Genomic DNA, 57,671 nt, shown 5'->3' with positions numbered 1-57,671 from the left:
AACCGAATCGCTGTCGACCATCACGCCGAGGTATAAGCGGGCAAACTTTCCGTCCATGGAAGCCTGAAGGTCAAAATTTTTCCTGAACCAGACCGTCCCTTTAGCCTGGATTCCGTTGTCTTTCCATTTTCCGGGCACTTTTGCTTTTTGCCAGTTTGCGTCATCAAAATCCTTCTGATTCCAAAGATTCCTTCCTTTATCCAGTTTGGAAGCATTGAGCGCAGACAATGCCTGCTTGTCGATAAGATCATTAGGAAAATCCCTGAGGTGCTCCTGGCTCACCCAACTCTGAATGGCCGAACCGCCCAGGCTGGAAACCAGCATGCCCTGCGGAATTTTGGTATGTTCGTAGGCCTCAAGCGCGTAGAAATACGCAAAAGCCGTCCAGTTCATCACTTCGGAAGCCGTTCCGGTAAACCATTTTCCGCCGGGTGCTATATTTTCCTTAACGGATTCGCTGTTTTGGGTAGGTACTTTGAAATACCGGATTTTATTTAAATCCGAAACATTGATTTCCGGAAAACGGTCTGTCAATCTGGCAATCGGGGTCTCCATATTAGACTGTCCCGAAGCCAGCCAGACATCCCCTACGAGAACATCCCGGATCGTAATTTCGTTAATTTCCATCATGAACGGTCCTCCCGCTTTTTGAGGTTTCAATTGCACAGACCATTTCCCGTTTTTGTCCGGTGAGGTATTGTAGGTTTCATTACGGAACCTGATCGTAATATTTTCGCCCTGATCCGCCCAGCCCCAGATGCTGAGTGCCACATCACGCTGCAGAACCATTTTGTCACCGACCAGGTCCGGAAGTTTTATTTTCCCGAACGCCGGCTGATGACTGAAAAAAACCATCAGAAAGGTCAGTTTAATTAGAATGAATGGTCTGAAGTACCCGGTTTTCATGTTGAATGTATTTTAAATTTAACATCAGGATTAATGAATAACAAATCCGCCTTTGGACTGGATTTCTACTTTTAATTCCCCGTTCTTATTAATGGTCACGGATTTCTCGGAAGTCACCCCTTTTGCATCATCATTGATGAGTTTTACCGTTTTTCCGGCCAGCATCGGAAATTTTAAGGTCATTTTCTGAACGGTGTTTTCAGCATTCACGCCGGCAATGTACCATTGATTCTGATACCTTCTGGCAATAACGGAGTATTTCCCGGGATAGCCGTCGATGAAAACCGTCTCGTCCCACAAGGTCGGAATTTCTTTCATAAAATCAAGCTCGAATTTCGGAGCGTCCTCCAGGTTGTTTGGCATGACGGCAAACATCTGAACCGGGTTCTGGAATAAAACGGCGGTGGCCAATTGGAAGCCGTCTGTTGTGTACCGTTTATTTTTTTCCTTATTGGATTTGGTTAAATATTTATTCAAGAACGTTCCGCCGAATTCCATGCTCCCGACCGTGTTCCGGATAAACGGATGCAGTGATGCGAAAAAGGCTTCCTGCTTGCGGACATCTTCTGAGAAATACAGCATTTCAGAGGCCAGGACAGCTTCGCTTCCGGCGTAGTTCGGATACATGATTTCCCAGCCTCTCGGTAAGGTAGCTCCATGAAAGATGATATTCAGACCAAAATCATTCGCATCAGAAAGAATGTCTTCGTACAGCTTCATTGTTTCCTGCTTGTCGCCGCCGAAGAAATCGACTTTCAGTCCTTTAATCCCGGTATCTTTCAGCCATTTCATTTCTTTTTTACGTTCGATGGAAGAGCTCATTTTATTCCTCGGGCCCATCGGCGCATCATTCGCCGCTCCGTTGGAGTTATACCAGAGCATCACGCCTACGTTTTTGGATGTAGCATACTGAACAAGTTCCTTCATCCGTTCTTTGCCGATATTTTTATCCCAAAGCGCATCCATCAGGATAAACTGGAAATTCATTTCTGCGGCAAGATCGATGAATTTCTTCTGGTCGTCGTAGTTCATGCTGTTGTCCTGCCATAAAATCCAGCTCCAGGTCGATTTCCCGAGACTGTATTTCTGTGAAGGCGCATACATCGGATCAACCACATCAAAAGGAATCGTGGTTTCAACAATCGGCTTTAAGGATTCGCCCACCGTGATGGTTCTCCAAGGCGTTTTCCCGGGCAGTGAAATGGCCGCTCCGGTACTTCCGAACCCATTGTTTTCCGCCATATTCGGGTACGCAACTTTGTAAAGAGTCTTTTCCGGTGTGGTATCCAGATGGGAAGCGCAGTACAGGCTGTTCACGCCGGTTTCGGAAAGCAGGATCCAGCCGTCGTTTCCTACGTGGAAGAGTCCAGGGAAAACGTAACCGTAATCCGCTTTTGTTCCCAGTTCCGCATCTGCTTGGTAGCCGCTTTCGTAGCTTGGAGCGGTTCTGGCAAAACCGGTCATCGGCTTCATCATCGGAGAAAGGAAGGTCGTGGTCTGCGAAGGAAACCGGTATCCCGTCATTTCCGACTGTACGACCGCACTCAGACGGTCTTTCATTGGCTGAATGTCGTACCGGAATGCGATATTGTTGTTGCTCACCTGGAATTCAATCCCGATGTTGTATTGGTCTGCATTGCTGAAATTTACCGTCAATGCATTAGCCTTATAATTAACCTCCGATTTTTTGATTTTCTCGTTGGTGTAAGTTTTGGAAACCTGGTCTTTTTTGCTGTTGATAAATTTTAAATTTTTAGAAAAATCAGATTCATTGGTGATTAAACCTAAAGGTGATTTTTCCAGCATGGTTTTCCCCTGAAAAGTCACATTGTACAGCGCTTTTCCGTCTTCTGAGAAGACATTCAGCTTTAGCTTTCCGTCAGGGCTTGATACTTCGGCGACCTGGGCAAAAACGGTATTCAGGAAGAGAATACCCAGGATGATTGATAGTTTTAAAAATAGTTTATTCATAATCATTTATTTTCAAGAAAGGTCCAGTAATCGAAAAACATAACATCTTTTGCGGCTTTTCCGTTAAACACAAAATACAGGTCGTGAACGCCGGTTGTTTTTTCCTTCACTTCGGCTTTCACGGTTTCCCAGCGGTCGTCTCCGCCGGTGAGCGGAACTTTTACCGTAGCCACCACCGGTCCGATAAGGCTGTCCAGGTGAACATCCATCGTTACGTCGCTATTGTGCGTGGTTCCTACCCTCGCGGAAAACGTCGCCGCTCCTTTTTTACCGAAATCCACATTTTTCACACGGGTGTAGGCGCCGCTTTTTTTAGCCTTGACAAAAACACCGGTTTCTTTGTTCTGGTACGATTTTACGTTTTCCGACCAGGCGATGGTTTCGGCCTGGTTGAAGCTGTACGGATTGACGGTTGCAATGGCTTTGGTGATTCCATTCGTCATTTTAATGGGCGAAATGGAACCGTCTTTATTAAATTCCAGTTCCTGAACGCTGACGGAACGCGTAAATCCGCTTCCGCCGGGCAACGCGCCGTTGTGGTAGAAAAAGTAGGTTTTACCTTTGAAATCAATGACTCCGGGATGGTTGGTGAAGGATTTTCCTTCGGTCGGCATTACAATTCCGCCGTATTTCCATGGTCCCTGCGCACTTTTGCTGGTGGAATAGCCGATAAATTCAGGAAGCGGACCGCCCGGCCAGAACAAGTAATACAGTTTTTTTCTTTTGTACAGCCAGGGACCTTCTTCATACTTCGTAGGTCTTTCCGGGTTTTCTTTTCCGTCCCTTTTGCCGAAAGATTCTGCGGTCATCGGAACTTCTACGATATCGCCGGAATAGGAAATCATGTTTTCATTCAGCTTCACATATTTCAGCTTCGGGTTTCCCCAGTACATGTGGGCCTGCCCGTCATCGTCCACAAAAACCGTCGGATCGATATCCCCCCATTCGCTCTGTACTAAGGGTTTTCCCAGCGGATCGTGAAACGGCCCTAACGGACTGTTGCCCACCGCCACACCGATCGCGCCTTTATTGTTGGTTTTCGACCACATCGGAACGTACATGAAAAATTTGCCGTTCCTTTCGACACACTGTGCTGCCCAGGCATCACGCTTGGCCCAGTCGAAATCATTATAGGAAAGAATGGTTCCGTGATCGGTCCAGTTCACCATATCGTCGGTGGAATAGACTTTCCAGTCGTTCATCGTAAACCACGTGGAATCATCTTCGTCGTGAGTCGTATAGACATACAGCCTGCCGTTGTAGACCATCGGTGCCGGATCGGCGGTGTAATTGGTCTGGATGATTGGATTCTGGGCGAGCACATTCGCTGAACATCCGATCAGGAGAAGGCCGAGTATGGATTGTAGGGTCTTTTTCATATTTTCTATTTCATTTTTTTAAACACTAAGTGCATTTTATATAATCACAAAGTCATAAAAGCTTTTAACACATGAGACACATTAGATTTTTAGTTTTATATTTTGTACATGAGATTAAAAATCAAAGATTTTTAAAGCTTTTGCGGGCTTGTTTCTCCATTATATTTTAAACTTTAATATGCAGCATCAATGCCTTTTGTGACTTTTGACTTCGTCGAACCTGCGATTTGTGGTTAAATGTTCTCTTTTTGGTTTTATTTAAACCACCCCGTCAAAAATTCTTTGAATTTTCGCCACTCCTTCGAGGGAGGGGAATTTTTTATTCCGTGATATATAGGTGTTTTAATTTATTTTTTCTTAAAGCTCCAGTGATCGAAGTTAAACAGCTTTCTTCCGGCGGTGATGTTTTTTCCCTGGAAGACAAAATACAAATCATGGATGCCCGAGACGTATTCTGAGATGTTGGAAGTCAGGGTTTTAAATTCTTCCCAGCCGCCGGTTCTCGGGATATCGATCTGGGCGATCTTAGTGCCTTTTACATCATCCAGATGAACTTCCAGGATGCCGCCGTCGATGCCTGCGGCTACGGATGCGGAAAATTCAGATGCGCCTTTTCCAAAATCGACTGCACGGACTTTGATGTAGCCTCCGGTCCGGGTGTCGGAAACGTAAACGCCGGTCTTCTTATTTTCGGAAGTGGTGCATTTCTCTGCCCACGCCATGGTTTCGGCTTCGTTTCTCTGGTATGGGTTCAACGTTCCGACAGGATGTATGCCTTCTTTGGTAATGTTGATTTTCGGAATGCTTCCGTCGGCATTGTATTTAAATTCTTCAATGGCCGTTGAACGCCCGTAGCTGCCGCCGTTCGGCAATAAAGCGTTGTGATAAAACAGGTAGGAGTTCCCTTTGTAATCGATGATTCCGCCGTGGTTGGTAAAGCTGTTGGTGGGTTGGTCGGTCATGATTTTTCCCTGGTATTTCCATGGTCCGGTTGGCGAATTACTTGTTGCGTAAGACAGGCATTCCGTTCTATTGGTCATTCCGGCATACATCATGTAATACTGCTTATTCCGTTTGTACAGCCATGGGCCTTCCACATAGACATCATCAAATTTTTCCTGTTTCTGCAGGACCTCATCGCTTTTCCCGGGCCGTCTCATGCCGCCGAAAGCTTCCACCGACTGCGGAATTTCCGTGATTTTCCCGTTGAAGGAAGTCATGTCCTTATTGAGTTTAACGTACAACAATTTGCTGTTTCCCCAATAGAGATAGGCCTGCCCGTCATCATCGATAAAAGCCGTCGGATCGATGTTGTCCCAGGTTCCTGTAGTTACCAAAGGTTTCCCCAGAGCATCTTTGAACGGCCCGGTCGGACTATCGGAAACGGCCACTCCGATGGCCATATTGTTGTCCACTGTTTGCGCACAGATATACCAGTAAAATTTGCCGTTGCGCTCTACACATTGTGCCGCCCATGCCCGGTCTCTTGCCCAACTGAACGATTCAAGCGAAATCGGAGATCCGTGATCGGTCCAGTTCACCATATCGTCTGATGAATAGACATGCCATTTGGTCATCGTATAAAAATCGAATCCCGGCTGGTCGTCCCCGGTATATAGATACATCTTACCTTTGTAAATCATCGGTGCCGGATCGGGTGTGAAGTGCGTCTGGATCACCGGGTTCTGTGCGGAAACCGCAGATCCCAGACTGCAGGCTATCAAGGTTAGTATTGTTTTTATATTTTTCATTAATTTTTATTTTAATTTTCTGACTGTATAATTATTTAAGATTGCTGAATTTACAATGGTGAAATTACTGCAGCGAAACCACCTCTCCTCAGTTCTTTCACTGTAACGGAGTCTGTATTTCCAATTACCATATCATCGGTCACCAGCTGTTTATCGTGCTTCCCGTCTTTTATCAGTCTTAACTTATACTTCTTATTTTTTTCTAAGAAATCAAAGGTGATTTTGATGTTCTTTTCGATATTTTCTCCGTTGATCCCGCCGATGTACCATTTCTGGCTTTTTCTCCTTGCCAGCACCGCCTCTTTTCCGGGAAAGCCATGCAACAAAATCGTTTCGTCCCAACTTGTGGGAACTTCTTTTAAAAATGCCCTGGGCGCATCCGGCAAGTCAGAATAGCCTTCCGGCCGGTCGACAAAGTGCTGAAGCGCAGATTCAAACAGGACACTTAATGCCAGCTCATGACCATATGAGGTCAGATGCGGAAACTGTGAATTGGTAAAGGTGACCGGCGTGTAATCCATGGAACCCACCACATTCCGTGTAAAAGGCAAAATCGTGTTGTGAACAGGTGCCGTAGCGGTAAATTCCGGGCCGTTGTTGTACCATTCGGCACCGCGAACGGCTTCGTAGGTCATCAGGTTCGGATAGGTTCTCGCCCAACCTCTCGGAACCAGGCAGCCATGAAAATAGACCATCATTTCAAACTTCGCCGCATCTTCCAGAATATCGATATAATACTGAATCATGTCCTGCTTTTCGCTCTCAAAAAAATCGACTTTTACGCCGGCAACGCCCAATTTTCTGAGCTTGGAAAATTCTTCCACTCTGTTTTCATGGGTGAGCATCCGGTCTTTCGGAGTGGAAGAAACCCAGGTATGGTCGCCGCCGGAATTGTACCACATCAACGGTTTGATGCCTTTGGAGCGGATGTATTTCAAAGCGTTTTCCAGATTGCCTCCGTTGCCCATGGCATCCCATTCCCAATCGAGCAAGGTGTACGGCCAGTTCATGGCGACGGCCAGATCGGCAAATGCGCAGACCGTTTTAAAGTCTCTGGTTCCATGGTTATCAGACCAATAGTTCCAGGAAACGGCTCCCGGTTTTATCCAGTCCGTATTTTTGATAACAGAAGGCGGGGCCACATCATCAACCAGCGTGGAAGCCACAATATCATTGAGGTTTCCTATAATAATTACTCTCCAGGGCGATTTCCAGGGAAAGGTAATTTTAGGCAGTGATTCTCCTTTTCCGCGGCCGTCTTTCGGGTCCGGAAACGTTATTTTATATGTATCTTTATCAGATTTGTTACTCAGTTTGGAACCGCAGTAATTTCCGTCAACAGCCGATTCGTGCAGCAAAAACCAGCAGTTATTTTCTTTCGTCCGGAACAAAGCCGGATAGCCCCATTCTTCCTGCTGGGTTTTATCGCCTGCCATCGCGGAATACAAGCCTTCATTGGCAGGGTTCCACTTTTCGGTCCAGCGTGCGGTTTCGTTGTTGATGGTGTAAGCAGTCAGTTCATCCTGAACGGTAAAATTTCCTTTTCCTGAAAATGAATACCGGAAAGCCATACCGTCGTTATACACCCGGAGGATAACTTCCATTTTTTTCTTTTCCTGATTCTGAAAAGTGAAAACCACTTCATTTCCCAGATTAGTTCTCTGAGAAGACTTCCCGTGGGGCATGGTATAATTTTCCCTGATCAGAATAGGTTTTGAAGCTTTTACAAAAATGATATTATCAAAAGAAATATTGTCTGAAAGAATCAACCCTAAATCAATGGCAGAAATGGCTTCTGTTAATTTACCGTTCTCGTTATAGTTCACATTCAAAAACCACCTTCCGTTTCCGGAATAATCTGAATGTAAAACGTTCACCATAATCTTTCCATTCGGAGATTTTACCAGTAGGTTATTTGCTGAAACTCCGATGTTTCCAAGCAGAAAAACGATCCATAAAATGGCTTTTGGGAAGGTCTTGGTTTGGATATGGCTTTTCATGATATTTATCTGATATTCAAGTTTTAATTATTTATTTGAAATAAATTTATAATACGCCACGCCGTGCGCCGGAATATCCAGTGCCAGATTTCCCGTACCGGTATTGATTTTCGCAATATCCTTCTGTCTCCACAGATCGCGCACCGTCTGATTTCCGGAAATTCCCAGTTTTTTAAAATCTTTATAAGCGAGCTTTACTTTTTCCCTTCCGAAATTGGCAAAGGCCACCGCTTTTCCGCCGTCTTCAAGGTCTTTAACGTAGATCTTCAGTTCGCTGATAGTATTCAGGCAAACGCCCTGTTTTCCCAACGCATCCTGATTGACGGCAATGACTTCATCGTTGGTTAAAAGATTTAGGGTAAAATCATCAAGTTTCTCCAGGTCACAACCGATCAGTAGCGGTGCAGAGAAAATGCTCCAAAGGCTGATATGAAGGTATTGTTCATCAGGTTTCAGCTTGCTTTGGTGCGGGTTTCCCCAGCCGACTACGCCGACAACCAGCATATCCGGATCGTTCCGGTTGCCGGGTTTGGCGTAGGAAGCGGCTTTGTCCTGGGCAAGGGCAATATTTTTCACGCTGGCCCAGGTATCGGTAATATCATTGGTGGTACGCCAGGATTGGGCATGGGTTTCATCGCCCCATTTCCAGACATCGCCCATGCCGTACTGGCAGAGATTATAGACAATGTCCCTGGGCTGTCCGTACAGCAGGTCGCCCATAAGTTTAAAAGGTTTTACCCCTTTATCCAAATCGCCGCCGCCGTTGAAAGCTAATGACGGAACTTTATTAAGGTCGTTATCCGGCAAACCGTCGATCACGCCGCCGTAGCTGCACCAGTCGTATTTCAGGTAATCGACTCCCCACCGGGAGTAGATTTCGGCATCCTGCTTTTCATAGCCGTAGCTTCCGGCACATCCGCCGCAGGTCCACGGTCCGGGAGAGGAATAAATTCCCATTTTGAGGCCGTTCGAGTGAATGTAATCGCCCAGGTTCTTCATATCCGGAAATTTGGAATTGGTTAAAATATACCCGTACTTATCCCGGAACTGCCCTTTGAAAGACGGATCTTTTCCGTCCCGGTTGTACTGCCATGAATCATCGATGTTAATGTAGTTCCAGCCGTGGTTGATAAGCCCTGATTTAACCAAAGCATCAGCAGCGCGCTTCACTTTGTCGGCTGATACTTCATGTCCGAAACAGTTCCAGCTGTTCCAGCCCATCGTCGGGGTCAGGGCAATCTTGTCGCCGCATTCGATCTTTAATTTTTTAGAGGCTGTACCTTTGGCATTCTCTGCGGACAGGACAACTTTGTAAGTTCCTTTGGTATTTACTTTCCCGGTAATGATTCCGGTTTGAGGATCGATCTGCAATCCTTCCGGAAGATTTTCTGCTGAAAAAGTCATCGGACGGTCTCCGGTTGCCGGAACCCTGAAGAGGAAGGGCGAACCGGGACGCACGCCGTAAATCCCTGCGGAATTGATTTTCGGTACCGCCGCAGGTTTCGGGGTTAAAATATAAAGTTCCGAAGCGATTGGATTGAAGGTTTCCAAAGTGGAAACGCCTGTTGTTTCGAACCGGGCATCCACCCAATCCGCGTGATCGTAATAGGGTCCGTTTCCGCCGTCCGTAACCACCAGTTCCAGCTGTTTAATCCCTTTTAAGGAAACAGAAACCGGTTTCGCAGGATCTCCCAGATGCATGATTCCGCTGGACCATAATTTTTTATTATCCCCGTAAATCTCAAATTCCACGGCGGGCTTGTGCCCTTTCATTTCATCATCCAGTCCAACCAAAGCCGAGAACTTAGTCGCTTTTCCATTTAATTTAATGAGTAAAGAGCTTTCGGCATGGGTTCCGAAACCGCGGTCGAAAGTTTTACCGGAAATCGTCAGTTTCTTTCCGTCTACGGAAGTATTGATTCCGGGTTTCCCGTTTCCCTGTGTGGCAACATTAAGATCCAGCTTATCCAGCCATACGGTGGATTGGGCTTTAGAAATCTGGCCTGCCAATAAGAAAGCCGCGGAAAGTATAAGTATTTTATTCTTCAGCATTATTTTAATTCATTTGGTTAAATTTCCACCAATCGAAATAGAAAAGGTCTTGATCTCCTTTAAAGACAAAATAGAGATCATGGATGCCTTTACTGTTTTTCATGGGCGTATTGATGGTCTTGTACAGATCGCCCTCGCCTTTTCCGGTAATCTGTACGGTGCCCAATAAAGGCCCGTCAAGTGCATCGGTGCGTACTTCTATTTTTCCGCCATGAAGGGAAGCGGCATTAACGTCCAGAGACTGTATGCCTTTTGAGAAATCGACGCCCTGTATTTTGATGTAATCCCCCTGATTAATAGAAGTGACAATGATACGATCGGTAATTTTCTTACCGCGGTTATACGGCTGATTACGTTCCCATTCCGTCACCATTTCCGTTTTCAGGCCTTCGCTGTATGCCATGGTTTCGGCCTCTACTTTTTGATAGGAATTAAGGGTACCGACTCTCTTTGCGCCGTCCGCTGTCCAGAAAGGAAGCTTCCGGATCGTTCCGTCTGCATTGTAAGTGAGTTCCGTGACACTGACAGACCGGCGTTCATAATGCTTGCTCATGGTCTGCATCCTGAGCATGTGATTGAACCCGAAAACATATGATTTTCCTTTGAAATCGATAATTCCGGGATGATTTCCGCTGGACCGCTGATCACCATCCATGATTACACCACCATACTTCCAGGGGCCGACCGGTGACTTCGCCATTGCATACCCGATTCCTTCAGGACAGCATTTGGAAGCATAGGCCATGTAATAGATGCCGTTTTTTTTCCATGCCCAGGGCCCTTCCTGATAGTGGAAAGGATCAGGAGCATCTTTTACCTTGGCGAACGAAGGATCTTTGGTAATGGGTCCGGCGAGCGAAACCATATCTTCGTTCAGCTTCGCATACCAGAGGTTAGGGTTACCCCAGTAGAGGTAAGCCTGCCCGTCGTCATCGATAAAGACGGTAGGATCAATGTCATCCAAAGAATTTTTGATCAGCGGTTTTCCTATGGGGTCTGTAAAAGGTCCGTACGGACTCTCTGCCACCAGGACACCAATTCCCATATTATTGGGCATCGGGCAATACATATAAAATTTGCCGTTTCTTTCAATAACCTGAGGGGCCCAGGCTCCGTTTTCCGGATCCGTCCATTTAAAATCTTTCAGGGAAGCTACGATGCCATGATCGGTCCAGTTGACCATATCCGTAGAAGTGTACAGCAGCCAGTTTTTCATTTTAAACCCGAAAGCATCATCCTCATCATGGCTGGTGTACAAAAAAACCGTGTCTTTATACACCATCGGCGCAGGATCTGCGGTGAATTTGGTCTGGATGATGGGATTCTGGGCAGCCAGTGACCATCCTGCAAACATTAAACCTGCGTTCAATATATATTTTAAATATGTTTTTGTCATGATTGATTTTTAATTTAATATTTAATGATTTTTTCCGTCCAGGTTGGTCCGTCGATATAGAACATCCCGTTTCTGTAATGTACCGGCTCGATTCCCATTTGCGGACCCAGTTCCCAAGACTCGAAGGTCTGACTATACGGATACGGTCGTTTTTCATCCATAAAATAATGGCAGGAATTCCAGAGATTTCCGTCCGGACCGATGAATAAGGCATTGTGCCCTGTTTCCTGATAAGGGTCTTCGGTATCTGTAAACTGCAAATTTTCGTAACCTCCATCTTTTGCCATTTGCTGTCTGTAGGCTTTTTTGCGGGTTCCGAAAATCGGTTGTGGCGAAGCAAGCTCCCAGGGGCCCAAAGGTGATTTTGATTTCAGTAAACCAACTTCATAGCCTCTTGTCCACGTGGAAAAAAACATAAAATAGGTTCCTTCTTTTTTCGTCACGAAAGGTCCTTCGATTCCGCCAACCATCCATTCCGGCCAGCCCGGCTGTTTTTTATCCAGAAATTTTTGAATCGGGGTGGTAAGCTTTCCTGTTTTCAGGTCGATTTTAGCCTGAAACAATCCGTTTCCACTGCAATAGAGATAGACCTGACCATCGTCGTCCTCGAACAAAGTGGCATCGTTGTTATATTGTGGAATAAGCGGACCGTTCAACAGTTTATAAGGACCCGTCACTTTATCAGCCGAAAACAGCCAAATGCTGTGGGTCGCCATTCCTTTCGGGTCTTCCTTGGTTACCTTTCCGCTATTGACAATCAAATAATACTTTCCTTTGATGAAATGAATTTCGGGAGCCCAGAAGCGGCCGTCATAAGGACAGTCTTTTGGAAGTTTTTTAGCATCAATGATAAAAGAATGCTGTTTCCAATTCACCATATCTTTTGAAACCAACATCCGGACCCCCGGATTTTTGCCTTCCCAGACAGGATTGGAAGTTCCCACGCAATACCACAAATCATCAACCTTAATGATGAAATGGTCGCGCATAGAAATGGCAGAATCTCTGGTAATCGGGTTGGTATACCGGAATTCTCTTTGGGCTGAAACTTTTGATGTCTCACTCTGAGCAAAATCCAGATTTGAAGTAAAAATTAATATTGAAAAAACTAAAATATTTTTAAATAACTTCATAATTATAATCTTGTCTTTTTATGTTAATAGGATTTCATCCTATTCTATTTTAACTCGTCCCGTTGGGACTTTATGATTTATCTTTTATAAGGACTTTCATCCATTTTCAAATACGTTTCTTCATAACCGCCATTGTCTACGATGATTTTGTGCAGTACAATTCCAGGGTCAAGAGGTTCTATTGTCAAAATAAAATTGCCGTTTTGATTTGCCGGAACAACGAATGTTTCAACTTTTTCTACGATTCTTGCTGCTGCGGCAGGATACATTTTGGTATAATTGTTTGCCCAGGTCAAATCCTGATTAAGACCGATGATTTTTGAATTGTTTTTACCGAGATAAGCCTTTACACTGTGTCCACCTTTTTTAAACGGAAGCGTGGAATCAAAAATGAAATGAATTTTCACCTTGGAAGGTTGAGTTTTCAGATTAAACTGATAGGTTATCGCTGAACCAGTAGTTTTTTCCGTGTAAGGCATCAATGCAATCCCGGAAAGCGTCCTTCCCAGATCATGAATGACCGTCCATTTTGTATTTGCTGAAGCTTTAACTTCAAAGAAATGTTCGGCTTCCATTGCAACGACACCGTTTCTTTCTTCAAAAATGTAACCGCCTGTTTTTGCTTCTTCTTTCGTAATTCTGTAGACGGCTGGCTTGATATTTCCCTCTTTCGGTTCGTCCCAGGATTTGTAGCCAATGTGCGTCTGGTCCATCATATGATTCCATTTTCCGTTGGAAATATTGAGGTTATAATCCTTTGTATATTCTGCATCTCTGGCGAAACATTCATCGGCATAATCTGCCCACTCATTGGCTTTCAGGTCTTTTTCATCCGCCAATTTGTGGTTCATTGCGACGGCATAATACATATCGTAAAGATTCGCCATCGCACGAACGGGATGCAGGACAACCTGCTTATAGGTATCTTTGTAAGCCTCATCTAAATTGATGAATTGTCTCAAAGCTCTCGTTTCCAAAGCTAAATATGCATCTTTTACCTGCAAAAATTCACCGCTTTGAAGATTGTAGGTTTTAGCATTCAGCATTTCTGCCGAAACTCTTGAGTTGTATTTACAGTAAAGATTAATGATTTCTGCAATTTCCTTTGCATCGGTCTTTCCAAAATGTTCTTCTGCAAATTTCACCGAATAATTTTCAAGATTATCCTGTGTAAAAGAAGTGGGATTCCACGCCATATTCAGGAAGAAATCCATTGGATATTCGTTCGGTTTTAAATCTCCGACATTCAGAATCCAGATTTTATCAACGCCATAGCTGTACGTCAACTGCAACTGTTCCCATATATGCGGAATCTGCGTCATATTCAGCCATTGATAGGCTCTCGGCGCACCGTGTAAATCGACGTGATAGTACATTCCGTAACCGCCCGGATGTTTTTTGGAATTCAGTTCGGGAAGTCGTCGCACATTTCCCCAATTGTCATCACAAAGCAAAATAATGACATCGTCCGGAACTTTCATTCCCTGATCATAATATTCCAACACTTCACTGTACAGAGCCCAAAGCTGAGGTGTTTTCTTTGCAGATTTTCCCGATACTTTTTCAATGACTTTTCTCTGGTCATTCATGATCTGCTCCAGCTGTTTAAAGTTGGCTTCGGCACTTCCCAAATCGCTCATTGGTTCGTCGCCGTCACCACGCATTCCCATTGTTACGAGATGATCATAATTTTTATTACGATTGAACCCGTCTTCCCAGAATTTCAGAATCGCTTCTTTATTGGTGTGGTAATTCCATTCTCCGTTTCCGTATTCTTTGCGGTGATTTCCCCATTCTTTCTGGGCACGCATCATCGGCTCGTGATGTGAAGTTCCCATTACAATTCCATATTCATCGGCTACTTCCGGATTAAGCGGGTCGTCTTCATTAAAGGCTTTGCCCCACATGGCAGGCCAAAGATAATTGGCTCTGAGACGCAGCAAAAGTTCGAACATATGCGAATACATTTTGCTGTTGATACCTCCGAATTTCGTTCTTGCCCAGGTTCCGAAAGCAGGCTCTTCATCATTGATAAAAATCCCGCGGTATTTCACTTTTGGCTCACCAGAAGCAAAATATCCCGGTACAACATATGCAGAAGAACGTTTCTGAACAGGAACATCATTCCACCAATGCCAGGGTGAAACGCCGAGCTGTTTTGAGATTTCATAAATCCCGTAAATAGTTCCTCTTCTATCACTTCCTGCAATAACAAGTTGTTTTTTGGATTTTGAATTTTCTATGGTCGTTATCACGAAACTTTCCCATTTTCCTTTCAAATCTTTGGCATTGATTTTTTTGGATGAAATCAGTTTATCAATCTGCTTATTGGTTCCAACCGTTCCGATGATGATTTCAAATTCGCCGGAAGTCTCTGTTGCTGAAAGATTTGGTAATTTTCCGGTCACTTTTTGAATATCCGACTGTAAATCTTTTACGGTACGGATGACAACAAAATTTTCTGATTGGTCATAAAACAAGTCTGCCACTTTTCCTTCTTTTGAAAACAGGGGAAAGCCTTTATCATCTGAAATAATACTTTCTGTGATTCCCGAAGTCTGCTGGGCAGAAAGAATTCCGCTTCCAAAGAAACAAAACAGGAAAATTATCTTGATATTTTTATAGGCTTTCATATTGATTTAATTTTATTAAAGGCTTTAAAGCATCATCATTAATTAAAAATCACCTGAACATTTCCACCTGAATAATCCACCCTTTTCTGCTGACCATCAGGAAGAATTAAGTTGAAATTTCGTTTCTCAATCATTCCTTTAAATTTTCCTTTCCGGGTATCAATCGTCAGGGTTTTTGATTTTTCGTTCCAGTAAAAAGGAATTTCGGTAGAGGCTCCCTTTTCATAATTGTAATTGTCGAATTCATCTTCGTACAAGATGAAATCCGCATCGGTTCCCGGATAAATTCTAACTGTAAGATCGTCCCATTTTTTCTCCGTGGCAAACTGTACATCAGGACCAAAAGGAATAATACATCCCGCTTTTACGTATAACGGAATGCTTTGAAGATTAACGGATTTTTCAATTTCCTGACCGCCCTTGTGTTTTTCATTCGTCCAGAAATCAAACCAATCTGCGCCGGCCGGAAGATAGACCTTTACGGTTTTGTTTTGTGTGAAATCTACTTTGGAAACCGCATTTTCCACGCTTCCCTGTTTTTTGTCCCATCCTTCGTTTTCATCGGTGGTGATGATTTTTTCCGGAGTATACTGCGCATGGAGAACGGGAGCTACTAAAAATGATTTCCCGAAAAGGTATTCATTATTGATATCCCATGTTTTTTTATCTGAAGAAAAATCCATCGATAAAGCCCTGAGAAAACTCGAGTTGTTTTTGGAAACGTCATGGGAAACAGAATAGATATACGGGAGCATGCTGTACCTCAACCTGATAAACTTTTCTATCGCATCGTACACCACATCGCCTTTCTGTCCAAACTGATAAATCTCTCTTGGAACGTCGGTCCCGTGAGAACGCATCATCGGGGTGAAAGTGCCGTATTGAAGCCAACGAACGTACAATTCCTGAAACAGCAGGTTTTTGGCACCTCCGTTTCTTTTGTAGACTCCGGCAAAGAAGCCGCCGATATCGGAATTGAAATTCGGGTTTCCCGTAAGGCTGAAATTCAATCCCGCAGGAACCTGATTACGCAGCATATCCCAAGAAGAGTTGACATCGCCCGACCAGGTATTCGCTGCGTATCTCTGCTGGCCGGCAAAAGCCGATCTCGTGAGGATAAAAACCCTTTTATCGCCAGTTGTTCCGCGCTGATGATCGTAGACCCCGCCAACTGCCATCAGCGGATATGCATTTCTCACTTTCCGGAATGAACCAAGGTAAGTTTTAGTATCTAAATCTTCCGGTTTTTGGCTCAGGTGATCCGGCTCGGTAGAATCCATCCACCAGGAATCTACGCCGAGGCTGAAAAGGCCTTTGTTAAGATACTTCCAGTAAATGTCCCTTGCTTCAGGGTTATAGGCATCATACACGCGGACCCCGGAGGGATAATTCATATCGGGAGGCCAGATTTCCCTTCCCGACTCCGGCCAGGTTTTGAAGTTGAACAGCATTCCTTTCTGATCCATTTCCCGGTAAGGGTTGGTCATCGGCCCGAATGACGACCATATTGAAACAGAAAGATGTGCATTCCTGTCATGGATATCCTTCATCATTTTTTGGGCATCATGAAAATCGGGGCTGATGAAATCCATCGCGTTCCACTGGTAATTGTTTCCCCAATACTGCCAATCCTGGATAATCCCATCCAGTGGTACTTTTAATTCCCGGTATTTTTTCACGACATCTACTAATTCATCCTGGCTTTTGTAGCGTTCTTTGCTCTGCCAGTAGCCGTAGGTCCAAAGCGGGAGCATCGGTACATTTCCCGTCAGGTTCCGCATTCCAGCCACCACGCCGTCGGCATTTTTTCCGTAGATAAAATAATAATCCACACCTTCGCCTACTTCTGAAGAGAAAGAGGTTTTGTGCGGGGTATCGGTAAACTGCGTAGGAGAATAGTTATCCCAAAAGATGCCGTAGCCTTTGACAGACTGGAAAAACGGCACAAAATCCCAGGTATTATTCTGGGTCATCTTGACATCCGTATTCCGCTGGGACATTTTCCCGTTTTGTAAAATCCCCAGGCCATAGATCGATTCGTCTTTTTCCAGCTGAAAAGATTGTGAAACAGAATAGGTTTGATTCCCGGCATCATTAAACGGTTTAAGATCGCTTCCGGTTTCCTTCAACAATTCTTTTCCCGAGGCTGATGTATAGGTAATCATTCCATTTTCAACATCAATCAGAATATTTAAATCATTCGTTTTTAATGAAATAATATTCTTGCTTTCTGAAACTGAAAATTTAGTTTTCTGTTCTTTTTTAATAACCGACAAACTGTTTTTCTCAAATGATTTTCCGGCAGGATATTTAATGATCCTGACCGTATTTTCACCATACAATCTGACTTCAACATTTATATGATCAGCCGAGAATTTTAACCCTGAATCTGTTTTCTGATACGATTGCGCACTGAAATTTACCGACAGTATGACCATTGTACCGATTACTGCTGTATTTTTAATAAGGTTGAAATTCATGGTGGTGATTTTGGATTACAGTAAAACTTAGCGGGTATTTTTTTTATTTTATTTAAAAAGCAATTGGGCAAAATTGTACAGGTTGTTTCTCCAAACCGGCCAGGTGTGACCGCCCGGATATTCGGAGTACGTGTATTTAATGCCTACATCATCGAGTTTTTTCATCATGACCTGACCGTTTTTATAGGCGATATCTTCTTTTCCACCCATCGATATCCAGAAGTTTTTCAGGTTGGAATTGATTTTCGACTTGTTATCCGTCATGAACTGATATTCTTTGTCTGCTACTTCCTGAAGCGACGGCAGGATCCAGCCAGAACTGAAGACGCCCAGAGAAGAAAACATCTCCGAGTTCTGAACGCCCGTATGCAGCGTATAAATTCCACCCATTGAAAGTCCGGCCAACGCTCTGTTCGCCGCATCTTTTTTAATTCTGAAATTGGCTTCGGCAAATGGAATTACCGATTCTTTCAGTTCTTTATCAAACATCTGCAGGTTTCTCGCTCCGAAGCTTCCGAAGCCCGCAGGTCCGATATTGGCATCCGGCATCACAACGATCATCGGCTTGGCTTTGCCTTCGGCAATCAGGTTGTCCATAATCAGGTTGGTTTTTCCCTGCATCGCCCATCCGCTTTCGTCTTCACCGCCTCCGTGCAGGATATACAGCACCGGGTAAGAGTCAGCGGTATTTTTATCATAGCCCGGCGGCGTGTAAATGAACACTCTTCTCCAGGAGTTGGTTACTTTCGAAAAGAAATTCTGAATTCTGATATCGCCGTGTGGAACGTCTTTCATCGCATAATAGCCATCACCCGCAAACGGCACTTCGATTCCGCTCGCATATCTTCCCATTCCGTAAAAAGATCTGCTGGAAGGGTCTGCCACCGGTACATTGTCAATGACCATCGAATAGTAATGAAAACCTTCGCTTAAAGAATCAGTCGTCGTTTTCCAGACGCCATCGGTATCTTTGGTGAGGTCATATTTTTTTCCTAGATCAATCTGTACTTTCTGTGCTTCCGGCGCTTTCACCCTGAAGATGGCTTTTCCGTTGGGCATGATCTGCGGGTACTGTGCATTCCTGATGTTGGTTTCGGCAGGCAGGCCAAGGACCGTAAAATCGGAGAAAGTGGTTTTGTCAACCGGTTTGAAGATCAATTGTGAAAAGATGTACAAATCGTTTTTCCAGACTTTGAAATCATGGCCGCCCGGCTCGATGTAGAAGATGTGCGGGATTTTATTCTGCGCCAGGTAATCATGGGTCCTTTTGCTGAACGGCATGAGTCCGTCGGCGTCACCGCAGGAAATCCAGAGCAGCTTTAATTCTTTTGCCTTTTGAGGATTCGGCAGCAAAAGCTGTGGTTCTTTCGTATTCGGAGCGGATGAGAAGCCTCCTACCCAGGCAAATTTGTCGATATTCCCCAGTCCGAAGTTCAGGGTTTGTCCGCCTCCCATGGACAGTCCGGCAATTGCTCTGTTGTCGCGGTCTTTTTTTACCGGAAATTTCTTTTCTACATATGGAATCAGATCATTCAGTAAATCTTTTTCAAAAGTCGCAAATGCTTCCACTTTGTCTTTGGCCATAATGTTTCCCATAGCACGGTCGTCCTTCATGGCCCGTCCGTTCGGCAGCACGACAATCATTGGCGTCAGTTTCCCCTGCGCATATAGGTTGTCGAGAATAGTCTGCGGCGTTCCGTTTCTGTACCACTCTTTTTCATCCCCTCCGATGCCGTGAAGCAGGTATAATACCGGGTATTTTGTCCCCATTTTATAGCCCGGCGGCGTATATACCAATGCTTTTCGCGTAATCCCAACCGTTTTTGAGGGATACTGGATGGAATCTATTTTGCCATGGGGAATATTGGCATTCACTAAATCAAATCCCGCAGGTGCCTGGCGTTGTGTATTCTGTGCGGCTACCGGTATCACGATCAGCGATGCGCCTATAATGAGTAGAGATCTAATTTTCATTGGTTTTTATTTGTAATTTTTACACTTATTAATTTAGATAAAAAAATAATACCGGCAAGGGTTTATTTTTTCCGTTTATTTCAAGGTTTTACAATTGTTTATTAAAGGTCGCTCCTAAGGAACTTTAACGGATGGTTATTTCACCTTTTCTTTTCATAGGGCTGCACTCTATTCAAGGCTCGGTTTAAAGTTTCCCGGATTATTCAGCCTTATTCAAATCTGTATTGACCCTAAAAAAATCGACGTCCACAAAACCTCCTAAGTTTTTGGTCGCATAATTAAAAATCGCAAATTTGGAACCCATAAACAATCTCCGGTAATCGAAAATCATTTTGTAATCTTTTGCCATTTCGGTCCAGTTTTTCTGATCGGTGCTGTAGTAAAAATCCGCCAGGTCTTTTCCAAGGTTGAAATCGGCATCGATTTTAAAATAAACCTTGTCTGAATTGAGCAGAATCCGTTTTTTCTCTTCTTTTTTTACGTCCGTCACCGCCTTGTTTTTATTGTCTAAACTGACTTCATTGGTTGAAAATACAATGTACTTTTTGCCGTCTTCCTTTACCACAGACAGGATCCCGGAATCTCCGTTGAATGCACTGAATCCGGTAACATCACCGTCCTTCATCTCTTTAACATCCAGTGCAACGATTCCGCTGGATTTCGGGCCTTCCATTCTTTGGGTGAGCGTATTCGGAGCGAGGTACAGGTTGTCCACTACCCTGCTGGTTTTCAGTCTTAAAAATCCTTTTCTTTCGGATAACGACCAGGCTGAATTGACGGGATTATGATTCCATTGCCATTGGATTTTCATTTTTTTATCTGAAAATTCGTCGCTTTCGACCAGATGGTTTTTCGGCTTAAACGGCGGAAGAGGAACTTCTCCTTTTAAAGGGACTTTTCCATTGTCGCCCAATATCGGCCAGCCGTTTTCCCATTTTACCGGAATTAGAATCGGAACGCGGCCTACTCCATTTCTGTCCTGAAAGATCAGGGAATACCAGTTGCCGTTCTTATCATCAATCAGCGCACCTTGTCCGGCATAAGAAAATCCGAGGAAGTTATCTTCGAGAACGACTTTCTTTTCGTAAGGTCCATTTACTTTATCAGCCCTGTATACTACCTGACGGCGTTTTCCGCCTCTCGGCCAGGAAATCATCATCATGTAATATTTCCCGTCTTTTTTAATGATCTGGTTGCCTTCCAGCAATCCGGTTTCGGAAGCATCTTTCTGGAAAACCTCTGTCCCGTCCTGATTCCCGATAATGGTTTTAAAATCCGGGCTCAGCTCGAAAACTTTATTGGAAGTAAAGACATATACCCGGTCGTCATCATCAAAAAGCAGAGACGCATCATGAAAATGTCTTGTTCTCGTCAGCAGCTTCCAGTTTCCTTTTCCGGGATTGTCGGTGACATAAAAATACGATTTAAAAGGCTCGTCATTCGGGGAAAACAAGACATAGTATTTTCCTTTGTGATACCGGATGGACGATGCCCACTGTCCGCGCCCGTATACGGTTCCGTTCAGCAAATCATATTTGGAATTATCGTTCAAGGTGTCAAAAACATAGCTTGACATTTCCCAATGCACGAGATCTCTGGAATGCATGACCGGAGCCCCCGGCATGAGGTGCATCGTAGTGCTGATCAGATATAAATCATCGCCGTTCCGGGTGATGGATAAGTCCGGAGCGTCGGCCCAGATGATGGGATTTGTAAATGCTGTCATTTCCTTCTGAGAAGGGTTTATCTGGGCTGAAAGTGAATTCAGCCCGATAAATCCCCAAAAAGAAACTATATAAAATGATTTTTTAATATTCAAGGTGATATGGTTTTATTTTTCAAATCTTCAGGGTTTTAAAAATCTTGAAGGTTATTAAATTAATTCGGTACAATATCATTAGACAACGTGCTGTACAACCCGATTAAGCTTCCGGTGAAACCACCGGCTACATCGGTTGATAAGATGTCTCCGGAAACCGGTCCGCCCAGGTTTTTGAAATTTTTACCGTCCAGTGCATAATTGAAGCTGATGTTATCATTTTCACCGGTTACCTGGAGTTTAATGGTTTTGGAAAGGGAAATTTTCTCGCTGGTAATCAGTTTGGAGACTCCTTTTTCGGTTCTTTCGAGAACGATGTAATAGTCTTTGTCTTTTTTCGTAATCCCGAAGACATAGTTGAACCTTTCGCTTTGATAGCAGGTAATTCCGGCGAGTTCTTTTTCCGATTTCGGTTTGAAATCCAGGGTTACGGACGTTTCAAAATCTTCGTGCTGCAGCCTGTGGAATAAAGCGGATACCGGAGCCAGGGCTTTGATATTCGTTTCCATAGGATTCACTTTTACCCCGTTTTTCGTTGCAGTGATGAAATTTTCACGCGGTCCGCGCATGGCGATCCAACGGTAATCCAGATTTTTATCAGTCAGTTTATCATTGTACGTAAAGTTTCCGTTCGGGAAAAATCCGTTCTGCCCGGTCTGGTTTTGAGTTCCTTCCGGTAATTTCAGTTTCGGTTTCATCGGTACCAGTCCGTTCTGGAATACAGGATAGGTTCCGCTCCAGTCTACCGGTAAAACGAAGGTTTCACGGCCTTTGTTCACCCGGTTGTTGACGTTCGGACGGATGGCCAGGAATACACCGTACCATTGTCCGTTCGGTCCTTCCACCAAATCGGCGTGGCCTGCCCAGTCTACTTTTTCCTTACGGTCTTTCGGGAAATACCGCTGCGTCAGGATCGGGTTGTTTTTAGCCGGAACAAACGGTCCTTTCGGCGAATCGGCCATAAAGATCACTTCGCTGTGCCATCCTCCGGTTCCGCCTTCCGCGCACATCAGGTAATATTTGCCTTTGTATTTGTATAAATGCGGACCTTCAATCCAGATCGGTTTCTGGGTAATATCGACACCACCATTGACGATGATTCTTTCGGATCCTGCTACCACCTGGTCTTTTTCCAGGTCGTAATCCCACATTTTAATCACGCGGTGACCCTGATACTGCTCGGTTCCTTTCGGCGGCGCATCGTTGTGAACGATGTAGGCTTTTCCATCGTCGTCAAAGAAGATCGCAGGATCGATCCCGTCGAAATTCAGCTTCTGTACTTCGCTCCAGCCTTTCGCCGGATCTTTGGTTTTTACGACCATATTTCCTACTCCGCCCGCGATCTGCGTGGTGATCATATAAAACGTATCGTTGTATTTGTTATACTTAATGTCCGGTGCGTAAATTCCCTGGGAAACACCTCCTTTTTCTACTTTCAACTGTGACGGTCTATCGAGAACGTGGCCTACCTGTTTCCAGTTGACCATATCTTTTGAGGTAAAGATGGGAACTCCCGGAAACATAGAGAACGAGGAATTCACCAGGTAATAATCTTCGCCTTTTTTGGTAATGCTCGGGTCCGGGTAACAGCCCTGAAGAATCGGCGAGTAGAATTCGTCCGGTTTCAGCGGATTGTCGTTGTATATTTTATCGTTTCCTTTGTACTGGAAATCGGTGAATGTCTGCGCTGAAATACTGGTTACGGAAAGTAAAGCGGCAACAGCAATAATGCCGGCTTTGTTTTTTAGAAAATTTGAATTCATTGTTATCTTTTTCATATGTAGATATTAATTATTTTTAAAGGTCATATGGAATCGCTATATCTTCATTGGTGTCTGCGTTTGCTGCTAACCATGGCGATTTCATATATAAATTTCTTAATTTTTGTTTTAAAGCTTAAACCCTTTAAGGATCGTTGTTTGTTTTTTCGTTGTTCCACCGGTTGCACCTGCGGCTATGGTTGTTGAACCCTTCCAGGTTTGTTTTATTTTTAATAGGATTTTATCCTATTCTGATTTAAGCCGTCCCTTCGTGACTAATGTGCTTCCTTCGACTAGCCAGGGAAACATTACCTGTTCCTATTGATCAGTTTTTCATTTTCAATGTATATGTTTTTCCGGCTTCTGTTGGAAAATCATAGGTAAATTCGTTTTTAATTTCAACCGGATTCCGTTTTGCCTCTTTTGAGATCAACGGGGTTTTCATTTCCGGGGTTTCGAAAAACGGATTCGGGTTTTTGTCTTCTGCTATTTTCAGTATTTTATTTCCGGTAATCTGCATTTCGTTAGGGGTTCTCAGCCGGCAATTTCCGCCCAGTATTGATTTGATGATGATTTCTTTCACTTTATTATTTTTCCAAATGATATCGACTTCAAAACCGCCATACGTTTTCAGCCCGGAAATGTTTCCGTTTTTCCATTCATCCGGAAGAGCCGGAAGAATATCGATGAAACCGTTCTGGGTCTGCAGGAGCATTTCGGTGATTCCCGAGGTGCAGCCAAAGTTTCCGTCGATCTGGAACGGCGGATGGGCATCGAACAGGTTCGGATACGTTCCGCCTTTGCTTCCCCACCCGTCTTTTTCTACCAGGGTCAGCTGGTCTTTAATTAATTTATTGGCATGGTTTCCATCCAGCAATTTTGCCCAGAGATTCACTTTCCAGCCCATGCTCCAACCGGTGGATACGTCGCCCCGGTGAATAAGAACCGTTCTGGCTGCATCCGCGAGTTCCGGTGTCGTGAACGGGTTGATCTGGTTGGAAGGAAATAATCCATAGAGATGAGAAACATGCCGGTGGTTATCTTTCGGGTTGTCCCAATCGCCCATCCACTCCTGCAATTGTCCGTACCGGCCGATCTGCATCGGCGGTAATTTAGAGATGATGCTGTTCCAGACCGGAATCTGATCGGCATCGGTATTCAGGAGCTGTGCTGCTTTTCTGGTTTTGGTGAACAGGTCAAAGATCAGCTGGTTGTCCATCGTATTTCCGGCAGCCAGGGCACTGCCCTGATGTCCCTGCGGAATGTTTTCGGGAGACATCGACGGACTTACGACCAGCCAATGATGCGTCGGTTCTTCGATAAGAAAGTCTTCGTAGAACTGTACAGCCGATTTCAAAACCGGATAGACCGATCTGAGGTAATTCAGATCCCCGCTGTACAGGTATTTGTCCCAGAGGTGCTGGGAAAGCCAGGCGCTGCCCATCGGCCACATGCCGGCATTGGCGAAATCTACCACTCCGGTGATTCTCCAGAGGTCGGTGTTATGATGAGCGACCCAGCCGCGGCTGTTGTACATCGTACGTGCGGTTTCTTTTCCGGATTCACTCAAATCTTTTACCATTTGGATCAGCGGTTCGTGCATTTCCTGAAGTCCGGTTTTTTCCGCCGGCCAGTAGTTCATTTCCGTATTGATGTTGATGGTGTATTTGCTGTCCCAGGCCGGTTTATTCGAGTTGTTCCAGATGCCCTGAAGATTGGCGGGCTGTCCGCCGGGTTGTGAGGAGGAAATCAGGAGATAGCGCCCGAACTGGTAATATAAAGAAATGAGTTCCGGATCGTAGCCGGTCGCAAAATTTTTAACCCTGACATCGGTCGGATTTTTTGCTGCTTCCGATGTCCCTAAGTTGAAATCAACCTTTTTGAAATATTTCCGGTAGGCGGCAAGATGATTTTTGAATAGGGTTTTAAAAGATTTATTCTGCGCCGGTTCGATGAACTTTCTGCTTTTCAGGACTTCATCGGTATTCAGTGTTTTGTAATCCGTAAAATTGGTGGCCATTGAGATCAGGATCAATACTTCATCGGCATCACTTACCGAAATTCCGTTTTCTGAAATCTGGGTTTTTCCGCCTTTGTTGATGACTTTTGCCAGTGTACTGAATTTTACCTGTCCCTGAACGCCGTCCAGGGTGGAAGACAGACCATCCATCTGCAAAGTATTTGAATCAACGGCTTTACTGTTTTTTTTAAGTTCACTGCTGAAATTAGCGGTGAAACTAAGTGCTTTTTTCCGGTCTGAACTCAGTCTGATGACCATCACGTTGTCAGGAACCGAAGCAAAAACTTCTCTTCTGAAAGTGATTCCGTTTGAAGTAAATGTTGTAGTGGCGACGGCTTTTTCAATATCCAATTCCCGGTAATAATTTTTGATATTGCTGAGATGCGTAAAATCAAGGGTAAAATCGCCGACGTTCTGATAGGCCGAACCGTGAAGAGTTTTGGCGGTTAAACCTTTATCCGCAAGAACCTGTGCCCGTTTGTAATTTCTATTAAAGAGGTAATATCTGATGGAATCCAGGACTTTGGGACCGTCCGGATTATCGTTTCGGGAAGGACTGCCGGACCAGAAGCTGCTTTCATTAAGCTGTAGTTTTTCTCTGAAAGGATCTCCGTAAACCATTGCCGCCAGCCTTCCGTTTCCGACAGGCAGGGCTTCCACCCACTGAACAGCGGGCCTGTCATACCAAAGCTTGTTTTTCCCGCCTTTCTGGGCAAAGAAAGATCCGCTTATGAAAAGACCAAGGGTGAATATGCAATGTTTTAGGTTCATTAATTTTTTATTTTGTCCGTTATGCTTAACAGGAAATTTTTCATCATCATCTGTGGATATCAAACAAAATTTTAAAATGAGACCTTAACGTATGATAGTCAAGGTCTCTCTAACTATATATGAAGAAAATTAACCAATGATGTTAAACCCCGCTGAAGGCACTGAAACCTCCGTCTACCGGCAATAAGGCGCCCGTAATAAAACTTGCGGCTTCCGAGCATAGGAACTGTACGGCTCCGTTGAGCTCTTCCACTTCCCCGAAACGCTGCATCGGGGTTTTGGCAATTACCTTTTTGCTTCTGTCGGTTAACGAACCGTCGGGATTCAGAAGAATCGCGCGGTTCTGGTCACCGATAAAGAATCCCGGCGCTACCGCATTCACACGGATTTTATCACCGAATTTCAGGGCCACATCAGAAGCCAGCCACTGCGTAAAGTTGGTGATGGCTGATTTTGCCGCCGAATATCCCGCCACCCTGGTGATCGCTGAATAGGCAGCCATGGATGAGATGTTGACAATACTCCCGCTGCCCTGCTCTGCCATTACTTTTCCAAAAACAAAGCTAGGATAGACGGTTCCGTTGATATTGAGATCGGTTACCTCATCCCATCCTTTCATATCCATATCAAAGAATGACTGGTCAGGAGATAAGGTCGCGGCAGGAATATTCCCGCCTGCAATATTTAAAAGAATATCAATTTTACCGTATTTTTCAGTTATCTTTTTTGAAGCTGTTTCAAGGCTTGGAATGTCCATTACATTGGCTTCAACGGCAAATGCGTCACCGCCTGATGCCGTTAATTCCTTAACAAAAGCATCCAGTTTTTCCTGGCTTCTGCCCAATGCCGCTACTTTGGCTCCGGCTTCGATGAAACTTTTAGCCAGACTTCCGCCTAAAACACCGGAAGCACCTGTAATTACGGCTACTTTATCTTTTATGCTGAATATTTCGTTCATTTTTATGATTGATAAATGATGATTGATAATTGATCAAAAAACGAGTGCTAATTTTGCCTCGCCATTTCATTTTGTACAGCAGCCATTACGCCTTCAATTTGTCCTAAAGCCAGCATTCGGCCCAGGAATGAATAGCCGGGATTGTACCCTTTGTCTATATCTTCCGTCAGAAGCCTTCCGTGATCTATTCTCATCGGTAAATCCGGATTTTCTTTTTCGAATACGCGGATCACGTCGATCAGTTTTCCTCTTCCGCCCAAATGATGGGCTTCGATGAAATCTCCATTCTCGAAAACGTTGGTGCTTCTGAGGTGGACAAACTTTGTGCGGTGTGCAAATTTCCGAGCCAGCTTCGGTACATCATTCTGAAGATTGGCACTTAGTGATCCTGCACAGAACGTTAATCCGTTATGAGGATTATCTACTGCATTTAAGAACCAGTCAATGTCTTCCTCATTGGTTACGATTCTTGGTAAACCCAATAGCGCGAAAGGCGGATCATCGGGATGCACACACATCCGGATACCCCATTTTTCGCAAACCGGCATTATTTTCTCAAGGAAATACTTCAGATTCTGACGGAGCTGATCTTTATCAATTCCGTCATACAACGCCAACAGGTTGTTGAATTTTTCCACCGGGTTCAGATCCCCTTCTTTAATATTCCCATTGACGAATCCCTGGGTTTTTACAATCACCGAATCGATCAGATGGTTATTGTCTTCTTCGGTCAGGGTATTTTTCAGTTCTTCTACTTTCTGAAGAATTTCCTGCGTATAATCGTTTTCCGCTCCTTTTCTTTTTAAAATATGAATTTCAAAATAAGCGAATTTGGCTTTATCAAAATACAAGGATGAGGAACCGTCTTCCCATTGGTGGAAAAGATCTGTTCTTGCCCAGTCGAGCACCGGCATAAAATTGTAACAAACGGTGGTTACACCGGCTTTGCCCAGATTTTCGAGACTGGTGATGTAATTTTCTATTAAAAAGTCGCGGTCTTCCCCTCCGTACTTGATTGCTTCGCTCACCGGGAGACTTTCCACCACAGACCAGCGAAGACCGTAACTTTCTATATAATTTTTATAATCACTCACCGCCTCCAGACTCCAGACCTGCCCGTTGGGAATATCGTGAAGTGCAGAAACAATTCCTTCGACACCGATCTGACGAAGCGTCTCCAGTGTTATTTTATCTTTTTTGCCAAACCAACGCCAGGTTTTTTCCATAAGTTTTGAATTTTTCTTCAAATTAAACAAAATAGGTGCTTTTCAACACCTATTTTGCTGCTAATATGAATGTAGAATAAATTTAATTAGTATCCAGGATTCTGGTATTTTGCTTTAATATCATCAGAAACCTCCATTGCATTCAGCTGTCCCTGAGGAATTGGTCTCAGGTAATGGAATGCCTGAATATTTCTTGTAACGGTCTGTGGAGTATGGTTACCATAAGAGGCACCTCCAATCTGATAGGTCGCTGCGTAATCGCCCCACTTCTGTGTACGCACAAGGTCATACCATCTGTAGAATTCTCCATAGTATTCACGTGATCTTTCTGCTAAAATATAATCAATCGTGATGCTTGCAGGAGTAGCCGCAATCATTGCTGCACTGTTGTCTGCAGTAAAGGTTGTATTTTGAGCATTATTGAATTTCCACTTTCCAGCTCTCGCACGAATTACATTAATTAAATCTCTCGCCGTCATCGAACCGGATGCTCCTTTAACCGCTGCTTCCGCTGCGATGAAGTAGAATTCGGAGAATTTAGCTACATTGAAAGGACGGGTAAGGCCTGCATTAGGATATCCTAGGCCATTCGGATCATCTGTACGGTAAGTTCCGATTTTCCATAGTCCGGGATAAACAATTCTGCTGATTCCGTTTGGTGCAACTACCCAATCCGCTCTTCCTGGCAATGTTCCTGCTCCAACACCGTTATTACCAGATCCGGATGGATAAGCCGGTGTTTGAGAATCGTCATTAAGGAAACTTAGAATAGCTCCTCCCGGCTGTACGGGAAGGTTGTTTGCGTTATATAACACAGGTACTGTCGTTAAACCTGTTCCATTTTTATTCCAGTTTCCTCTGTAAGTCGTAACGAAAGTTCCATCGTATCTTGAGTCATTGGTTTTATCGGCAAAAGTATTTTTGATAACACCAATTGTAGGCGCCATACGAACCCAAGGGCGACCTAAAGGCTGAGCGGCCTCCCGCTGTACAGAACTAACCCCGGTAAACGTAGTAGCAGAACTGCTACTCTTAATAGCCGTGTAGTTCCAGGTCTGCATCCACGCAGCAAAATTATCAGGAGCCCAACCGGAACCAAATCCTACAGGATCACTTTCGTTATAGTAAGAGCTGGATTGAGTATGGTCTGCATAAAGCATACATTCGGAATTTCTATCTTTGGAACCTTCGTTAACATCATAAAATGTAGGCTGAAGTGCATAGAGACCCGGGTTTGTAATTCCTGCCATTGCCACATCATAAGCCTGCTGAAAATACCATTGGGCATTATGTCCGTCCGGATCAGTTCTTGCCACATCAGGATATGTAGGGATATTATTCGGGTTCTGAAGCCACCAACCATAGGTAAGATAAGCTTTTGCCAAAAATAATCTCGCTACATTTTTAGTAACTCCTCCTGTAATCCTGGGGTTTGCAGGTAAGTTATCAACGGCTTTCTTCAGATCAGGAAACACTGCTTTTGTATATACTTCAGGTACTGTATTTCTTACAGATGTAGTAATAGGATTAATGTTAAATTTCAGCTCTCCTGAACCCAAATCCAATGGAACACCTCCATACGTCTGAACCAACATGAAATAATCGAATGCTCTGAAGAATCGTGCTTCAGAAATCAGAGATTCCGGAACTGAAAACCCAGGGCCTTTTTCGATGATTCCGTTTGCTGTATTAATATTCGGAAAAGCAGCACCCCAAACCATACTGGTAGGAAAAGTATTGGAATTCACATTCCCATTCCCCGACATGTCTAGTTCTCTAAAGTTTCCGTCAGCACTTTGTGCGAATGTAGATTCATCCGTACCGTTCTGACAGTTACTCATAAAATATCCGTTTCCGTATAATAATCTTAAATGTCTGTATAGTGAAGGTATACTTTGGTTGATCCCGTCAGCAGAACTGAAGTAATCAACAGTGTAGATCGATCTTGGCTGTTCATCCAGGATTTCATTACATCCTGTAAATGTTAATGATAAAAAGATTGCTCCTAATACCAACTTTTTGTTTAAATGTATCATGATGCAAAATATTAAAAAGTTAAGTTAAGTCCCATTAAATAATTTCTTGTAGATGGGTTATTGGTACCAATAACCAACTGACGCGGCTGATAGCCGTTAACAGCCTGATTCTGATCTCCTGTAGAGTTTGGTTCTGGATCCATTCCCGAGAATTTGTGATACGGAGAGAATAATACTACCGGGTTTGTTACAGTAAAATAAATTCTCAGGGCACTAATTTTCAGATCATCCAATAAATTTTTATTAAAATTGTATCCGAGAGTGATCGTTCTTAATTTTACATATGAAGCATCAAACATCGCCAATGTAGAAGAGTATTTAGGGTTATCTCCACTTAAATGTCTACCAGGACGTGGAAAATAAGCATCGGTATTATCTTCTGTCCAATAATCTACATCTACGTTATTCCCTCTACCGGTTAATCTATTAAGATAACTTGCAGATCCATATAATGTACTTACCAGAATTCCTCCGTGTTGGAATGCTCCCACTGTGCTCAGATCGAAATTTTTATAAGAAAATCTCATGTTGAAACCACCCTGATATTTAGGTGCAGTATTGAATACCTGCATATCATCAGGACCAATTGCCCGCACAGGCGTCCCATCCGGGTTATATCCTCCCGTATATAAAACTTTAATCGAACCTACTACATCAGCTGCCGTTCCCGGTTCTAAAATACTCTGATAAGGATCTCCTGCCTGCCATAAACCAATATATTTATAATCATATAAAGCATTGATGTTGTATCCGACAAACCAGAGGTTATTTAAGTCACGCGTTGCTCCTGAAGCAAGTGATAAAATCCTGTTTTTGTTGGTATAAAAGTTTACACCCGCTTCCCAAGAGAAACCTTCAGGATTATTAACAATGATACCGTTTAGTGAGAATTCGACCCCTTTATTTTCTGTTTCTGCAACATTTTCAAGAACGTTGGACAAACCTGAAGAAATCGGTAAATTTTTTCTTGTTAAAAGGTCATAAGTGTGAGTCTTATAATATTCTGCACTACCGGTAAGCCTGTTATTAAACAATCCGAAATCAACTCCGTAGTTTTGTGTTTTAGAATATTCCCAGCCCAATGATGCGTTTGGAGCCTGGGATACATATACCCCTGTTGTATTGGTATTGCCGAAATTATAAGGTGTTACTGTTAATCTTCCCAATGTGGAATATTCTGGTACTGCCTGATTTGACGTTTGCCCCCAGCCTGCTCTCAGCTTAAGTAAGTTGATCGCTTTTACATTCTGCATAAAAGATTCATTGGTGATGTTCCAGCCCAATGACAATGCAGGATAAGTATGCCATTTATTTCCCGGAGCCAATCGTGAAGATCCGTCTGCCCTTAATGTAGCGGTTAACATATACTTATTATCAAAAGTATACATAACTCTACCCATTGCTGATAACAATCCCCATTGTGCATAACTTTGATTATTGGGATCAACTGTTATGTCAGCCTGAGGAGATTGACCCAGATTATAATACTGGAAAAAATCTGCAGGTACATTTCTCGCACTCATGTAAGTACCGATAGATCTGTTGCCTTCTGCTGAGTAAAGACCAACTGCATTAATTTTATGTTTACCGAAAGTTCGGTCATAAGTTAGCAAATTTTCCAATGCCCAGTGATAAGTTTGGCTATTTCCTCTTCCCGCAGATGATGAAGTTGCCGGATTGAAGCTAAACACTCCGACACCTGCATAATTTCCACTATTTGAAGTACGATAATCTAAACCGACATTAAGTCTGTATTTTAAACCGTTAATAGGAAGTGTTACTTCACCATACATATTATTGTATGAAGCGAAAGATTTGGTTTCATCAACATATTTCTGGCCTAAAGCTTCAATATTTTGTCTTGAAAAAATCCAGATCTGATCTGCGCCTCCACCTGTAGTCATTGTTGTTTTAAGACTTCCGTCTGCATTATAAGGATTAGCAAGAGGAGAATATCCTAATATAGCACCTGGATTTAGACCATTAGCTTCAGATTTAGAGTAGTTGGTATTGGTTGTAAAACCTACACGAAAACGCTTTCCTAATTGCTGATCTACAGCCATTCTTAATGCAAATCTTTCGTAGTTTTGTAAAGGTATAATCGCATCCTGTTTAAAATAAGATAAACCTACATTATAATTGCCGCCTTCTGTCCCTCCGGAAACTCCAATATCGTGACTGGTAATCATTGCCGGCTTATAATATAAACTCTGCCAATCGGTATTTGTAGTTAAGCTCTCATCACCGTTTGTCTGATACAGCGGTGTTGTAGAAGTCTGGCCAGCTGATGGTGCCGGTGTAGCATAATTACGAAGTTTTGCAAAAGCAGGACCATCCATCATTGGATACCTTGAAAATAAGGTCTGAACCCCATTGAACGTATTATAGGTAAATCTGGCTTTCTGCCCTTTTGATCCCCTGTTCGTCGTAACCAATATTACCCCGTTTGCCCCTCTCGAACCGTAGATTGCAGTTGCAGAAGCATCTTTTAGAATATCTATGCTCTTAATATCACTTGAGCTAATGTCCCCTAAAGATCCGACAAATGGAATACCATCAAGTACGATGAGCGGATTGTTATCACCTGTTAGCGATCTTGTTCCACGGATACGAATTTGTAAAGCAGCGCCAGGCTTAGTGGAATTCTGAGAGATATCGACCCCTGCAGCTCTTCCCTGCAATGCCTGCGTAATATTGGCCGAAGGCACCTCACGAAGTGCATCCCCTTTTACGGATGCTACCGAACCCGTTACGGCTTCTTTTCTCTGGGTACCATATCCGATCACCACCACTTCCTCTATCTTCTTCTCTTTAGGCACCGTATCTTTTTTAACCTGAGCATACGCCATGCCGGCAGGTAATAAGGCCATGGCAAAAAAGAGGGCCGCCTTATTGGTTTTAGCAAAATAAAATCGGTTCATAATTATTATTTTTAAATATTAGGGTTGAAATAAAAAGGCTGGTAATAATTATGGTTTTTATAATCCTTAGTGTTTAGCAGCCTTTTCATTTATTTAGATATACATGTTCACAATAGCTTCAAACAATTCCTGTTTTCCGCTTTTTGGCTGAGGTTCCCCGATTTCATGTGCGATTCTCTGAAGATCCTCTAACGTAAGAGATCCTTCTTCGAATGCCTTCCCATTTCCGTTGTCAAAAGAAGCATAGCGGTCCGTTCTTAACTTGTTATAGTCTGAATTTTCAAGAATATCGGCAGCGGCTAAAAGTCCTTTGGCGAATACATCCATTCCTGAAATGTGGGAGATGAATAAATCTTCCGGATCAATAGAGTTTCTTCTGATCTTCGCATCGAAGTTTACCCCTCCTTTTCCTAAACCTCCTGCCGGAAGCAATACCAGCCACGCCTGAACCATTTCCAGGTAATCTACCGGGAACTGGTCGGTATCCCAACCGTTCTGGTAATCTCCCCTGTTGGCATCGATGCTTCCTAACATTCCTGCATCTACTGCCGCCTGAAGCTCGTGCTCGAACGTATGACCTGCCAGTGTAGCATGGTTTACTTCAATATTTAATTTAAAATCTTTATCAAGTCCGTAATGTCTCAGGAATCCGATTACGGTTTCGGAATCGTAATCGTACTGGTGTTTGGTAGGCTCCATCGGCTTAGGCTCGATCAGGAAATTCCCTTGGAAACCTTGCTGACGGGCATAATCTCTGGACATGGTAAGAAAACGTGCCAGATGATCTTTTTCACGCTTCATATCTGTGTTCAGAAGGCTCATATATCCTTCTCTTCCGCCCCAGAATACATAATTTTCCCCTCCAAGCGCAATTGTTGCATCAATAGAGTTTTTTACCTGAGTTCCTGCACAGGCCAATACATCAAAGTTCGGGTTGGTAGAAGCTCCGTTCATGTATCTTTCGTGGGTGAAAACGTTAGCCGTACCCCAAAGAAGCTTAATTCCTGTTTCAGCCTGCTTCTGCTTAGCGTATTCTACAACCGTCTGAAGGTTTTTCTCGTAGTCTTTCCAGTTATCCGCAGGATCTACCAGGTCGATGTCATGGAAACAGTAAAAGTTGAAACCCATTTTGGACATAAACTCAAAACCTGCATCCAGTTTGTGCATCGCTCTGCTAACGGCATCATTTCCGATATCCCAAGGGTGGTGAATGGTGGCTCCCCCGAACGGATCGCTTCCATTGGCACATAGGGTATGCCACCAGGCCATTGCAAAACGGGTCCAGTCTTTCATCGGTTTCCCCATGACTACTTTTTCTGCATCATAATAGCGGAACGCCATCGGATTTCGGCTTTCCTTCCCTTCAAACTTAATCTTATCGATCCCTGTGAAAAACTCTTTTGTACCTGTTAAAGTGTTCATATTTGTCTTATTTATTTTTTAATTTTATTTACATTTTTGCGTAAAAATTCCCGGCTCACTGATTTTTTAGGGTCAGTAAGTACAATGGAATTCCTGTTGTTGCTTCTCAGATTATTTCATGAAGATGGTTTTTCCATCTTGAATAGGCTTCTGCATATTGTTCGTGTTTCTCGTGTTCCGGTTCGATAACGGCGATCTTTTCGAGTGAGGAAAATGCTTCCTTGGAATCGGCATAAAACCCGATTCCCATTCCCGCAGCCCGGGCAGCACCTACTGCTCCGTCGGTATCATACAGTTCAATCACCGCATTGCTGACGCTGGCGAGCGACTGCCGGAAAATCGAACTTAAAAACATATTGGCGTTTCCTGCGCGGATTACCTGAATATCCATCCCGATGTTCCGCATGATGTTCATTCCGTATTCGTACGAGAAGACGATTCCTTCCTGCGCGGCCCGCAGAATATCCCCTTTTGAGTGGATGTTGAAATTAATTCCGTGGATCGAACAGCTGGTATCTTTATTTTCCAATACCCTTTCCGCTCCGTTTCCGAATGGGATGATGCTTAATCCTTTGGAACCGATTGGTGAAAGCGAAGCCATATCGTTCATATCTCCGTAAGAAGAAAGCGAAGTGGCAAAGTTATGCTTCAGCCATGAGTTGAGAATCCCGGTTCCGTTGATGCACAGCAAAACGCCCAACCTGGTCTGTTCCGGGGTGTAATTAACATGTGCGAAGGTATTTACCCTGGAAAGTTTATCATAATCCAACTTATCAAGCACACCGTAAACAACGCCTGAAGTTCCTGCTGTAGAAGCAATTTCACCCGGATTGAAAACATTAAGGGATAAGGCATTATTCGGCTGGTCTCCGGCTCTGTAGGAAATCGGCGTTCCTTCTTTCAGTCCCAGTTCCTGGGCGGCGGCTGCAGAAACCGTAGACTGAATTCCAAAGGTCGGCACGATTTCCGGAAAAAAGCTTTTCGGGATTCCGTAGTAATTAATGACGTCTTCCGAAATGCAGTTGTTTTTAAAATCCCAGAAAATCCCTTCGGACAATCCTTCTATGGTAATTCCGATCTGTCCTGAGAGCCTCATCGCGATATAGTCTCCAGGAAGCATGATCTTATCTATTTTTTCAAAAATCTCAGGTTCGTTTTCTTTTACCCAGGCCAATTTGGAAGCGGTGAAGTTTCCCGGTGAATTCAGCAAATGCGATAAACATTTTTCTTCTCCGATGGCTTTAAAAGCTTTTTCCCCATAAGGAACGGCACGGCTGTCGCACCAGATGATCGAAGGTCTCAGCAGGTTCTGGTCTTTGTCTACAAGAATCAGCCCGTGCATCTGCCAGGTAATCCCGATTCCTTTAATGTCTTCCGCATGTATGCCGGCTTCATGCATTACGGCTTCATGGGCAAGCTTTAGGTTGATCCACCAGTCTCCCGGATTCTGCTCTGCCCAGCCCGGATGGATGGCCGTGATTTTCATTTCCTTTTTCGGAGAAAATTCTGAAGCAATCACTTTTCCGCTGGATGCCTCGATGAGACACACTTTTACAGAAGAACTGCCGATGTCATAGCCTAATAAGTACATAGTATAAAGGAGGGTATTATTTAATTAGTTTCGTATTGTTTTTCTTAAAGACCTTGGCATCAAACTTATAATATCTGGCGGCACGGTGCGATACGTTTTTTTCTATTTCATCCAGCGGCACAATATAGTTGAAGGATGATATTTTTTTATGAAAGTTTTTAATATCTATATATTTTTCGCTCAATGCGCTGTACAGCTGGTACAATTGCCGGATCGTAAATCTCTTGGGCAGAAGCTCAAAAATAATCGAGAAATCCGACTCGATCCATTTTCTGATCTCGATCAGCGATTCACTGATGATCTTATTATGGTCGAAGGGCAGTGAAGGTACCTGATCGATCGGGAACCAGTCTACCGTACTGTACTTGGTGCTGTTGATCTTATGATCAATCTTACAAAGCGAGAGGTAAGCTACCGTAATGATCCGGTCGATATGATGTTTATACTCCTCTCCCATCCAGTTGATGTCCTTTTCATTATTTGCCCTCATCGGGTCTGCAAAACATTTGAACTGCTTCAATACCATTTTCCTGATCCCTGTAAGTTCATGAAGAACTCTTTCTGCCGCATCGTCTACATCCTCATCACTGAAAATCAGACTTCCCGGAAGCTTAATCTGCTTTTCCGCATCCAGATGCCTTTCCACAAGTAAAATATTCAATCTGTTTTCATGGTCAAATCCAAAAACGACACAATCAACAGAAACATAGGTATGTATAAATTCAGGGCTCATTAAGGTGTTAACATTTATGTAACATGACAAATATAAAAATTCAGATGAATAAAAAAAATATTTTTATTGCTAACACTTAAATATCAACAATTTACATATCGATTTTTTATGATAACAATTGTATATAATCAATGATAAGGTTATCATAATTATGACACTTACCGATATTGTAAGAGATCATTTTACAAGCATTTATATAAAAAATCCATCTAAAAAAAACATTATTTTTTCCGGTAAAATATTATGATAAGAATTGTTGAAAAATATTTTTAAAAAAAATATAAACAAGTGTAAAAAAAACACTTTTACAGCCAAAAAAGCATTAAAAAAACATTAATTTTTTTACCGTTTTTGTATGTAAGACCCGGTAAAGTTGCCGAAAGTGGAATTCCGGCAAATGATTATGATGTTTATGGGCTGCCTTAACAGTCCGGCCGCACTGAAGCTTAGCCGGTACAGCGGAAATGAAACGGCATCACAATTTTATATGATCCATCTGATTGTATTTAAGCAATCGCTTTAATACTCTGCTGTAAGACCGCAACAGCAATATCCGTGGGTTTAAGAATTGTTGCAAATATGTGTAAGGGAATCAAAAAAATGCGTCTTTAAATGATCTTTCTGTAAAACAGTAAATCTCGCAGCCTCTACTCTGCTTAGTACTGATAAATTCTCTTCTTAGCATGCTAATGAGGGAAAAAATAAAATTAATGTGATTATTCCGTCCGGAATAATCACATTAATTTCACTACATTTTGCCGGACTTACTGAAAATCACATTCGGCCTGCGCAAGTAAATCCATCAATATGTCAGTTCCGATTAAAGTTCATCTCAGAATAATCTGTCAAATGATCCGGTCTGTCAATCAGCACAAAGACTTCAATTGTTTTTATAAACGGTTTTCAACAACCGCTATTTCGGAACTGCCTTTACCGAATAATGAAGAGATCCGTTCCCAGGCGTTGTTATTAGGATCAAAGAACGTTTTTAAATAAGCCCATGTCAAAAGCTGCACCGCTTTAACCTTTTTGGGATCTTCATCCGTTGTTTCCTTTACCAGATACCCGGAAATACCGCCCAGCATATGTTCACCGTTATAAATGGTAGCCAGCGCGTTGGCCCCCGGGCTTAAAAAATAAGCATCCGTAAACCACTCCGGTCCCAGTGTCGTTAGTGGAGAATGGTCTTTATCTCCTGCAACGACCAGTGCCGGCGTATGCATGCTGCTGTAATCCTGATCAAGATAAGGCAGATGCTCTTTTGCAAAATCACTGAGGGCATCGCCGCCGCGTCCTCCGGCAGATAAAAGAATGCCTGCTTTGATCCTTTCATCAAAAAATCCGGTTTCCGTATTGTAATCCGGACCAATCATCCGCGCTCCCAGCAACATACTCGTTGTGTGTGCTCCGAAAGAATGGCCGACTGCTGCAACCTGGTCCGTCGCTACACGGCCTTTTAATATTTCAAAAGTATTCACAACATCCTGCAGCTGATCCAGGATTTGTTTGACATCATGAATTCTGATCCGCCAAATCTCATCTTTGTAAGAAAGCTCGTCAAAATTACCCAATCTTTTGGAATCCGGATACGTCGCCTGGATGACAACAAAACCATACGAAGCCCAGTAATGGACCAGGGGTGCGTATCCGTCCATCGAATTTCCAAAACCATGCGAAAAAATAATAACCGGCAGATCAGTGCCCGTTATGGGAGCGGATATTTTCACCTGTAACGGAGTGGGTCTGCCGGCAGAAGAAAGGGTTACCGGACTTAGGGTGATTACCGGTGCAGCTGTGCCGGTAATGTTTTCATAGATAGTGTTGTTTAATATTTGAGTCATTCTATTTCTTTTTCTTTGGTAAAGGTATTTATTAAAATCACCGGTCTGAACATCGGTTCCCCGGAGGAAACCGTTATCTTTGCTCAACCAGATCAAGCAATTTCATATGCAAAAAGAAGATTCACAACATCAATCCGCAGACTGTATTCCACACCTGCGGGCGATCAGCGATACCCAATATGTATTGTCGGGAAAATGGAAAGTTGTCATCATCGGCAGTCTTTCCTTCAGCAAAAAGCGATTTACCGAATTGCGGGATACCCTGGAAGGAATCGGATCGAAAATGCTGACAAAAGAATTGCAGGAGCTTGTGCAGAACAGAATTGTAAAACGGACCGTCGCGGAAGATGGCGGCAAGGCCGTAGAATATGAACTGACCGCCTACGGCTATTCTGTTAAGCCCGTAATCGATGCCATGGCATCTTGGGGAAAGCAACATCGGGAATATATCATTAAAGAAATGAAAAAGGATGATTCTAAATAAAAAACAGCCTTTATTCAAGACATTGTATTTCGTTACAGTTCATTTTAATTGAGATTCCTTATGTAGCGTTCCAGAGAAAACTGCATTACCCTCAATCCGGCTTCAAATAATCTCGATCGGGTTACACGGATAAGCTTTCAAATGCCCACCTTTGCTGCATCAACTTAAATCACTTACGATTATGAAGAACAATGAAAATAAAGTCGCATTGGTATCGGGTGCGAACACCGGGGTTGGCTTTCAAATTGCCAAAGCTCTTGTAGAAAACGGATATACGGTGTATGTCGGATCCCGTGACTTTCAGAAAGGAAAAGCTGCGGCTGAACAGCTCGGGGAATCAGCCATAGCTATCCAACTGGATATTACTGATAACGAATCCGTCAGAACGGCAGTTAAAACCATTGAAGATAAAGCCGGTTATCTCACCCTTCTGGTCAACAATGCAGCGGTTTCGCATGCCGGGGCTCCGGAACGTACGATGGAAGAAGTTCTTGGATCACAACGGGCGAGTATTGTGCCGATCGACGAACTGAAGGCCGTTTGGGAAACGAATGTTTTCGGGACGCTCGCCCTGACGCAAGCCTGTTTGCCATTGCTTCAAAAAGCTCCGGGTGCGAGAATCGTTACGGTTTCCAGCGCTTTAGGCTCACTTGCCATTAACGCCAATCCGGAAAATCCGTACCGGTCTAATTTCGATGCTGCCTACGGCGCTTCAAAAACTGCGCTCAACGGCATCTTTCTGTCTCTGGCCATCGATCTGGAAAACACGGGCATCAAAGTTCACCTGGTAAGCCCCGGCTTTACGGCAACGGCACTTAATAACTTTCAGGGAACAGATTCTGTGGAAGAAGGCTCTAAAGAACCGATCCGTGTAGCACTGGCAGAAGATCTTCCGAATGGAAGTTTTACAGGCCCTGCCAGTTTCAGCGGTGAAAACAACGTGCTTCCCTGGTAATTTTTAATCTTAAAAACCTATGATGAGCAATCATAGGTTTTTTTATACATTTATAAAATGAAAGGTAAAGAAGATAAACTGATCCGTTTTATCTCTATATCGGAAAGCCATCAGGCGTTCGGACTTCCGGCGCCGCAGCATCCGCTGATCAGTCTTGTGCATTTTAACCGGGACCAGCCGTTCAATACCGCAATGGCTCCGATTTACGATGTCCTGAGTTTTTATAAGATCACCTTTATTACGAGAAATAAAGGCCGCTTGAAGTACGGGCGGAATTATTACGATTATGATGAAGGCAGCATGCTGTTCCTGGCGCCGAACCAGCTCGTAGGAAGCACCGATTACAACAGCGAAACCTATTGTTATATCCTGCTGATCCATCCCGATTTCCTGCTCGGCCACCCGATCGCCCGGAAAATAAAGCAGTACGGCTACTTTTCCTATGCCTCCAGTGAAGCACTGCATCTTTCAGAGCCCGAAAGGGAAATTATCCTTTCGGTCTTCCAAATTATGGACCAGGAGCTCAGCAGCCGCGTGGATGAATTCAGCCAGGAAGTGGTGATTGCCCAGCTCGAGCTATTGCTGAGCTATGTCAACAGGTTTTACAAACGGCAGTTCATTACCCGGAAGGTTGCCAATAATGACATCCTTCAGAAAACGGAAAGCATTCTCGACGACTATCTCAATCATCAGGAAACCCTTCGGCAAGGGCTCCCGACGGTGCAGTACCTCTCCGACAAGCTGAATATTTCATCCGGTTATTTAAGCGATATGCTCCGCTCGCTCATCGGGCAGAATGCCCAGCAGTACATCAGCCATAAACTCATTGAAAGGGCAAAGGAAAAACTGACCGGTACCGGCCTGACGGTCTCAGAAATCGCCTATGAACTGGGATTTGAACATCCTCAATCTTTCAGTAAGATGTTCAGAGCCCGGACGGGCCTTTCGCCTCTGGAATTCAGGGGTTCTTATAATTAATACCGATAAACAGGCGATAGCACCAGTTAGAATAATTAAAAATTTACCTCCTTTAGGTATTTCAGCATTTACGGATCAAAACAAACGTTTCGCTGAAAACAGCCGGGCAAAATTATCAAATGCTTCCCGGAAACTCCGGCCTACCGGAATGGAGATTTTTCCGATCAATGCTTCATGATGGCTGACAGCGGTCACCAGGTTCCGGTTGACGATGAACGACCGGTGAATCCTTAAAAACCCATTGTCCTGAAGACGGGCAGCCAGTTCGGCAACTGATATTTTCGGAATAAGCATTATTTCGTCACGAAGTACAACCTTGATATCGTTGCCCATGCTTTCAAAATAAAGAATGTCCTTCAACAAAAGTTTCCTGTTGAATCCGTCTGATTTAAAAATCATGAAACCGTCTTCATTTTCCTTCTGTACCTGCCGCAGGATCCGGTCTGCCGATTTAAAAAAGCGCTCAAAAGTGATCGGTTTCAGCAGGTAGTCTACCGCTTCAAGCTCAAAGCCGTCGATCGCAAATTCACGGTAAGCGGTGGTAAAAATCGTCGGTGGTCTTTTATTGAGGGACCTCAAAAATTCGATCCCGTTCAGGTCGGGCATGTGAATATCGAGAAACAGAAGATCCACTTCCTGCGTCTGTAAGATCCGGTAAGCTTCCAGTGCATTGGTTGCCGTGGCCACCAGATTCAGTTCCGCTATTTTCGAGATATGGCTTTCCAAAAGCCTGACAGCCAGAGGCTCATCGTCTATTACTATACAGTTGATCATCATTTTATAGGCGTCATTAATTCTATACCGAACCGTTTATCCGTTTGTTTTATTTCCAGTGAATACCGGGATAATACAGATCGAGCTGTTTTCTGATATTTTCCAGCCCGATGCCGGTTTCCGTATCCTGAGATTTTCCAAAGAGCGGATTCTCAACGGTAAAAAACGCATACTTTTCATCGGTTTCAACAGAAATGCTGATGATTACCCTGCCGCTTGTCTTTTCAGCGCCGTGTTTAAAGGCATTTTCTATAAAAGACAGGTATACCAAAGGCGGGATCAGGCCGGAAAATTCAATTTTTTCCACCATTTCGATATCCAGGCGTTCGTCGTAGCGCAGCATTTCAAGGGCTATATAATCCTTTACGATCTTCATCTCTCCGGCTATGGAAACCTTTTCTTTCTGGCCATGGTACAGAAGGTAATCCAGGATGTCCGAAAGCCGGCTGATCGACAGAGGAACCGCGGCAGAACCGGTAACGGACAAAGAATAAATGTTGTTCAGGGTGTTGAACAAAAAATGGGGATTCAGCTGGGCTTTCAGGGCTTTCAGTTCCAGCTCCGATTTTTCTTTCTGAAGCTGGAAGGTATTCTGTTTTTCATCCCTGTAACGGATCATGAACTTCATTGAAATGAAAATGAAAGACCCGGAAATAACGGGCAGGATGTAATAGAGCAGAAGATACCTGAGATCGGTAAAAATATCGGAAATGCTGTCCTGAGGATAGTCTGCAAACAAAGGTTCCGCTGCATACACGATAAAAAGACGGTTCAGCACCCCTAAAAGGTAGATTCCGCCCAGAAAATAGACGGTGAAAAGCAAATATTTTTTAGCCTCGAAAAATTTTTGGATCAGTACGGAATACATTAAGTTGGCCCCGATGATCTGGAAAATCCAGTGGCATACGTCATAATAAAATATTTCCCTGAAATCAGGCTGCTCCAGCTCACCGTAGTTCCGGAAGATCCCGAACACGAATAAGGCGGTCCAGAATACCGCCTGCTGAATGATCTCGTTTTTTACCTTTTCGTCTGATGTTTTTTTCACAATATGTAAAGATATTATTAAAAACCTTTGTATACGCGGATTGGCTTTAAAAGGATTCGATCTGATGATAAACTGCAGCAATAGGTCTCTAAATAACAAGTATTGCTGTATACAGCCGAAAACTATCCTTTTGAATGCTCCGTTTCAAATCCAATTCAAATAAAAAGACTTTTGTCGAAAAAAGAAATGGAAAAAGAAAAATTCATCGGGTTGGACCATCTAAGAGCTGTTGCAATCCTCCTCGTCTTCCTGTATCATTACCGGATGTTTGGGCATCCGGATTGGGTAGATGACATCGGATGGATCGGATGGACAGGGGTTGATCTGTTTTTCGTATTGAGCGGTTTTTTAATTTCCAACCAGCTGTTCAGGGAAATCAGGGAATACCGGACCATCCGGCTGAAAACTTTTTTCACCAAACGGTTTTTCAGGATTATTCCGCCATACCTGTTCACCCTTTTGCTGTATTTCTGTTTTCCGGTATTCAGGGAACGGGAAGCTTTGCCGCCGCTGTGGAAGTTTCTTACCTTCACCCAGAATTTCAGTCTGGATGTTATTAACCGGGGAACTTTTTCCCATGCCTGGTCCCTGTGCATCGAGGAACAGTTTTACCTCGTACTTCCGCTTTTGCTGTTGCTTTTAATCAGATATAAAAAAACAAAATACCTGAAATTTATCATTGTATCACTGATGATTTCCACCCTCCTCCTGCGTATTTTTTTCTGGAATGAATATGTTCTCCCCTGTCTGGAAACTCCTGATTTCTGGAAAGAATGGTACATGAACATTTATTATCCTACGTATACAAGACTGGACGGCCTGGCGGTCGGGGTTTTAATCGGTTTCCTATTTCAATCCTCCAGGTTCAGAACGATGATCAAACAGAACGGAAATCTTCTGGTTTTTGTCGGATTAACAGCTGTTGCGTTTTCCCTGTGGTTTTGCAGGGACCAATATTCAGAGCAGGCCTCTCTTTTCGGGTTTACCCTGGTGGCCGTGAGTTATGGAATATTAGTAACAGGAGCTGTTTCAGCCACTTCCTTTCTGAGCAGAAAATCCAATAGCATCACCACTCAGCTGGCAGCCTTCTCCTACTCCGTTTATCTGTCACACAAAGGAGTCATTCACCTGGTACAAATGCTTCTTCAAAAAATTGAAATTCCGGTTACCGGCACATCCGGAATGCTCATCTGTTTTATCTTCTGTGTATTGGCCGGCTTATTTTACCGCTATTGCATTGAAAAACCATCTGCTGTGCTCAAAAATAAAATCCTTAATTCGCCAAATATTCGCCATCAAAAGTTTATGAACCAATAACAAAGGTCCGCTTTATAAGTTCCCGATACAGTTTTTTTTCGCTGCGCTGCAAAAAACACTTGAACAGACGTGGTGCTTCATTACAAATTCTAAAACAATACCTATTTTATTTATGAAAACATTTATTCTAAGCATTTTCATGCTGTTTTCTCATCTTGTCGTAGCCCAGAAGTTCAGTACGGAGCAAACGGAAATCCAGAACGTTATCCGGCAGTTCAAAGAAAGCATTATTCAAAAGAACTCAGCTGCTTTCCACAGCCTGTTCCATGAAAATCCGGTGGTCTGGACCGGTGTTGTTAAAAACAGATCCCAGCAGAAACGATTGGAAAAGAATCCCGGGAACCGTAAAAATTATTTCAAAGATACCTATGAAAATTTTTTCCGCTATATTATGGAAAAAGGCCATAAAGAAGAAAAATTTAAGAACATCAGGATCATCAATGATGATGTGGTCGCAAGTGTAACATTTGATTATTCATTCCTTGAAGAAGACATCGTAACAAATTGGGGAAGCGAATCCTGGCACCTCATCAAAGCGGAAGGAACATGGAAAATCGTGAGCATCATCTATTCGTACGAAAACGCAAAGTTTTTCCGGAAACCGTAGACAGGAAGCGGGAAACCGGAAGCCGGAAGTTTTTTATTTCAAAATTAAGGCCTTGGTTTTTATTAATCATCCGAAAACAAATTGAATTTTCTCGAACTCATTTTATTTTGATATCAGAAAAAAGAAGATACGGCTTACAATTAAATATTATAATAACCCTACGGCTTTTCCGTATTGTCACTAAAAAAGGACAGAAGTATGTTTGCTATACAAACAAACAAATAAATTATGAAAGAATACACCGAGGAAGATTTAATCCATGACGATTACATCAACACTACAACCAAAGAAGATAAGCTATCCGTGACTGAGAACGTGTCAGCAAGAAAGAACGCTGTGAAGTAGTTTATTTTTGTGATGCAGATCTGAAAAACAATGAAGTTCCCAAAAACAAAGAAAGTTTTCAAAAGGTAGAAAAATTAATAAGACTTCCACAGGCCAGAGATATAGTAATGCGTGATAAACTCAACAAATTTGTAAAAGATAATTGGGATAAATACCTTGTTTAAAACATTTCAAATAAATACGCGTATAATCTGCTTAAATATTGTAAACCGCACAAAGCAATACGATTTCGGATAAATATCTAAACGATTATTTTGGAAAAAAATATCCAATTTAAAAACTACACGAGTTTAATTTAAAGATTTATCTAAATGATAAAGCCCACTAAAAAGTGGGCTTTATCGTTATTGACTTTAATATGCTTTTAATATCCCTTATCTCAGTCCTTCCAATTTCATTTGGGTCCGGGCAAGCGTATATTTCAACAGCTTCAGCGGAACGCGGATCCTCCACACCTTGGCGGCAGGGTGCTCCAGATGTTCGGCGATCATAATGTAGGTCACTACAATCATTGCCAGGTTATGACCTTGCGGCAGCAACATGGGGAACAGCATCAATGCCCATCCAGAACCTACGCACCAGAGACCATGCTTAACGCCGAACTCCAATGAATCGCAGTAGGCAGCCCATCCGAATGCACGAAGGACATAATGATCATGGCTGAGGTTGAGAAATTTCTGCTTCACCGGCGAAAACTGCCACACCATCGCAATGGTCAATACGCCCAATCCAGGAATGTACGATCCCGGCATCAGCAGGTTTAAACCGATAATGATACCAACCATAATCACTCCCGCTGCCATCCAGACGGCAAGATAGCCCGTTACGAACAATAAAGAGCATATCAACCGGTACCGTCTCAGGCTCTGGAGATAAATTGACTGAACGGGCACAATCAGCTTAGGCAGCATCATGGCAACCACCATCAGTCCCCAGCCCAAGAGTTGTGAGGAAAAGGGGTTCATCTGCAGCAGCATTTTCAGGGAAGCAGCCGATGGCCCGGCGGCAGAAACATGGCAATGCTCCATGGTCATGATATGGCCGGGATTTACCAGAAGCAGCAGCCAGGTAACCATGCTGATCCCTAGAATCACCAGGTTGATCTTAAGACAATCAGTTCCTGAAAGTTTCATGATCCGGTTATTGGGTTACACGGTAAACACTGATCCGGTCGATGGTAAGGTCGTTGTCCTCAGGCAAAGGATTCTTTGTTTTGATCACCACATTCAGCGCACTGAGATCGATCTCGTTGTCCAGATACAGTTCGTCGATAACATTGGTGATATTCAACGTAAAGGTAAGCCCCGAACCGCCGTGGGCACCGTCTTTCTGCGATGCCATCCGGATCCCGAAAAGCGCCACCGATCTCACGAATTTATCATTCACAAATACCGAAAGGAAATTGGAATTATTCGTTCCTTTTACATTTTCCAGCTGAAGAAAAACCTCATCCGGAAGTTTGGAAACGGAAGCATTTTTCAGGCTCTTTGAAACGGTTTTCCACGATGGGGTATCCAGCTTGACCACAGCCTCTGTTTCTCCGCTGTTCAGCGACAGGGCACCGGCATTGGCCCCGATGATTTCATGTCTCTTTTTTTCGCTCATTGGGATTTTATTTTCAGGAACACTTGCCCCCAGTTTATTTAACCTCTCTGTTAGATTTTCAGGTTCGGCCTGTGGAGCGGCCGTTTCGTATGAGGTTAAAGAAAGGTCGTCATAGGTATAAGAATAAGGAGATCCGTTAAAATTAAGACCGGTTGTACGGTCGACGTCTGCCGGCGTGTAATACCAAGGAGTTCCCTTCGCATCCAGCGGCATCGCAAACTGCGAATTGCCGTGTGCGGAAGGCCCCTTCAGCCAATCGGGCTGGTTGGGATTGCTGTTTTTACCGGTAATGTTCCAGGCATCCCACATCCGGTCGATGTTGGCATGGTGCAGATAAAAAATCGGATCCAGCCCGGCCGTAGGAGGATCAGACATCAGACCTTCGTTTTTTTCCGAAGCATTGGGATCCGTCCACGCATCACCGTCGAAACCGCCCACCATCACGTGGACGAAATTATGCGGATTGGATTCAAGATCTCCGAAACCGCCGTTGCTGTGGCTGAAGCCCGTCTCCTGTCCGCCGTAATAATAGCCGTACAGGTTACCCGTTCCCGGTTGTCCGGGCGACGATTCGCTGTAGATGGTATCCAGCTGGCATTTGTCGTTGGCCATCGGATCATCCGGACTGTCCGGTCCTACCACTACGTATACATTGCCGTCACCGTTCGGGCCATATCTTTCCGGCACATACAACGGATTGGGTGAGCCGTCAGGTAAAGTTTTCACCGTGAATGCCGTCGGAATTTTAGATTGATTACCGGGAGCGGACTGGTTTAAATAATTCCAGTACGGCAATGCCCAGTCGGCCGGTCCGCCCAGTTGTTCAACGATAATGGTGCGGAGCAGGTTTTCAAGAGCCACCAGGTATCCGCGGTGCCATGGAGGGAAAAACCAGGTGCCGTGCTGGCATTGGTCCCAGAACAGCTCATAAACCTGAACGGAAGGAAGCGAAGAAAGTTTAGCTTCTGCCGGGATATAGGGAATATCCGTCCAGTTCGGGTAGCCTACAGGCGGCTCCCCGGTATTGTTGTTGACCAGATACTGCCCGTGCACTGCGGCATAGAACCACCAGCTGGTGGCATCTTCAATCGGTTTCGACTGCATCACCTGTACAGCCTTCGCATACCATAAAAGATCCGGATTGTCGAATGTCCCGTTGTTATTCCAGGCATTCTTTCTTGTAAATGTTGTCATGTTTAATTTAATACAGTGGTTAAAAATTTATTTTTAAGATTTTAGCTTCCGGTTTGCATTGATGCTTTCCAAAGTTAAAATATCTCTCAGAAAAAATATTCCGTATAAATACGCAATTGTTTATTCATAGAGGTTAAGGTGATGTAAAGGTTTAAAACGGGAGATATAAACAGTAAAACATCCAGCTTGTGGTTTCCCTCTTCCAGCCTGTTATTACGATTTCGATTGTACCTCTACGGCTTCCCAGCTTCCGTCAGCTGCTCCTCATGCCTTCTTACCCAGAAGGGATCATCCTTCCAACGGGTTTCCCGTTGATAGAATCCGGTCCGCTGCTCATTATACAGCCGGAAAGCCAAATCGATTTTTTCATGATAATCATAGCCGGCAGAGGAAACACCTGTGAGCTGGTCTTTCGCGGCAAGGGCCGCGTCAATTCCACTGCGCAGGGCAAAGGCAATTCCATGCGATGAGAGAGGATCTAGCGAACAGGCGGCATCGCCCGCTGCCAGCCAGCCTTCCCCGGCGTATTGTTCCAGATGGTGGCTTCCCGCAGAAGTATACTGTAAGGGTGTAATTTCGGTGTAACGGCTTACGGGTGCACGGTGCCGGATGAATTTTGTCTGCAGACTTTTGTTGCGCCAGTAAAGTGGATCCAGCCAGTATTTCCGGTCATGCAGATCGGGATCCGTGAAAAAGATCCGGGCTATTTTTCCTTCTCCGATGTCCGAGACATACCACCATCCATCTGAAACCGCTTCAATCAGGCTCTGCCGGTTATCCAGCGGATCTGCAGCAGCAAGGATGCTGATGACGGCGACCTGCTCATCCCTGCGGATGCGTCTGATGCCGAGTTGCCTGCTCAGCCAGCTGTTTCTGCCACTGGCATCGATTACCACCGCGGCATTGATTTTTAATTGGTCTCCGGTATATTCCCAGCCGTTGTCTTTCCTGTAAATCCTGAAAGACCGGTGCGTTTCATGAAACGGTACTCCTAAAGAAGCGGCTTTCCGTGTTAACATAGACTCAAAATCAGGACGGTCAATATACCAACCCTGTCCGGATGGCGACTGGATAAAATCGTTGAAGTACAAACGGTCGTCTCCCCAGCAGGAAGCATTTCCGTAGCATGGTTCATGGCTGTCGTTCAGGAATTCTTCCCATACGTCCAGTTCTGCCAAAGAATTCCGGGCGGAAGCAGCGAGGCTTTCTCCCGCCCGGAACCGGCCGGCATCGGCCGGCCGGTGCACGACCATCACCGATGCGCCCTGCTGACGCAAAGTGATGGCCGAAGCCAGTCCGGCAGAACCATTACCGATGATCAGTACATCAATCATTACCCTCTCTTTCTTTTATCTGCGCGGTCTACCATCCACAGATAGCCCGGATCTTCTTCAGCAGGCGCCTGGTCGAAAGCAGCTTTCATTGATGATTTCATTTTCGGGTGCTCTGCTATGGTACGGCCGTTCTCTACCCACAGCTTGTCCGGGAAATTGGCATCGCCGTTTCCTTGCTTCTGGATCAGGATGCCGACATCCGGCCATTTGGTAATAAATTCATTGATGCCTTTGGTATAAGGGCTTACTTTTTTCGATGGGTAACCGTATTCATAAACGATGCCCCGCAACCATTTTACCCGGTTGCCGAACGCTTCATTCTTTTCTTCAAGGCTCGCCGATTTATTCATCATCACTTCGTAATCGGCTTCGGTCATCACGTCATTCGGTACCCGTACCGGCCAGAAAGTCGGCACATACTGGCCCATAATCTGTATATAACCGCTCAGGCAGCTCGAAGTATCCGTCTGCCACGGCACGGCCATCCATTTGGTGATATCCCCTGCTGCCGAACCGTCCAGCGGTCCGCCCGGTGCCAAAGCTTTGTCAGCATCCAGAACCGGCCCGAAGGTCAACGGATCATCCAGCCTGCGTTTGATCCGGAAAGGTTCGGAATACAGGATCGTCTGCCGCATCGGCCAGGTAAATTCGCATCCCGGATGAAAAGGCCCGCCGATGGTTTCATCAAGCGCCGTACGGTCCAGCTGGGCAGCCTGTTCTTCAGGGGAAAGGCCATTCCATTCTACGCTTCCGGGTTTGTTTCCCAGGGTAAAATTACCATTGGCCCACTGCCGGATATACTCGTACTGGAACGGCAGTACGGCCATGAAATTACGCGGATCGGTATCGGTACTCAGGAATTTCTGAAGGCCGTCTCCGTACACCGGCGGGAAAAGCTCAGCCTGCATGGTTGCATAATCCGGATTACGGAACTGGCGGAAAATGGCCTGACGCAGCTCGAAATAGCGGTCGGATGCATCCGAAAGCCTGGCGATCATTTCCGGCGTGGAAAGGTTGCCGGGACTTCCCCATCCGTTCTGCTTAAATATTCCTGCGTTTACCCAACCGTTCAGCGGCATCCGCTCCAGCATCGGATAAATATGTTTCCAGAATTCCGGCGTTTCCGGAAGTACGGATTTTCCCATATCGGCAGCCGTCTGTGCCAGCAGGTCATAGCCCGTTACAAAAGCCTGAACGCCCGGAGAATAATCCGGCGGTGCCGTGAGCACCCACGCCCCGGTAGCTTCCAGCATTTCTCCCGTTTTCAGCCTGATCTTCGCATCTACCGGTCCGTCTGAAGTATCGTCATGCCAGGTCTCGTTGTTGGCAAAAGTAGTCGCCGGAAGATTGGCGTAGGAAGCAGACAGCCCGCGCCCTCCCAAGAAAAGAAGACAGCCGTCGGCATCGGTACGGAGTTCTCCCAGGTAAACCGGCTTATCGGTGCAGTCCGGGGAATAGAAAGTTCCTTTATCGAATGCAAACTGACTGTCTTTACCTTCGGCATTTGTATTCTTTCCTGAAATTTCTATTTTTCCGCCGTCGATGATCAGCCTTTTCCGGTGACTGTCGGTGATCGTAGCATTACGTAGCGTACTTTCCACCGCAGGATATCCTTTGAAAACACCTTTGGCCTGTGGAATATCCAGGGCCAGATCGAAATCGTACCAGGCCGCTTTTTTATTTGCGACGTGGACGGTCCAGGTAATGTCGCCGTCTTCCGCGGTCAGCTCACGGATAATCTTACCGTTTTCATCGGCACCGAAAAGGCGGAACCGTGCTGCCTGGCGTTTGATGCGGCCTTTACCGTCGCGGAAATTGCCGGGATCGGTAATAGGCTCATTGATCTGCTCCGGAATCAGGAAATATTCGTCCGGACTGTTTCCTACTCTAGCCACCCCGATGGCCGGATGGATGATGACTTTTTTAATTTGAGACATGCTATAATGGTTTTTAATTTGAATTAAACATAGAAAAACTGATTAATTTATTCACCAAATTGTGATTATATATAAATACGATCATTAAATTAATAGCTTTACTGACTCAAAATAACGAAGAATACAGCAAGTAGTATTCAGTATTTGCTACCAATCGGATCATTCCGTAAAAGTACTTATTCACCGTTCGGGATTTATCTGCTTACGCATCAGGAGATGTCCGGAACGGGATTTTAAAAATTATTGTTCGGATTGGAAAAAATATGGGTTCGAGACGACCTATTCTCTTCGTAAATTCGTACTTTTCCATTCTTTTTCCATTAAACCTATGATCATAAAATCTCAATGAAAGCAGAAATTGAAATCACCAACGGCAAAAATATTATCGATATTCTTTTTAATGACTTTGCCAGCTGCCTGATCATTAAAAAAGCCTTGGCTGTCAACTGGCCGGACTGCCGGGGGAGCATCGGGGAATATTATGCCATTTCGGATTATTCTGTTGAGGAGAGAAACTTTTACACCCGCAATATAGATCAGGCTTTATCCGTAGGTTCCGATACAGAGCAGCTTGAAGCGGTCACTGACTTTTTACATTTATTTGCCGACGGAAAGTATAGCATCAATAAGTCCGTTACAAATATCAGCAATACGGAATTTCTTAGGGGCAATCGCATAAACCACAATGATGCTGTTTCTGAAGATGAAAGATTTTTCGGCGGGTTTTACCCTTACTACATGAGGAATACAGATCCTAAGCTCTTTACCATAACAAATGATAAAATTGATAATGCCAGGGTGGAATACTACTGTGAATTAATCAGAACGGGCATGAAACCTATGGTATTGATTTTTGATTCATGCAATATATTAAACTCAGAATACAGCTGTACCTATGTGCTTGACGGTCATCACAAGATTGAGGCTTATATCAGACTGAATGAAAATATTCCTTTTATCAACATTCTGAAATTGGAGGAAAACCCTGATAAAACGGCTTCCCTGCTGCATCATGCCAGAACCATCCTGAAGGATTTCGAATACCGGCATTTATTTGAAAATAGTGATGAGCACCTGTTGTCCATTGATTTTATAAACGATCTGGATCTGACAGATGATATAGACCATATTTTAAAGAATTCCGACAAAATTGAGGTCAGCATCATTGAGGTACTGAGAAAGTATAACGGTACAGGAGATCAGTCTACCGTAGAGTGGCTCGAAAACCGTTTGGCCAACCTGAGCAAAAACCCGAATTTAACTATTTTCGGACTCAGTAAAGGGATCCGGGTGTATGAAAAAAAAGATCATCCAACATTTGGTGCATGCTGGTATCCTCTGGTTATTAAATACAGCTTCGAATTAAATAACTGGATCAGGAATACCATCAGGTAAATAAGTACGTGCCATACTACCTGAACATAGAATTTTATTAAACGGACGAAAAAAAAATGACAACGACAGCCATTATATCAGGATTGATCATTTTATGCATCATCTACGCAATTTAAATAGGTATAAACCCAAACCGAAAGAGGAATCTGAGCACCACAAGCTTTCCAGCCAAACCGGCTCCGCTGCTATTGAATCTAATAAATTGGATACCGAAAAGCTTTCCGCTGAAACTCCCGCTAATACAGAAAAGAAAGAGAGAAACCGCCTCTACAGGGAAGCCGAATTCATCAATAAAAACTGTACTCGCCTGGAAGATTTTATCATTAATGAGGAGATCAATGCGTTTGATCTCAGGAAGCTTGCCGATTTGAACGGGATCGACCTTCAGATTTCTGAAGGCTGGTATCCCCTGACCCTGGAACTGATCCGGCAACTCCATGAAAACGGCTGGGACAAAAAGGTTTCTTGCATCAAAGAAAAATACGCGGAACTCAGGTTTTATACCGCTGATGCCTATGGCAGCAACCTCCACACGATCATTGAGAAATACACGGAGAAATCCCAATCCATCTGCGAGACCTGCGGCGCCAAAGGCGAAACAAGATCCGGCTCCGGCTGGGAGTATGTGGCCTGCAGGAAGCATTATCTGGAAAACAGGCATACCATTTCCGCTGAAAATTTGGGTTTTAGCTACAAAGGGATTTCTTATCGGTGGAATGAAGTGAAGAATATGCATTTCCATAGTTTTGATCAGTTTCAAGGGATCTACCGCTTTTTAATTATAGAATTCCATCAAAAAAAATCCGGGCACCACGGCCCGAATGATGATCAGCTGTATGTGCCGGAACACAGCATCAGATTCGGGAATTTCCTGCAATTCTTATCTTTACAGCCCTATGACGGCCCATTGTATTATTCCGGACTGAACAGAGATTACCTCAACCGTTTTAAGCATCCCGAGTTCTGCGAAATATGCGGGTACCTGGCCGTATATCTTGATGAATGCGAATGCTGTGAAAACAAAACCTGGAAATCATATAACAAAATGATAAAAGGAGAAGACCTTCACGACAGGGAGAAGAAACAGGAGCACATTAAGCTTTACCAGATCTTGTGGATCAGGGATGAAGGAGAAATTTACGAACAGCAGCAAAAGAATTACCCTAAAAATCCGGAACACCGGTGGCTGTTTACGGAAGAAGAATATAAAGCATACCCAACAGAAGACTGAAAAAGCTTTCCAACAAATCTGATAAATGCCGGTACATCGAATAAGACAACAACGATATTCATCAAAGAAAAATAAACCAAAACATAATGACAACCGAAATTTCTTACGAGGATCAGTTTGAAAGAGCCATCTCTCCGGCTCAGGCGGCTATCCTGGAAAGATACATCAAGGTATTCTCCGTAAACGGCATGGCCAAAAGAAAAGAAGAATACCGGAAAGGGGAAAGGATCCATTTAATATATTACAGGGATCCTGATGAACCGGCTGAAGCGATCCTGGCAGACTACAAGTTGTTTCCGACCATCGAAATCCGGGAAAGGCATAGGGTGGGAAACTACATCCGGGTCAATTACTTTGAGTACGCGGACGGAGTTCTGTGAGCCAAAGGGATTTCGGTATTTGACCATAATGGCAATGAAATTTACAGCAGTCCGGTCGATGCCGTAACCAATCGGCATGATTATGAAGAGACCAATAAATATTTCTATGATGACAACCATAAAAAACTATATGTTTTCTGGTACGGTACCAATGGCCAGTTCAGTTTTATGATGAGCTATAATCCCAATCATGACAACTATTTAAATGAATTCAAGCAGGACTTCCGGCTTGAAGATCTGCCCGGCCTACCCGATTTCAACTGGCCGGAAATGGAATATTATCACCATGCGGAACCGGTTGTTCCAGGTTAATTCTTGCTCCTCTAAAATTGGTTCTTAAAGGGAATATCATATCTAACTTTAAAACATCTGCCACAATACCCCTCACTCCTTTCCCGCTCTTTCCACAATCAGATTGCCAGCCTCCAGCATTTTAACCAGATGAATATACGGTCCCATGATCTTTTTTTTCCTCTTCGCATCCGGAATCTGAAAGAGAGAAATAAACCACCGACGAAAGAAACGCATCGTATTCTTTCGTGCTGTAGGCCTTGAAAGCCTTCCGGAAGATCCGCACCGGATCCTTGTATTCTTTGTCCGAAAGGTTTCCCATTATCATGGGCGAGTTGTTTTCAGGAGATTCTTCAATGGTCCATTTGTTTCTTTTCCGGCTGATAAGAAAACACGCGCGGACAAAAGACCGCAAAGCCAGATAAAAATGGAAAACCGCCGCCGCATTCTGAGGCGGTACGGATTTCTCTTTTACAGCACAGATCATGATATTATTAAGCATCTCCCGGGCGGTCACCGGATCGTTGAACTGGAAAAAGGTTTCCATCAATTTCATCCCGGAATCCATCTCACTGCCGGACCAAAACCGGGCTTCCATATCTAAATTTTTCTTTTTCATCATTTTGTTTTTTTAGGCCTCTTGATTTTCCGGCAGTACTGGATTTCTATATGATACAGCCGGAAATTCGTATTTACAAATGGTTTAGTGCTAATATAGAAGCCTAATCCACCTATTGCATTGTGTCTTTTAATATTTTTCAAATATATACAAAAAACATTTGTAAACCAAATGGATTACAAATGTTTTTATTAAATATTCTAAAATTGTCTCATGAGCAAACTTAGTAAAGACGATATAGAATTGAGGAATATGATTACTCAGAGATTAATTAATCTGAGAAAATCTACCGGGCTCAGTCAAAGCGAGTTTGCCAAGCTCCATGAGATAGACCGTCAACAAGTCAACCGCTGGGAAAGCTTTGAAAGCGAAAGAGGCGTTACCATCTACACCATTAAAAGATTCTGTACGCTCGTAAAAATTACCCTGAAAGAATTTTTCGATGATCCGTTGTTTAAATAAGTCTTAACGAATCAACTGTAATGGATAAAATTGAATTCCAATTGGCTTTTGGAATTTCCACAATATATGAGCTTTCAAAAGGTTTAGAAGTTCATCCTCAAAAATTATTCAATTTAAAATCAATGAAAAATCCGGACGAGCGTCGGGATTCTTTAGTCTCACTAAAACAAATATATCATTAAAATATCCTAATGCTTAAATGAATAAAGAAATAGAACACAAGTGTATGAGTAAGAATGAACTTCTTATTGAGACTAAGACAAACATTGATAAATATGGACTTCAGGTAATCATGGTAGGACGTTCTGACTATTCTTCATCTTTTGCATACAGCATCGGTCTTTTTGAGACTTACAAGCAACCTGAAGTAATCTGTTTTGGCTTACCGGATAAACTTGGCAATGAAATAATTAATGATATTGCTGAATTAATAAGAAATGGTGGAACCATTAAAACTTATTCCAATTATGACAACATTTTTAAGGACAGCAGAGCTGAGTTTTTACCAGTAGATGAAAGAAATATTCCCGATTATTTTGGGGTAGCTTTACAGTACTATGACAAAACAGAATTTCCCGCCGTTCAACTTGTTTGGAGTGATAGAAATGATAAATTTCCCTGGGAAGAAGGTTTTGAAAAGAAATTTTTACCCGATCAGCCCCTACTCGACCGAAATGCTGATTTCAAATTCAGGGAAGATAAAAATTTAGGAATATTTACCACGAGGCAATGGCTGGACCTTGCTAAACCTATCACACGTGTTGTCCACGATATAGATGGAGATTGGCAATTTCTGACAGGCGACCAAATGCCCGAAGACATAAGACTTGTAACACTGGAACAAATGATAATTAACGATGCAACTCTTAATGACGCTTTTGATCTGGATTATGGCTATTCAATGGAAAGAGAATATATCGGAGGTGAATGGACAAAAACGAAATTGGAAGACGATGAAAACGAAGACTAGAATCTTTGCAATAAATAATTTTTAAAAATCCAAAAATCATATAATCTATTAAATCCCAGCTGTTGCCAGGATTTTTTTGCTTTACGGAAACCCGTAGGGCTATGATTCGGAAGCTGCTTATCTTTACTTTATTAACCAACAAAATTATTTATTATGAGTGACGATTTAAGTAAAAGAAGACCGCAGGATGCAAGTAAAGTAAATGTGCATGAAGACTGGGAATTAGAATATTGGTCAAAAGAGCTTGGTATTTCTAAGGAAAAAATAAGAGAGGCTGTCAAAGCTGTTGGGACTTCTGCGGCTGCAGTGAAAAGGTACCTTGGAAAATAATTAAGGTTTCATTGATAAATCCTGACAAGAGTTGGGATTTTTTTGCTTTACGGAAACCCGTAAGATATATCATATTTATTGTTTTGTATATTTGGAAATTAGCAATATTACATAAAATGCTTACATTAATAGAAGAATTAAATTTAATAAATATTCCTCCCTTAAGAAAATGCGGAGAAATATTAAAAAAAAATGAAAGATTGAAAACCTATTTTTATAAACTTCAAATTGCAAAACCTTGTAATTCGAATGAAGATGCTTTAGGTCTTATAAATAGTATATTAGTTGAAGTTGAAGATTGCCATTCTGGATTATCTGCAAAAAAAATGCCTGGTCTGAAATATTCAGGAAGAATGTATCCTGTACAGGATGATTTTATTATTCGAGAAAATGGAAAAATTATAGCGCGAAGTAAAGGTAATGAAATAATAATTGAAAATGACGGAGATTTTGTCATTTTTGATCGTTATACCCGAGAAATTATAATATCTAAAATTAAGTAAAATGAAAAATTACGTATTGTCTTTAAACAGGATCGGCTTCCCGTACTTATCTGTTATCACCTCATCTGTGAGGTTTTCCACTTCAACCTCGTGAATGTTCAATTTTGGCAGATCGTACTTTGAATCATCGTAACCCAGA

General features: G+C 43.5%; 41 protein-coding genes (1 of these 41 running past the window's edge). 12 read left to right on the top strand and 29 right to left on the bottom strand.

Annotated features, from left to right (window positions below; genetic code table 11):
• The 22 genes from FY557_RS04500 to FY557_RS04395 form a co-directional block, all read right to left on the bottom strand.
• Positions 1–906, bottom strand: the 5' end (the start) of a protein-coding gene (locus FY557_RS04500) for a sialate O-acetylesterase (protein ID WP_228451704.1). Its footprint begins 981 nt before the window's first position; the window shows 906 of its 1,887 coding nt (coding positions 1–906); the start codon lies at positions 904–906; the stop codon falls past the left edge of the window.
• A gap of 30 nt (positions 907–936) precedes the next feature.
• Positions 937–2,877: a glycoside hydrolase family 97 protein gene (locus FY557_RS04495; protein ID WP_149246096.1), complete on the bottom strand. Its 1,941-nt coding sequence runs from the start codon at positions 2,875–2,877 to the stop codon at positions 937–939.
• A 2-nt stretch (positions 2,878–2,879) separates the two neighbouring features.
• Positions 2,880–4,256: a glycoside hydrolase family 43 protein gene (locus FY557_RS04490; protein WP_149246095.1), complete on the bottom strand. Its 1,377-nt coding sequence runs from the start codon at positions 4,254–4,256 to the stop codon at positions 2,880–2,882.
• 347 nt (positions 4,257–4,603) lie between these two features.
• On the bottom strand, positions 4,604–6,007 hold the full coding sequence (locus tag FY557_RS04485) for a glycoside hydrolase family 43 protein (protein WP_149246094.1): 1,404 nt from the start codon (positions 6,005–6,007) through the stop codon (positions 4,604–4,606).
• Between the two features lie 50 nt (positions 6,008–6,057).
• Positions 6,058–8,007: a glycoside hydrolase family 97 protein gene (locus FY557_RS04480; protein WP_149246093.1), complete on the bottom strand. Its 1,950-nt coding sequence runs from the start codon at positions 8,005–8,007 to the stop codon at positions 6,058–6,060.
• Positions 8,008–8,034: 27 nt separating this feature from the next.
• A complete protein-coding gene (locus FY557_RS04475) occupies positions 8,035–10,059 on the bottom strand; it encodes an NPCBM/NEW2 domain-containing protein (protein ID WP_149246092.1) in 2,025 nt (674 codons plus the stop codon).
• A 4-nt stretch (positions 10,060–10,063) separates the two neighbouring features.
• Complete coding sequence (locus tag FY557_RS04470) at positions 10,064–11,455, bottom strand: glycoside hydrolase family 43 protein (protein ID WP_149246091.1); 1,392 nt, start codon at positions 11,453–11,455, stop codon at positions 10,064–10,066.
• A 14-nt stretch (positions 11,456–11,469) separates the two neighbouring features.
• Complete coding sequence (locus FY557_RS04465) at positions 11,470–12,588, bottom strand: glycoside hydrolase family 43 protein (RefSeq protein WP_149246090.1); 1,119 nt, start codon at positions 12,586–12,588, stop codon at positions 11,470–11,472.
• Positions 12,589–12,665: 77 nt separating this feature from the next.
• Entirely contained in the window at positions 12,666–15,221 is a 2,556-nt protein-coding gene (locus tag FY557_RS04460) for a glycosyl hydrolase 115 family protein (RefSeq protein WP_149246089.1), read from the bottom strand.
• A 38-nt stretch (positions 15,222–15,259) separates the two neighbouring features.
• Complete coding sequence (locus tag FY557_RS04455; RefSeq protein WP_149246088.1) at positions 15,260–17,701, bottom strand: TIM-barrel domain-containing protein; 2,442 nt, start codon at positions 17,699–17,701, stop codon at positions 15,260–15,262.
• Positions 17,702–17,749: 48 nt separating this feature from the next.
• Positions 17,750–19,675, bottom strand: a complete 1,926-nt coding sequence (locus tag FY557_RS04450) for an alpha/beta hydrolase-fold protein (protein ID WP_149246087.1) — start codon at positions 19,673–19,675, stop codon at positions 17,750–17,752.
• Positions 19,676–19,874: 199 nt separating this feature from the next.
• On the bottom strand, positions 19,875–21,401 hold the full coding sequence (locus FY557_RS04445) for a glycoside hydrolase 43 family protein (protein ID WP_228451703.1): 1,527 nt from the start codon (positions 21,399–21,401) through the stop codon (positions 19,875–19,877).
• Between the two features lie 152 nt (positions 21,402–21,553).
• Positions 21,554–23,272, bottom strand: a complete 1,719-nt coding sequence (locus FY557_RS04440) for a glycoside hydrolase family 43 protein (RefSeq protein WP_149246086.1) — start codon at positions 23,270–23,272, stop codon at positions 21,554–21,556.
• Positions 23,273–23,579: 307 nt separating this feature from the next.
• Positions 23,580–26,045, bottom strand: coding sequence for a glycosyl hydrolase family 95 catalytic domain-containing protein (locus FY557_RS04435; RefSeq protein WP_149246085.1), 2,466 nt, complete (start codon positions 26,043–26,045; stop codon positions 23,580–23,582).
• Between the two features lie 142 nt (positions 26,046–26,187).
• Positions 26,188–27,003 carry an SDR family oxidoreductase gene (locus FY557_RS04430; protein ID WP_149246084.1) on the bottom strand — a complete coding sequence of 272 codons (816 nt, stop codon included), beginning with the start codon at positions 27,001–27,003 and terminating at the stop codon, positions 26,188–26,190.
• A 47-nt stretch (positions 27,004–27,050) separates the two neighbouring features.
• Positions 27,051–28,229 carry a mannonate dehydratase gene (uxuA, locus tag FY557_RS04425; protein WP_149246083.1) on the bottom strand — a complete coding sequence of 393 codons (1,179 nt, stop codon included), beginning with the start codon at positions 28,227–28,229 and terminating at the stop codon, positions 27,051–27,053.
• An 86-nt stretch (positions 28,230–28,315) separates the two neighbouring features.
• Positions 28,316–30,265 (bottom strand): RagB/SusD family nutrient uptake outer membrane protein, encoded by a 1,950-nt coding sequence (locus tag FY557_RS04420; RefSeq protein WP_185151645.1) that lies wholly within the window; start codon positions 30,263–30,265, stop codon positions 28,316–28,318.
• Positions 30,266–30,276: 11 nt separating this feature from the next.
• On the bottom strand, positions 30,277–33,186 hold the full coding sequence (locus FY557_RS04415; protein WP_149246081.1) for a SusC/RagA family TonB-linked outer membrane protein: 2,910 nt from the start codon (positions 33,184–33,186) through the stop codon (positions 30,277–30,279).
• 93 nt (positions 33,187–33,279) lie between these two features.
• The gene (xylA, locus tag FY557_RS04410) at positions 33,280–34,608 is read right to left on the bottom strand and encodes a xylose isomerase (protein WP_149246080.1); all 1,329 of its coding nucleotides are present in this window, start codon (positions 34,606–34,608) and stop codon (positions 33,280–33,282) included.
• Between the two features lie 106 nt (positions 34,609–34,714).
• Positions 34,715–36,199, bottom strand: coding sequence for a xylulokinase (locus FY557_RS04405; RefSeq protein WP_149246079.1), 1,485 nt, complete (start codon positions 36,197–36,199; stop codon positions 34,715–34,717).
• 16 nt (positions 36,200–36,215) lie between these two features.
• Entirely contained in the window at positions 36,216–36,932 is a 717-nt protein-coding gene (locus tag FY557_RS04400) for an NUDIX hydrolase (RefSeq protein ID WP_149246078.1), read from the bottom strand.
• Positions 36,933–37,822: 890 nt separating this feature from the next.
• The gene (locus FY557_RS04395; protein ID WP_149246077.1) at positions 37,823–38,773 is read right to left on the bottom strand and encodes an alpha/beta hydrolase family protein; all 951 of its coding nucleotides are present in this window, start codon (positions 38,771–38,773) and stop codon (positions 37,823–37,825) included.
• A gap of 106 nt (positions 38,774–38,879) precedes the next feature.
• Here FY557_RS04395 and FY557_RS04390 point away from each other — a divergent pair, with 106 nt between their 5' ends.
• The 3 genes from FY557_RS04390 to FY557_RS04380 all read left to right on the top strand — a co-directional run bounded on the left by FY557_RS04390 (position 38,880) and on the right by FY557_RS04380 (position 41,190).
• Positions 38,880–39,257: a winged helix-turn-helix transcriptional regulator gene (locus FY557_RS04390; RefSeq protein ID WP_149246076.1), complete on the top strand. Its 378-nt coding sequence runs from the start codon at positions 38,880–38,882 to the stop codon at positions 39,255–39,257.
• Positions 39,258–39,438: 181 nt separating this feature from the next.
• Positions 39,439–40,212, top strand: coding sequence for an SDR family NAD(P)-dependent oxidoreductase (locus FY557_RS04385; RefSeq protein WP_149246075.1), 774 nt, complete (start codon positions 39,439–39,441; stop codon positions 40,210–40,212).
• Between the two features lie 57 nt (positions 40,213–40,269).
• On the top strand, positions 40,270–41,190 hold the full coding sequence (locus FY557_RS04380; RefSeq protein ID WP_149246074.1) for a helix-turn-helix domain-containing protein: 921 nt from the start codon (positions 40,270–40,272) through the stop codon (positions 41,188–41,190).
• A gap of 75 nt (positions 41,191–41,265) precedes the next feature.
• Here the strand turns inward: FY557_RS04380 and FY557_RS04375 are convergent, their stop codons facing one another.
• On the bottom strand, positions 41,266–41,967 hold the full coding sequence (locus FY557_RS04375) for a LytR/AlgR family response regulator transcription factor (protein WP_228451702.1): 702 nt from the start codon (positions 41,965–41,967) through the stop codon (positions 41,266–41,268).
• Between the two features lie 46 nt (positions 41,968–42,013).
• Positions 42,014–43,012, bottom strand: coding sequence for a sensor histidine kinase (locus tag FY557_RS04370; RefSeq protein WP_228451701.1), 999 nt, complete (start codon positions 43,010–43,012; stop codon positions 42,014–42,016).
• A gap of 186 nt (positions 43,013–43,198) precedes the next feature.
• Between FY557_RS04370 and FY557_RS04365 the strand changes: the two genes are divergently transcribed.
• Positions 43,199–44,329 (top strand): acyltransferase family protein, encoded by a 1,131-nt coding sequence (locus FY557_RS04365; RefSeq protein ID WP_149246073.1) that lies wholly within the window; start codon positions 43,199–43,201, stop codon positions 44,327–44,329.
• A 112-nt stretch (positions 44,330–44,441) separates the two neighbouring features.
• Positions 44,442–44,936, top strand: a complete 495-nt coding sequence (locus FY557_RS04360) for a hypothetical protein (protein WP_149246072.1) — start codon at positions 44,442–44,444, stop codon at positions 44,934–44,936.
• A 719-nt stretch (positions 44,937–45,655) separates the two neighbouring features.
• Here the strand turns inward: FY557_RS04360 and FY557_RS04355 are convergent.
• The 4 genes from FY557_RS04355 to FY557_RS04340 all read right to left on the bottom strand — a co-directional run bounded on the left by FY557_RS04355 (position 45,656) and on the right by FY557_RS04340 (position 51,351).
• Positions 45,656–46,414 carry a DUF2182 domain-containing protein gene (locus FY557_RS04355; RefSeq protein WP_149246071.1) on the bottom strand — a complete coding sequence of 253 codons (759 nt, stop codon included), beginning with the start codon at positions 46,412–46,414 and terminating at the stop codon, positions 45,656–45,658.
• A gap of 7 nt (positions 46,415–46,421) precedes the next feature.
• The gene (locus FY557_RS04350; protein ID WP_149246070.1) at positions 46,422–48,080 is read right to left on the bottom strand and encodes a tyrosinase family protein; all 1,659 of its coding nucleotides are present in this window, start codon (positions 48,078–48,080) and stop codon (positions 46,422–46,424) included.
• Positions 48,081–48,313: 233 nt separating this feature from the next.
• Positions 48,314–49,414, bottom strand: coding sequence for an NAD(P)/FAD-dependent oxidoreductase (locus tag FY557_RS04345; protein WP_149246069.1), 1,101 nt, complete (start codon positions 49,412–49,414; stop codon positions 48,314–48,316).
• Complete coding sequence (locus FY557_RS04340; RefSeq protein WP_149246068.1) at positions 49,414–51,351, bottom strand: LodA/GoxA family CTQ-dependent oxidase; 1,938 nt, start codon at positions 51,349–51,351, stop codon at positions 49,414–49,416. Before FY557_RS04340 ends, FY557_RS04345 begins: the two co-directional genes overlap by 1 nt.
• Positions 51,352–51,696: 345 nt before the next feature.
• Here FY557_RS04340 and FY557_RS04335 point away from each other — a divergent pair, with 345 nt between their 5' ends.
• From FY557_RS04335 to FY557_RS04325, 3 genes are all read left to right on the top strand, one after another.
• Entirely contained in the window at positions 51,697–52,746 is a 1,050-nt protein-coding gene (locus tag FY557_RS04335; RefSeq protein ID WP_149246067.1) for a hypothetical protein, read from the top strand.
• A 202-nt stretch (positions 52,747–52,948) separates the two neighbouring features.
• Positions 52,949–53,977 carry a hypothetical protein gene (locus FY557_RS04330; protein WP_149246066.1) on the top strand — a complete coding sequence of 343 codons (1,029 nt, stop codon included), beginning with the start codon at positions 52,949–52,951 and terminating at the stop codon, positions 53,975–53,977.
• Between the two features lie 86 nt (positions 53,978–54,063).
• Positions 54,064–54,357: a hypothetical protein gene (locus FY557_RS04325; RefSeq protein ID WP_149246065.1), complete on the top strand. Its 294-nt coding sequence runs from the start codon at positions 54,064–54,066 to the stop codon at positions 54,355–54,357.
• A 433-nt stretch (positions 54,358–54,790) separates the two neighbouring features.
• Here FY557_RS04325 and FY557_RS04320 read toward each other — a convergent pair whose 3' ends face one another.
• Positions 54,791–55,270, bottom strand: a complete 480-nt coding sequence (locus FY557_RS04320; RefSeq protein ID WP_149246064.1) for a hypothetical protein — start codon at positions 55,268–55,270, stop codon at positions 54,791–54,793.
• Between the two features lie 210 nt (positions 55,271–55,480).
• Between FY557_RS04320 and FY557_RS04315 the strand changes: the two genes are divergently transcribed.
• From FY557_RS04315 to FY557_RS04300, 4 genes are all read left to right on the top strand, one after another.
• Positions 55,481–55,729 carry a helix-turn-helix transcriptional regulator gene (locus FY557_RS04315; RefSeq protein WP_149246063.1) on the top strand — a complete coding sequence of 83 codons (249 nt, stop codon included), beginning with the start codon at positions 55,481–55,483 and terminating at the stop codon, positions 55,727–55,729.
• A gap of 199 nt (positions 55,730–55,928) precedes the next feature.
• The gene (locus tag FY557_RS04310) at positions 55,929–56,699 is read left to right on the top strand and encodes a DUF4262 domain-containing protein (RefSeq protein WP_149246062.1); all 771 of its coding nucleotides are present in this window, start codon (positions 55,929–55,931) and stop codon (positions 56,697–56,699) included.
• 153 nt (positions 56,700–56,852) lie between these two features.
• Positions 56,853–57,029, top strand: coding sequence for a DUF3606 domain-containing protein (locus FY557_RS04305; RefSeq protein ID WP_149246061.1), 177 nt, complete (start codon positions 56,853–56,855; stop codon positions 57,027–57,029).
• A 116-nt stretch (positions 57,030–57,145) separates the two neighbouring features.
• Positions 57,146–57,532: a hypothetical protein gene (locus FY557_RS04300; protein WP_149246060.1), complete on the top strand. Its 387-nt coding sequence runs from the start codon at positions 57,146–57,148 to the stop codon at positions 57,530–57,532.
• Positions 57,533–57,671: the final 139 nt, after the last annotated feature.

The sequence above is a fragment of the Chryseobacterium sp. SN22 genome (genome assembly GCF_008329705.1).
In the GTDB taxonomy this organism is placed as follows: Bacteria; Bacteroidota; Bacteroidia; order Flavobacteriales; family Weeksellaceae; genus Chryseobacterium.
The sequence above is the reverse complement of the archived record's forward strand: the minus strand, read 5'-3'. Positions and strand labels throughout refer to the sequence as shown.

Coding starts and splice junctions, on each gene's coding strand:
- FY557_RS04355 (WP_149246071.1), bottom strand. CDS start 46,414: ATGAAACTTTCAGGAACTGATTGTCTTAAGATCAACCTGGTGATTCTA.
- FY557_RS04465 (WP_149246090.1), bottom strand. CDS start 12,588: ATGAAGTTATTTAAAAATATTTTAGTTTTTTCAATATTAATTTTTACT.
- FY557_RS04480 (WP_149246093.1), bottom strand. CDS start 8,007: ATGAAAAGCCATATCCAAACCAAGACCTTCCCAAAAGCCATTTTATGG.
- FY557_RS04490 (WP_149246095.1), bottom strand. CDS start 4,256: ATGAAAAAGACCCTACAATCCATACTCGGCCTTCTCCTGATCGGATGT.
- FY557_RS04375 (WP_228451702.1), bottom strand. CDS start 41,967: ATGATGATCAACTGTATAGTAATAGACGATGAGCCTCTGGCTGTCAGG.
- FY557_RS04405 (WP_149246079.1), bottom strand. CDS start 36,199: ATGTACTTATTAGGCTATGACATCGGCAGTTCTTCTGTAAAAGTGTGT.
- FY557_RS04460 (WP_149246089.1), bottom strand. CDS start 15,221: ATGAAAGCCTATAAAAATATCAAGATAATTTTCCTGTTTTGTTTCTTT.
- FY557_RS04415 (WP_149246081.1), bottom strand. CDS start 33,186: ATGAACCGATTTTATTTTGCTAAAACCAATAAGGCGGCCCTCTTTTTT.
- FY557_RS04385 (WP_149246075.1), top strand. CDS start 39,439: ATGAAGAACAATGAAAATAAAGTCGCATTGGTATCGGGTGCGAACACC.
- FY557_RS04360 (WP_149246072.1), top strand. CDS start 44,442: ATGAAAACATTTATTCTAAGCATTTTCATGCTGTTTTCTCATCTTGTC.
- FY557_RS04310 (WP_149246062.1), top strand. CDS start 55,929: ATGAATAAAGAAATAGAACACAAGTGTATGAGTAAGAATGAACTTCTT.
- FY557_RS04470 (WP_149246091.1), bottom strand. CDS start 11,455: ATGACAAAAACATATTTAAAATATATATTGAACGCAGGTTTAATGTTT.
- FY557_RS04475 (WP_149246092.1), bottom strand. CDS start 10,059: ATGCTGAAGAATAAAATACTTATACTTTCCGCGGCTTTCTTATTGGCA.
- FY557_RS04395 (WP_149246077.1), bottom strand. CDS start 38,773: ATGACTCAAATATTAAACAACACTATCTATGAAAACATTACCGGCACA.
- FY557_RS04340 (WP_149246068.1), bottom strand. CDS start 51,351: ATGTCTCAAATTAAAAAAGTCATCATCCATCCGGCCATCGGGGTGGCT.
- FY557_RS04435 (WP_149246085.1), bottom strand. CDS start 26,045: ATGAACCTAAAACATTGCATATTCACCCTTGGTCTTTTCATAAGCGGA.
- FY557_RS04450 (WP_149246087.1), bottom strand. CDS start 19,675: ATGAAAATTAGATCTCTACTCATTATAGGCGCATCGCTGATCGTGATA.
- FY557_RS04315 (WP_149246063.1), top strand. CDS start 55,481: ATGAGCAAACTTAGTAAAGACGATATAGAATTGAGGAATATGATTACT.
- FY557_RS04320 (WP_149246064.1), bottom strand. CDS start 55,270: ATGATGAAAAAGAAAAATTTAGATATGGAAGCCCGGTTTTGGTCCGGC.
- FY557_RS04335 (WP_149246067.1), top strand. CDS start 51,697: ATGAAAGCAGAAATTGAAATCACCAACGGCAAAAATATTATCGATATT.
- xylA (WP_149246080.1), bottom strand. CDS start 34,608: ATGAACACTTTAACAGGTACAAAAGAGTTTTTCACAGGGATCGATAAG.
- FY557_RS04420 (WP_185151645.1), bottom strand. CDS start 30,265: ATGATACATTTAAACAAAAAGTTGGTATTAGGAGCAATCTTTTTATCA.
- FY557_RS04300 (WP_149246060.1), top strand. CDS start 57,146: ATGCTTACATTAATAGAAGAATTAAATTTAATAAATATTCCTCCCTTA.
- uxuA (WP_149246083.1), bottom strand. CDS start 28,229: ATGGAAAAAACCTGGCGTTGGTTTGGCAAAAAAGATAAAATAACACTG.
- FY557_RS04365 (WP_149246073.1), top strand. CDS start 43,199: ATGGAAAAAGAAAAATTCATCGGGTTGGACCATCTAAGAGCTGTTGCA.
- FY557_RS04350 (WP_149246070.1), bottom strand. CDS start 48,080: ATGACAACATTTACAAGAAAGAATGCCTGGAATAACAACGGGACATTC.
- FY557_RS04440 (WP_149246086.1), bottom strand. CDS start 23,272: ATGAAAAAGATAACAATGAATTCAAATTTTCTAAAAAACAAAGCCGGC.
- FY557_RS04455 (WP_149246088.1), bottom strand. CDS start 17,701: ATGAATTTCAACCTTATTAAAAATACAGCAGTAATCGGTACAATGGTC.
- FY557_RS04430 (WP_149246084.1), bottom strand. CDS start 27,003: ATGAACGAAATATTCAGCATAAAAGATAAAGTAGCCGTAATTACAGGT.
- FY557_RS04485 (WP_149246094.1), bottom strand. CDS start 6,007: ATGAAAAATATAAAAACAATACTAACCTTGATAGCCTGCAGTCTGGGA.
- FY557_RS04495 (WP_149246096.1), bottom strand. CDS start 2,877: ATGAATAAACTATTTTTAAAACTATCAATCATCCTGGGTATTCTCTTC.
- FY557_RS04325 (WP_149246065.1), top strand. CDS start 54,064: ATGACAACCGAAATTTCTTACGAGGATCAGTTTGAAAGAGCCATCTCT.
- FY557_RS04345 (WP_149246069.1), bottom strand. CDS start 49,414: ATGATTGATGTACTGATCATCGGTAATGGTTCTGCCGGACTGGCTTCG.
- FY557_RS04390 (WP_149246076.1), top strand. CDS start 38,880: ATGCAAAAAGAAGATTCACAACATCAATCCGCAGACTGTATTCCACAC.
- FY557_RS04305 (WP_149246061.1), top strand. CDS start 56,853: ATGAGTGACGATTTAAGTAAAAGAAGACCGCAGGATGCAAGTAAAGTA.
- FY557_RS04380 (WP_149246074.1), top strand. CDS start 40,270: ATGAAAGGTAAAGAAGATAAACTGATCCGTTTTATCTCTATATCGGAA.
- FY557_RS04400 (WP_149246078.1), bottom strand. CDS start 36,932: ATGAGCCCTGAATTTATACATACCTATGTTTCTGTTGATTGTGTCGTT.
- FY557_RS04445 (WP_228451703.1), bottom strand. CDS start 21,401: ATGACAGCATTTACAAATCCCATCATCTGGGCCGACGCTCCGGACTTA.